This is a genomic window from Exiguobacterium aurantiacum (genome assembly GCF_001766415.1).
Classification (GTDB): domain Bacteria; phylum Bacillota; class Bacilli; order Exiguobacteriales; family Exiguobacteriaceae; genus Exiguobacterium; species Exiguobacterium aurantiacum_A.
Window position 1 is genome coordinate 1 of record NZ_MKXO01000013.1, and the last position, 42,661, is coordinate 42,661.

The 42,661-nt window shown below is 51.4% G+C and carries 45 protein-coding genes, 1 riboswitch and 1 other annotated feature; of the genes, 32 read left to right on the top strand and 13 right to left on the bottom strand.

The genetic code is table 11. From position 1 onward, the window contains the following. Positions 1-234, top strand: a 234-nt coding sequence (locus BJU60_RS15395) for a transposase (protein WP_254281708.1), incomplete at its 5' end; no start/stop codon positions are given. Positions 235-257: 23 nt separating this feature from the next. On the opposite strand, the gene pckA is transcribed toward BJU60_RS15395, so the two are convergent. Next, positions 258-1,829 (bottom strand): phosphoenolpyruvate carboxykinase (ATP), encoded by a 1,572-nt coding sequence (gene pckA / locus BJU60_RS13970; protein ID WP_070329401.1) that lies wholly within the window; start codon positions 1,827-1,829, stop codon positions 258-260. A 318-nt stretch (positions 1,830-2,147) separates the two neighbouring features. After that, positions 2,148-2,267: riboswitch (SAM riboswitch) on the top strand. Between the two features lie 131 nt (positions 2,268-2,398). Between pckA and metK the strand changes: the two genes are divergently transcribed. After that, positions 2,399-3,607, top strand: a complete 1,209-nt coding sequence (gene metK, locus BJU60_RS13975; RefSeq protein ID WP_070329402.1) for a methionine adenosyltransferase — start codon at positions 2,399-2,401, stop codon at positions 3,605-3,607. 41 nt (positions 3,608-3,648) lie between these two features. Here the strand turns inward: metK and BJU60_RS13980 are convergent, their stop codons facing one another. Next, positions 3,649-4,146, bottom strand: a complete 498-nt coding sequence (locus BJU60_RS13980) for a YtxH domain-containing protein (RefSeq protein WP_070329403.1) — start codon at positions 4,144-4,146, stop codon at positions 3,649-3,651. Positions 4,147-4,310: 164 nt separating this feature from the next. Here BJU60_RS13980 and BJU60_RS13985 point away from each other — a divergent pair, with 164 nt between their 5' ends. Then, positions 4,311-4,781, top strand: a complete 471-nt coding sequence (locus BJU60_RS13985; RefSeq protein ID WP_070329404.1) for a GNAT family N-acetyltransferase — start codon at positions 4,311-4,313, stop codon at positions 4,779-4,781. A gap of 89 nt (positions 4,782-4,870) precedes the next feature. Further along, positions 4,871-5,587 (top strand): alpha/beta hydrolase, encoded by a 717-nt coding sequence (locus tag BJU60_RS13990; protein ID WP_070329405.1) that lies wholly within the window; start codon positions 4,871-4,873, stop codon positions 5,585-5,587. Between the two features lie 31 nt (positions 5,588-5,618). Here BJU60_RS13990 and BJU60_RS13995 read toward each other — a convergent pair whose 3' ends face one another. Then, positions 5,619-6,188, bottom strand: a complete 570-nt coding sequence (locus BJU60_RS13995; RefSeq protein ID WP_070329406.1) for a class I SAM-dependent methyltransferase — start codon at positions 6,186-6,188, stop codon at positions 5,619-5,621. After that, the gene (locus BJU60_RS14000; protein WP_131455989.1) at positions 6,142-7,119 is read right to left on the bottom strand and encodes a TIGR01212 family radical SAM protein; all 978 of its coding nucleotides are present in this window, start codon (positions 7,117-7,119) and stop codon (positions 6,142-6,144) included. Before BJU60_RS14000 ends, BJU60_RS13995 begins: the two co-directional genes overlap by 47 nt. Before the next feature lie 176 nt (positions 7,120-7,295). Between BJU60_RS14000 and BJU60_RS14005 the strand changes: the two genes are divergently transcribed. The 5 genes from BJU60_RS14005 to BJU60_RS14025 all read left to right on the top strand — a co-directional run bounded on the left by BJU60_RS14005 (position 7,296) and on the right by BJU60_RS14025 (position 13,818). Further along, entirely contained in the window at positions 7,296-8,477 is a 1,182-nt protein-coding gene (locus BJU60_RS14005) for an MDR family MFS transporter (RefSeq protein ID WP_070329408.1), read from the top strand. 150 nt (positions 8,478-8,627) lie between these two features. Further along, positions 8,628-9,374: a bacteriorhodopsin-like gene (locus BJU60_RS14010; RefSeq protein ID WP_070329409.1), complete on the top strand. Its 747-nt coding sequence runs from the start codon at positions 8,628-8,630 to the stop codon at positions 9,372-9,374. A gap of 57 nt (positions 9,375-9,431) precedes the next feature. Continuing rightward, positions 9,432-9,649 (top strand) — a binding site (T-box leader). A 42-nt stretch (positions 9,650-9,691) separates the two neighbouring features. Beyond that, positions 9,692-12,094 (top strand): leucine--tRNA ligase, encoded by a 2,403-nt coding sequence (gene leuS, locus BJU60_RS14015; RefSeq protein ID WP_070329410.1) that lies wholly within the window; start codon positions 9,692-9,694, stop codon positions 12,092-12,094. Positions 12,095-12,211: 117 nt separating this feature from the next. Then, the gene (locus BJU60_RS14020) at positions 12,212-13,294 is read left to right on the top strand and encodes a hypothetical protein (RefSeq protein ID WP_070329411.1); all 1,083 of its coding nucleotides are present in this window, start codon (positions 12,212-12,214) and stop codon (positions 13,292-13,294) included. Between the two features lie 14 nt (positions 13,295-13,308). Beyond that, positions 13,309-13,818: a hypothetical protein gene (locus BJU60_RS14025; protein ID WP_070329412.1), complete on the top strand. Its 510-nt coding sequence runs from the start codon at positions 13,309-13,311 to the stop codon at positions 13,816-13,818. Between the two features lie 219 nt (positions 13,819-14,037). Here the strand turns inward: BJU60_RS14025 and BJU60_RS14030 are convergent, their stop codons facing one another. Further along, complete coding sequence (locus BJU60_RS14030) at positions 14,038-15,315, bottom strand: NAD(P)/FAD-dependent oxidoreductase (RefSeq protein WP_070329413.1); 1,278 nt, start codon at positions 15,313-15,315, stop codon at positions 14,038-14,040. Between the two features lie 140 nt (positions 15,316-15,455). Between BJU60_RS14030 and BJU60_RS14035 the strand changes: the two genes are divergently transcribed. After that, on the top strand, positions 15,456-17,162 hold the full coding sequence (locus BJU60_RS14035) for a putative polysaccharide biosynthesis protein (protein WP_083274162.1): 1,707 nt from the start codon (positions 15,456-15,458) through the stop codon (positions 17,160-17,162). Beyond that, the gene (locus tag BJU60_RS14040) at positions 17,152-17,862 is read left to right on the top strand and encodes a pseudouridine synthase (RefSeq protein ID WP_070329415.1); all 711 of its coding nucleotides are present in this window, start codon (positions 17,152-17,154) and stop codon (positions 17,860-17,862) included. The genes BJU60_RS14035 and BJU60_RS14040 overlap by 11 nt, the downstream gene beginning before the upstream one ends. Positions 17,863-17,961: 99 nt before the next feature. Here the strand turns inward: BJU60_RS14040 and BJU60_RS15090 are convergent, their stop codons facing one another. Beyond that, the gene (locus BJU60_RS15090) at positions 17,962-18,183 is read right to left on the bottom strand and encodes a DeoR family transcriptional regulator (protein WP_083274163.1); all 222 of its coding nucleotides are present in this window, start codon (positions 18,181-18,183) and stop codon (positions 17,962-17,964) included. Between the two features lie 306 nt (positions 18,184-18,489). On the opposite strand from BJU60_RS15090, the gene pepV reads away from it, so the two are divergent. From pepV to BJU60_RS14070, 6 genes are read left to right on the top strand one after another with little or no spacing between them, the layout of a single operon-like run. Then, on the top strand, positions 18,490-19,875 hold the full coding sequence (gene pepV, locus BJU60_RS14045) for a dipeptidase PepV (RefSeq protein ID WP_083274164.1): 1,386 nt from the start codon (positions 18,490-18,492) through the stop codon (positions 19,873-19,875). A gap of 59 nt (positions 19,876-19,934) precedes the next feature. Next, positions 19,935-21,086, top strand: a complete 1,152-nt coding sequence (locus tag BJU60_RS14050) for an MFS transporter (protein ID WP_254281709.1) — start codon at positions 19,935-19,937, stop codon at positions 21,084-21,086. A gap of 6 nt (positions 21,087-21,092) precedes the next feature. Then, positions 21,093-21,668, top strand: coding sequence for an RNA 2',3'-cyclic phosphodiesterase (gene thpR, locus BJU60_RS14055; protein WP_070329417.1), 576 nt, complete (start codon positions 21,093-21,095; stop codon positions 21,666-21,668). After that, positions 21,638-22,477 (top strand): NERD domain-containing protein, encoded by an 840-nt coding sequence (locus tag BJU60_RS14060; RefSeq protein WP_070329418.1) that lies wholly within the window; start codon positions 21,638-21,640, stop codon positions 22,475-22,477. Before thpR ends, BJU60_RS14060 begins: the two co-directional genes overlap by 31 nt. 17 nt (positions 22,478-22,494) lie before the next feature. Next, positions 22,495-24,660 (top strand): type I pullulanase, encoded by a 2,166-nt coding sequence (gene pulA, locus BJU60_RS14065; protein WP_070329419.1) that lies wholly within the window; start codon positions 22,495-22,497, stop codon positions 24,658-24,660. Positions 24,661-24,710: 50 nt separating this feature from the next. Continuing rightward, complete coding sequence (locus tag BJU60_RS14070; RefSeq protein ID WP_070329440.1) at positions 24,711-25,505, top strand: phosphotransferase family protein; 795 nt, start codon at positions 24,711-24,713, stop codon at positions 25,503-25,505. Between the two features lie 45 nt (positions 25,506-25,550). On the opposite strand, the gene cydS is transcribed toward BJU60_RS14070, so the two are convergent. Then, a complete protein-coding gene (gene cydS / locus BJU60_RS15510) occupies positions 25,551-25,661 on the bottom strand; it encodes a cytochrome bd oxidase small subunit CydS (RefSeq protein ID WP_438802343.1) in 111 nt (36 codons plus the stop codon). 136 nt (positions 25,662-25,797) lie between these two features. Between cydS and trmB the strand changes: the two genes are divergently transcribed. The 3 genes from trmB to BJU60_RS15285 all read left to right on the top strand — a co-directional run bounded on the left by trmB (position 25,798) and on the right by BJU60_RS15285 (position 27,443). Next, positions 25,798-26,445, top strand: coding sequence for a tRNA (guanosine(46)-N7)-methyltransferase TrmB (gene trmB / locus BJU60_RS14075; RefSeq protein WP_070329420.1), 648 nt, complete (start codon positions 25,798-25,800; stop codon positions 26,443-26,445). 105 nt (positions 26,446-26,550) lie between these two features. Further along, positions 26,551-27,060, top strand: coding sequence for a hypothetical protein (locus BJU60_RS14080; protein ID WP_236633357.1), 510 nt, complete (start codon positions 26,551-26,553; stop codon positions 27,058-27,060). A gap of 134 nt (positions 27,061-27,194) precedes the next feature. After that, on the top strand, positions 27,195-27,443 hold the full coding sequence (locus tag BJU60_RS15285) for a hypothetical protein (RefSeq protein ID WP_158625486.1): 249 nt from the start codon (positions 27,195-27,197) through the stop codon (positions 27,441-27,443). 143 nt (positions 27,444-27,586) lie between these two features. Here the strand turns inward: BJU60_RS15285 and dhaM are convergent, their stop codons facing one another. The 4 genes from dhaM to BJU60_RS14105 all read right to left on the bottom strand — a co-directional run bounded on the left by dhaM (position 27,587) and on the right by BJU60_RS14105 (position 29,941). Then, on the bottom strand, positions 27,587-27,952 hold the full coding sequence (gene dhaM / locus BJU60_RS14090; protein WP_367946378.1) for a dihydroxyacetone kinase phosphoryl donor subunit DhaM: 366 nt from the start codon (positions 27,950-27,952) through the stop codon (positions 27,587-27,589). Continuing rightward, positions 27,948-28,538 carry a dihydroxyacetone kinase subunit DhaL gene (gene dhaL / locus BJU60_RS14095; RefSeq protein WP_070329424.1) on the bottom strand — a complete coding sequence of 197 codons (591 nt, stop codon included), beginning with the start codon at positions 28,536-28,538 and terminating at the stop codon, positions 27,948-27,950. The genes dhaM and dhaL overlap by 5 nt, the downstream gene beginning before the upstream one ends. 19 nt (positions 28,539-28,557) lie before the next feature. Next, entirely contained in the window at positions 28,558-29,535 is a 978-nt protein-coding gene (gene dhaK / locus BJU60_RS14100) for a dihydroxyacetone kinase subunit DhaK (protein ID WP_070329425.1), read from the bottom strand. Positions 29,536-29,638: 103 nt separating this feature from the next. Beyond that, positions 29,639-29,941 carry a PepSY domain-containing protein gene (locus BJU60_RS14105; protein ID WP_016508468.1) on the bottom strand — a complete coding sequence of 101 codons (303 nt, stop codon included), beginning with the start codon at positions 29,939-29,941 and terminating at the stop codon, positions 29,639-29,641. Between the two features lie 136 nt (positions 29,942-30,077). Here BJU60_RS14105 and BJU60_RS14110 point away from each other — a divergent pair, with 136 nt between their 5' ends. Continuing rightward, entirely contained in the window at positions 30,078-31,151 is a 1,074-nt protein-coding gene (locus BJU60_RS14110) for a M42 family metallopeptidase (protein WP_070329426.1), read from the top strand. Between the two features lie 128 nt (positions 31,152-31,279). After that, positions 31,280-32,296, top strand: a complete 1,017-nt coding sequence (locus tag BJU60_RS14115; protein WP_070329427.1) for a PTS transporter subunit IIC — start codon at positions 31,280-31,282, stop codon at positions 32,294-32,296. Between the two features lie 65 nt (positions 32,297-32,361). Here the strand turns inward: BJU60_RS14115 and BJU60_RS14120 are convergent, their stop codons facing one another. Next, the gene (locus BJU60_RS14120; protein ID WP_016508496.1) at positions 32,362-32,694 is read right to left on the bottom strand and encodes a hypothetical protein; all 333 of its coding nucleotides are present in this window, start codon (positions 32,692-32,694) and stop codon (positions 32,362-32,364) included. 114 nt (positions 32,695-32,808) lie between these two features. Here BJU60_RS14120 and BJU60_RS14125 point away from each other — a divergent pair, with 114 nt between their 5' ends. From BJU60_RS14125 to BJU60_RS14150, 6 genes are all read left to right on the top strand, one after another. Then, on the top strand, positions 32,809-33,120 hold the full coding sequence (locus BJU60_RS14125) for a thioredoxin family protein (RefSeq protein WP_070329428.1): 312 nt from the start codon (positions 32,809-32,811) through the stop codon (positions 33,118-33,120). A 5-nt stretch (positions 33,121-33,125) separates the two neighbouring features. Further along, a complete protein-coding gene (locus BJU60_RS14130; protein WP_070329429.1) occupies positions 33,126-33,920 on the top strand; it encodes a DUF1444 family protein in 795 nt (264 codons plus the stop codon). Positions 33,921-33,968: 48 nt separating this feature from the next. After that, positions 33,969-34,589, top strand: a complete 621-nt coding sequence (gene ytpR, locus BJU60_RS14135; RefSeq protein WP_070329430.1) for a YtpR family tRNA-binding protein — start codon at positions 33,969-33,971, stop codon at positions 34,587-34,589. Between the two features lie 54 nt (positions 34,590-34,643). Next, on the top strand, positions 34,644-35,528 hold the full coding sequence (locus BJU60_RS14140; protein WP_070329431.1) for a hypothetical protein: 885 nt from the start codon (positions 34,644-34,646) through the stop codon (positions 35,526-35,528). A gap of 86 nt (positions 35,529-35,614) precedes the next feature. After that, positions 35,615-36,922: a UDP-N-acetylmuramate--L-alanine ligase gene (gene murC / locus BJU60_RS14145; protein WP_070329432.1), complete on the top strand. Its 1,308-nt coding sequence runs from the start codon at positions 35,615-35,617 to the stop codon at positions 36,920-36,922. A 101-nt stretch (positions 36,923-37,023) separates the two neighbouring features. Continuing rightward, positions 37,024-37,476, top strand: a complete 453-nt coding sequence (locus BJU60_RS14150) for a Dps family protein (protein WP_070329433.1) — start codon at positions 37,024-37,026, stop codon at positions 37,474-37,476. 40 nt (positions 37,477-37,516) lie between these two features. Here the strand turns inward: BJU60_RS14150 and BJU60_RS14155 are convergent, their stop codons facing one another. Then, positions 37,517-38,629 carry an aminopeptidase gene (locus BJU60_RS14155; protein ID WP_070329434.1) on the bottom strand — a complete coding sequence of 371 codons (1,113 nt, stop codon included), beginning with the start codon at positions 38,627-38,629 and terminating at the stop codon, positions 37,517-37,519. A gap of 172 nt (positions 38,630-38,801) precedes the next feature. Here BJU60_RS14155 and BJU60_RS14160 point away from each other — a divergent pair, with 172 nt between their 5' ends. The 4 genes from BJU60_RS14160 to ccpA all read left to right on the top strand — a co-directional run bounded on the left by BJU60_RS14160 (position 38,802) and on the right by ccpA (position 42,407). Beyond that, on the top strand, positions 38,802-39,320 hold the full coding sequence (locus BJU60_RS14160) for a DUF948 domain-containing protein (protein WP_070329435.1): 519 nt from the start codon (positions 38,802-38,804) through the stop codon (positions 39,318-39,320). Positions 39,321-39,341: 21 nt separating this feature from the next. Further along, positions 39,342-40,040, top strand: a complete 699-nt coding sequence (locus BJU60_RS14165) for a YtxH domain-containing protein (RefSeq protein ID WP_070329436.1) — start codon at positions 39,342-39,344, stop codon at positions 40,038-40,040. A 135-nt stretch (positions 40,041-40,175) separates the two neighbouring features. After that, positions 40,176-41,267, top strand: a complete 1,092-nt coding sequence (locus tag BJU60_RS14170; protein ID WP_070329437.1) for a bifunctional 3-deoxy-7-phosphoheptulonate synthase/chorismate mutase — start codon at positions 40,176-40,178, stop codon at positions 41,265-41,267. 126 nt (positions 41,268-41,393) lie between these two features. Then, complete coding sequence (gene ccpA, locus BJU60_RS14175) at positions 41,394-42,407, top strand: catabolite control protein A (RefSeq protein ID WP_070329438.1); 1,014 nt, start codon at positions 41,394-41,396, stop codon at positions 42,405-42,407. The last annotated feature ends 254 nt before the right edge of the window (positions 42,408-42,661 follow it).

A 42,661-nucleotide genomic window follows, 5' to 3' on the forward strand; every position in this document is an offset into this window, starting at 1 on the left:
CGCAAGACGGACGTGGAACCAGTTTTTGGATATCTGAAGGCCAATTTAGGTTTCACTCGCTTCTCCGTCAGGGGAAAACAACGCGTGAAACGGGAGCTCGGCTTCGCCCTCATGGCGGTGAACTTACGGAAGTTCATCGCCATGGGCCTCGGGAGAAGTGCAAAGAAGGGGTCCGGCCACCGAAAATCGGTGACCGGACCCCTCTTTTTATTGAAAAGCTTTAAAACCGGCTAGTTATGTCCCAGCCTCATTTTGATTTAGAAGACGATTGGGCCGGCCGCGATGACCTTCTCACTCGCTTTCGTGAATCGTTTAAAGTTTTGTTGGAACTTCAAGGCGAGCGCTCGCGCTTCGACATCGTAATGAGCCGTATCTTTCCAAGTGTCACGTGGGTTGAGCACGTCTTGTGGGACGCCATCGATATGGACCGGGATGTCGACGTTGAAGATGTCGTGCTTCACAGTGTCGACGTCACGTAATTGGCCGTTGATCGCGGCGTTCACCATGGCCCGTGTGTAGCTGAGCTTCATACGCGACCCTTCACCGTAAGCCCCGCCGGTCCAACCCGTGTTGACGAGGTAGACGTCGACGTTATGCTGTTCGATCAACTTGCCGAGCATGTCGGCGTATCGTTCCGGGGCGAGCGGCAAGAACGGTGAGCCGAAGCAAGTCGAGAACGTTGCTTGTGGCTCGGTCACGCCGCGCTCCGTCCCGGCTAGTTTTGATGTGTAGCCAGATAGGAAGTGATACATCGCCTGCTCTTTCGTCAACTTGCTGATCGGCGGGAGCACCCCGTAAGCATCGGCCGTCAAGAAGACGATCGTGTTCGGGTGACCGGCCCGTGAAGGGAGCATCGCGTTATCGATGTATTGAATCGGATAAGCTGCTCGCGTATTCTCGGTGAGCGAGATGTTTTTGTAGTCGGGTGAGCGGTCTTCGTTTAAGATGACGTTTTCGATCAACGATCCGAAACGGATAGCGTCATAAATTTGAGGCTCGTTCTCACGCGACAAGTTGATCGTCTTGGCGTAGCAACCGCCTTCGATGTTGAAGATGCCGTCTGGTGACCAACCGTGCTCATCGTCACCGATGAGATGACGTTCCGTATCGGCCGAGAGCGTCGTCTTGCCCGTGCCCGATAGTCCGAAGAAGAGCGCCGTCTCCCCGGCGTCCGAGACGTTGGCCGAGCAATGCATCGACAAGACGTGCTGTTCAGGTAATAGGAAGTTCATGACCGAGAAAATCGATTTTTTAATTTCGCCGCCGTATTCTGTTCCCCCGATCAGAATGGTACGTTTGGCGAACGAGACGAGGATAAACGTTTCTGAGTTCGTCCCGTCAACTGTTGGGTCGGCCTTGTAGCTCGGTGCATAAATGACCGTGAACGGGTCAAACGCAGCTCTCGTCGGCCACTCTCGCAAGAACAACTGCTTCGCGAACAAGCTGTGCCACGCGTACTCGGTGATGGCGCGTACAGGTAGCGTGTAGTGCTCGTCAGCTCCAGCCGAAGCTTCGAGATAATACAGCTTCTGTTTCGTCTCGAGATGAGTGAGGACTTTGTCGAGAAGAGCGGTGAACTTGTCTTCTGCGATCGGCTGATTGATCGGACCCCAGTCCACTAACGAGTTGCTGACTTCATCTTGGACGACGAATTTGTCTTTCGGTGACCGCCCTGTGAATTTCCCTGTACTGACCGATAAAGCCCCGTCTTTCGTCAGTACGCCTTCACCGTTACGAATGGCTTCTTCCACCAGTTCTGGAACCGTTAAGTTCCGTAATACATCGGCACCCTTAATTAATTCTTCGATTTTCAGGAGCGTAGTCGCCATCCTGAATCCCACCTTTCCCCTAAATAGATGTGGATGAAATCCGCATACTTCCGCGATTAATTAGTATGACACTTTTTATTATATGTGACACACTAATCAAAAACAAGCATTTCTTTACCCTTTAAAGTAAGCGCTTTCTTACAAAGACATTCTAACATATTCTGTATAAGCGGGGAGTGAAAAAACGGAAACCGTCAAAAAAATGTTTGATATTTCACAAACATAAATGATTTCCGTGATTACGAAGAAATTTACAAATTAAGCAGATACGCTTGACAGAACGGTATGGCATTTATATGATGGTGTTCGTAACGGATACTCTTATTCTGAGCGGTGGAGGGAACAAGGCCCTACGAAGCCCAGCAACCGTCCGATCCTGTAGTCTTTTTCGGAAAAGGTGCTATCCTGAAGCGAAGCGACAGCTTCGAACGATAAGAGGGTAAGGAAGAACGATTCAACCTTTCCCATTGAACGTGGCGAAAGGTTTTTTTCATTACCGTCCCAAAGCAACGCGTAAGGGGAACGAGTACCGTCCACACATCACCCTTATTAATAGGAGGTTTTTCGAAATGTCAAACTTGAACCGTCGACTTTTCACTTCGGAGTCCGTCACTGAAGGACATCCGGATAAAATTTGTGACCAAATCTCAGATGCGATTTTGGATGCAATTTTGGCTGAAGATCCAAACGCCCGCGTTGCGGCTGAGACGTCTGTCACGACAGGTCTCGTGCTCGTAGCTGGTGAAATCACGACATCGACTTACGTGGATATCCCGAAAGTTGTACGTGAAACTGTTCGTGAGATCGGCTACACGCGCGCCAAATATGGTTTTGACGCTGAGACTTGTGCTGTACTCACAGCAATCGACGAGCAGTCGGCAGACATCGCACTCGGTGTCGACCAAGCGCTCGAAGCTCGTGAAGGTCAAATGACTGACGAAGAAATCGATGCGATCGGTGCCGGTGACCAAGGCCTCATGTTCGGTTATGCAACGAACGAGACACCTGAACTCATGCCGCTCCCGATCTCACTCGCTCACAAATTGTCACGTCGCTTGGCAGAAGTCCGCAAAAACGGAACGCTCACTTACCTTCGTCCAGACGGTAAGACGCAAGTAACTGTCGAATACGACCAAGACAACAACCCGGTCCGTATCGATACGATCGTCATCTCGACGCAACACGCAGAAGACATCACGCTCGAGCAGATCCAAGCGGACCTTAAAGAACACGTGATCGAAGCAGTCATCCCGGCTGAACTCATCGACGCCGAGACAAAATACTTCATCAACCCGACTGGCCGTTTCGTCATCGGTGGACCACAAGGTGATGCAGGTCTCACAGGACGTAAAATCATCGTCGACACATACGGTGGATACGCTCGCCACGGCGGTGGTGCGTTCTCAGGTAAAGATCCTACCAAAGTTGACCGTTCGGCAGCATACGCGGCCCGCTACGTGGCGAAAAACCTCGTGGCAGCTGGACTTGCTGACAAAGCGGAAGTTCAACTTGCATACGCGATCGGTGTCGCACACCCGGTTTCAATCGCGGTGGACACGTTCGGCACTGGTAAATTGAGCGAGACTGAACTCGTTGAACTCATTCGTGAGAACTTCGACCTTCGTCCGGCCGGCATCATCAAGATGCTCGACCTTCGTCGCCCGATCTACAGACAGACAGCAGCTTACGGACACTTTGGTCGCACAGACGTTGAACTCCCATGGGAGCAGACGGACAAAGCGGCAGTGCTTGAAGAAGGCGCAAAACGTTTCGCATAAGCATAAAAAAACGACCTTTCGCGAGAAAGGTCGTTTTTTTATTATGCTTGTGGTTTATTTTCGTTTGTTGCGTTCTCGTTGCCGAGTGCCGTATCTTTCGCCTCGACGACTTTCTCACCAATATCTTGCAAATCTGATTTTGTTTCCTGGGCCGTCTCGACGACTTTGTTCACGTCTTCTTTGACCGTGTCGACTTCACCGACAACTTTTTCATAGACGTTTTGCACATCGGTCGACACTTCTTGAATCATACCTGACGCCGATTTCACTTGCTCGATGACTTGAGACGCTTTACCGGCCGGATCTTCTTTGATCGTGTCGACGAGACCGCCGACAGACGACTTCGCATTCGTGAGTGACTGTTTCGTCGTCTCACGGTTCGACGAGCTAAGTAGGGCGATCAGACCGCCGACGAGCGCACCGAGAAGCATCCCGGTCACGACGTTGATTCTAGGACCACCCGAGTTGGTTTGGTCGAATTGGCGATTCGGGTTGTTAGCGTTAGCTGCGTGCGGATCGTTTTGTAATGTTGGTTCCATGTCTAAACACTCCTTTGTAAGTTGGCATTGGTACTCATATACCCTAGTTAAAATAGAAAATAACGTTCTGCTTTATTTCGACACGAAAAAGTAATAGAAGGGCAGGATATTTTTTACGTGATGGGGAATGATAGTACTAGATTGGCCAAAAGGGGGAAGCTGTTATGAAGATGCGGGAAGCCGTACCAGAAGATGCCGCCACGATTCGAGATATCGCACTTGCGACCATCAGTGTGACAGATGACGTTCGGTCTAAGGTGATGGAGCGCGCCTATCAACAAGAAGAGATCGTCCGGGCCATCGGTTCGAGTGAAGAAGCGAAAGAACAGTTGTTCATCGTCGGTGAGGCCGAAGGAGACGTCATCGGGTTTTACCATGCGATCGACCGCGGTGATACGTGGGAAGTGCTTCGTCTCTATCTTCATCCGGCTCACCATCGCCAAGGACTTGGGGCAGAACTGCTGACACATCTCCAAGAGCGGAAGGCGCAGCCGATCGAGCTGTACGTCGAGAGTTCGAACGAGCAGGCGATCGCGTTCTTAAACCACCAAGCGTTCACCGAACTGAACCGAATTCAAGAAGAAGTGTACGATCAACCGATGGAGCTCATCCATTTGCGTTACGACCCACGCTAAGACTCCAGACGGATTTTCTTTCAAACATCAGTCAGCGGCTGATGTTTTTTGTTAGAATTGATGAGACATACTAATAATGAGGTGACAGCATGACATATGAAGAAGAATCACGAAAAGGGGTCATCGTGATCGTTTACCCGTTGCAGTTCACATCCCGGCTCAGCGAAGCATTTTTGCAGCGACTCAGTGTCGACTATGAGGTGCTCGTCGTGACCGGACAGACGGTCGGACTGACGGCAGAAGACCATAAACAGCTGATCAAGAACACGCTACGGGAAGCGAGTCAGTCCAAACTACCGATTCACGTCATCGCCTTCAGTCTCGGGGCGCTCTTGACGAACCGCCTCCTGCAAGAGTACGACGTGCCGCTCGGGAGTTTGACATACATCTCCCCGCTCTTTGATTGGCATTCGTCCCGCCAAATCGGCGGGCTCAAGCAAGTCGTCGCCAGTGCGGTCGACCGGTTCCGCCCCGATTTGCCGCTCAGTATGATGACGTTCACCGGCGGCGGGGAAGAATCGTCTCGTTTCGGCGAGATCACATACGCGCAGTACCGCGAAATCGAAGAAGAGATCGTCGAGCATCAAGAGGAGAAGAAACATTTACCTCGCTTACCGCTCGCTTGCTTCTACGCGCCGGACGATCGTTTCGCCGACGTGAAGCTGACGTTGAACGTCTGCCGCAAAATCGGCGGTGACCAAGTCTACATCCGTCGGCTCGAAGGGTTCCCGCACTTTGGCTATGAACGGTTGAACACGAAGTTCGCGGAGACGCTGTTAACGTTTTATGAATTGATTCGGGAATAAATAACAGGCGACTCGCGTGAGTCGCCTGTTTTCATGCCCGTTTTTCGATCGCCACGATGAATGGCGGATGATTGATTTGGTTGACGAAGCCGTAACGGAGGACGCCGGCTCGTTTTTGATCGAGTGACTCGACGTACGTGAGCACCTCGTCTCGCTCGACTTTCCCGCTCTCATGGCCGTGGTAGATGACGACGACGATGACACCGCCGACGGCCATCACGTCGAGCAATTGCTCGAGGGCGTCGATCGTCGTGTTGCCGGTCGTTGTGATCGACTTGTCGCTCCCAGGCAAGTAGCCGAGATTGAAGACGGCCGCCGTGATCGGACGGGTTTCATCCGCGACGACCGCCTTGACCGTGTCGTGGCTATCGTGGACGACCGAGACACGATCAAGCAGATCGGCGGCGGTGATGCGGTCTGTTGTCGCCTTGACTGCCGCCTCTTGGACGTCAAACGCGTAGACGTGGCCGCTGCCGACTCGTTCTGCTAGAAACAATGTATCGTGTCCGTTGCCGGCCGTCATATCGATGGCGACGGCACCGTCTGTAACGTGTTCACTTAATAGATGCTTCGCGAACGGTAAAACTCTCATTAATCCCATAGATCTCATCCTTCTTTTTTCCTTGGAAGGAATCACGACGTTCCAACTCGGCGTTGATGGCGTTCAAGACGGCCATTTTGTGCCGGCTCCACGTCGGTCCGATCAATAAGTCGGGTGGACCGTCGCCCGTCAATCGATGAATCACGATCTCAGGCGGTAAGTACTCGAGCTGATCGCAGACGAGCGAGACGTATGTCGTCTCGTCCATGAGTTCGAGCAGCCCTAACTCGTATTGTCTGGCGAGCGGTGTCTGTTTTAAGACGTGGAGCAAATGGATCTTGATTCCTTGTATATCCATTTTAGCAACTTCTCGGGCCGTGTCGAGCATCATGTCTGGCGTTTCACCGGGAAGCCCATTGATGATATGGACACAGACGGAAATGTTCCGGCTCCGCAGTTTCGCGAGACCATCGAGGAACGTCTTATAGTCGTGGCCCCGGTTGATCTTTTTCGCGGTTGAATCATGGATCGTCTGCAGGCCGAGTTCGACCGTGAGTGACGTCCGCTCGTTCAACTCAGCGAGATAGTCGACGACGTCGTCTGGCAGACAGTCGGGTCGTGTCGCGATCGACAGACCGACGACACCTTCTTCTACGAGTGCCGGTTCGAACAGTTCGCGCAAGCGCTCTACGGGTGCGTACGTGTTGCTGAACGCTTGGAAGTAGGCGATATACAACGCATGCTTCCATTTCCGATGCAGACGGGCCGTGCCTTCGGCGAACTGGACCGGGATCGGATCACAGGCATTGCCGGCAAAATCGCCGCTGCCGTCATCCGAACAGAACGTGCAACCGCCTTTTGAGACGAGACCGTCGCGGTTCGGACAAGTGAAGCCGCCATCGAGTGGGACTTTGAACACTTTCTCGCCGAATTCGCGACGATACGCTTCATTTAATTTGTGAAATCTAGCTTGGCCAAACGGGTTATTCAATGCTATCCTCTCCTTCCTTGCTCATGCTATCACAAGGCGGGACTTGCTTTACTTCATAATAAGTAATTTTTCTTGACAGTTATGTAGCGTTCCGTTAGCTTGGAGAAGGACTCATCACAGATTCGGCCGTCGTGCCGGATTTTTTATCGTTTAAAGGAATGAAAGGAGTAACGGGTATGAACAATAAAATGCCGATTTCGGTATGGATTCTAGTCATTGCGATGGCGCTCAACACAACGGCGGCGTCTTTTTTATGGCCATTTAACACACTCTATATTAATGGATATTTAGGCGAGTCGATGACGCTCGCAGGTATTGCGCTGCTAGTCAACTCAGCGCTCGCGATCGCGGGTAACTATATCGGCGGGACGTTGTTCGACCGCATCGGCGGGAAGCGGACGCTCATCATCTCGGTCGGGCTGTTGCTCGCGAGCTCGCTCGGCTTCCTATTGTTTCATGCCACGTTCTTCGGGTATTTGGCATGGCTCGGTTTGATCGGGTTCTCGGGTGGGCTCGTCTTTCCGACCGTGTACGCGTTTGCCGGTTTGATCTGGCCTGAAGGCGGTCGACGCTCGTTCAACGCGATCTACGTCGCCCAAAACGTCGGTGTCGCCCTCGGGACGGCGATGAGCGGTCAGATCGCGCGTATCAATATCGAGTGGATCTTCTATGCGAACTTCTTCTTGTCGGTCCTTTTCGTCGTTGTGTTGTTGTTCGGCCTGCGTTACTTGAAAAACCCGGGTCGCCCAATCGTTCAGTCTCAGCTCGAGGCCGCGGCGACGACGCTCTCTGGCGCGACGATGAAATCGATGTGGTTTGTCGCCATCGGTTATGCCGCACTCTGGTTCGTCTACGTCCAGTGGCAGGGAACGATCGCCGTCCATTCGAAAGACCTCGGTGTGACGATCAGCCAATATTCATTGCTGTGGACGGTCAACGGGGCGTTGATCGTGTTCGCCCAACCGCTTCTCAACCGGGCGCTGCGCTACTTTGAAGACGATTTGAAGCGCCAACTCGTCGTCGGTGCCATCATCTTCCTCGCTGCTTTCATCATCGTCCCGTTCGCGGGAGGATTTACGATGTTCATGGTCGCGATGATCGTCATGACGATCGGTGAGATGTTCATCTGGCCGGCCGTCCCGACGATTGCCGCAAAACTTGCACCTCCGGGTAAAGCCGGACAGTTCCAAGGTCTCGTCAACATCGCCGCGTCGGTCGGGCGGATGATTGGACCGACGCTCTCAGGACTCACGTTCGATTTGCTCGGGATGAACGCTGTGTTTGGATTGCTGCTTCTACTCATTGTCACGGCGCTGTTCTTCTTTATGAAAATTAGTTCGTTGAATCGTCAAACTTGATCCGGATGTCACATCAACCGCGTATCCAATTCGCATGAGGTATTGCAATCTCATGTAAAATTCATGTAAAATATAGTCAGAGGATCCTTTCACATAATCGTTCCGTCGTTCCGTCGTTTCCTGTTTCTAGCCGATGAGGAGATGTACACCATGAACGAAGAAGTCAATTTACTCGTGCTCGCGACCCAATACATGTTTTGGGTCGGGTTTGTCGGAATGGCCGCCGCGACGCTCTATTTTCTAGTGGAACGAAACAGCCTTGACCCGGAATATCGTTCTGTCGCCACGGTCGCTGCCTTGGTCACGTTTGTCGCTGCCATCCATTACTATTTCATGAAAGACTCTGTCGGGGATATGGGACTGTTGTCTGAAATCACAGGTTTTCCAACCGAGATTCGTTATATCGATTGGCTCGTGACGACACCGCTCTTGCTCGTGAAGTTCCCGCTTCTTCTCAATTTAAAGGGGAAGATGAAGTCGGGACTGCTGACGAAATTGATCGTCGCCGACATTATTATGATCGTCTCGGGATATCTTGGTGAATCATCGATCAACTTGAACGGCGGCTTCACGCAACTTGGGTTGTGGGGCTATCTAGTCGGTTGTTTGGCATGGATCTATATCATCTACTTGCTGTTCACAAGTGTCACGAAAGCGGCGGAATCGTCGCCGGCACCGATTCGGAAAGCGCTGCTCAACATGCGCCTGTTCATCTTGATCGGTTGGGCGATTTACCCGATCGGTTACGCGGTCACGCTGTTCGCGACCGGGGTAGAGGTTCAACTAGTGCGTGAGCTCATCTATAACGTCGCCGACTTGGTCAACAAGGTCGGATTCGGATTGATCGCTTTCTTCGCGGTGAAAACGATCTCGACGCTCAAACAAATTAAAACGTGATTGCAAGTTCACATTGACGTAGTTTTTTATCTTGCGCTAAAATGAAGAAGTGAGATGAAAATTGCGTTGATAAGGAATAGTATCGTAGCGTCGATATGTTAGAGAGCCGGTGGTTGGTGTGAACCGGTATATGGACCGCGAGAACTCGCCTTGGAGCTGTTTGCCTGAACTAAAAGTAAGGTGAACCGAAGTTACGCCTCGTTACCGGCGTCTCAAGTGGCAGACATGCAACATGGGTGGTACCGCGGAGAGCTTTCAAGCCTTTCGTCCCATTTACCGGGGCGGAGGGCTTTTTATTATGCAGAGGAGGAAGAAATTTGAGCTATTTTAAACATCAAGACATCGAGCCGAAATGGCAAAAACGTTGGGAAGAGAAAGATTCATTCCGGACGACGGAAGACCCGGACAAGGAATGTTTCTACGTCCTCGACATGTTCCCATACCCGTCAGGAGCCGGACTTCACGTCGGTCACCCGGAAGGTTATACGGCGACAGATATTATCGCCCGCATGAAACGGATGCAAGGCTATAACGTCCTTCACCCGATCGGTTGGGACGCGTTCGGTCTTCCGGCCGAACAGTACGCCCTCGATACAGGAAACGACCCGCGCGAGTTCACGGAGCGTAACATCGGGACGTTCCGCCGTCAGTTGAAAGACCTCGGCTTCTCGTACGACTGGGACCGTGAGATCAGCACGACCGACCCGAAATACTACAAGTGGACGCAATGGATTTTCACGCAGCTCTATGAGCGTGGCCTCGCCTACGTCGACGAAGTGGCGGTCAACTGGTGTCCGGCCCTCGGTACGGTACTCGCTAACGAGGAAGTCATCGACGGATTGTCTGAACGTGGGAACCATCCGGTCTACCGCGTCCCGATGAAACAGTGGGTGCTCCGCATCACGCATTACGCCGAGCGGTTGCTTGATGATTTAGAAACACTCGACTGGCCAGAGAGCGTCAAAGAGATGCAACGCAACTGGATCGGTAAATCGGTCGGCGCCGAAGTCGACTTTAAAGTCGACGGGCACGATAAAGTCGTGACTGTATTCACGACACGCCCTGATACACTTTACGGAGCGACGTACGTCACACTCGCGCCGGAGCACCCGTTCGTCAAAGCAATCGCGACGCCGGAACAACTCGACGCGGTCGAAGCGTACGCGGAAGAAGTCTCGAAGAAGACCGACCTCGAACGGACCGATCTCGCCAAAGAGAAGACGGGTGTCTTCACGGGCGCATACGCGGTCAACCCGGTCAACGGGGAAAAACTTCCGATCTGGATCGCTGACTATGTCTTGTCGACGTACGGTACGGGTGCGGTCATGGCCGTACCGGGCCACGATGAGCGGGACTATGAGTTCGCGAAAACGTTCGACCTCCCAATCCGCGAAGTCGTCAAAGGCGGTAACTTGGATGAGGCGGCTTACACGGAAGACGGCGAACATGTGAACTCAGGAACGCTCGACGGTCTCAATAAAATCGATGCCATCGCCAAGATCATCGAAGAACTCGAACTTGCCGGCACGGGCCGGGCGAAGACGACGTATCGTCTCCGCGACTGGTTGTTCAGCCGTCAACGCTATTGGGGCGAGCCGATCCCGATCGTTCATATGGAAGACGGGACGCTCAAGACGGTATCGATCGAAGAGCTTCCGCTCGAACTTCCGATCATCGATGAGATCAAGCCGTCAGGCACAGGCGAGTCACCACTCGCGAACGCAGACGAGTGGTTGACGTACACAGACCCGGTGACGGGTGAGAAAGGTCGTCGTGAGACGAACACGATGCCGCAATGGGCCGGCAGTTGCTGGTACTACATCCGCTACATCGATCCGCATAACGAAGACATGATCGCCGATCCTGAGAAGTTGAAGCGCTGGCTCCCGGTCGACTTGTACGTCGGTGGGACGGAGCACGCGGTCCTACACTTGCTCTACGCGCGTTTCTGGCACAAAGTGCTCTACGACATCGGGATCGTCCCGACGAACGAGCCGTTCCAAAAGCTCTACAACCAAGGTATGATTCTCGGTGAGAACAACGAGAAGATGTCGAAATCAAAAGGCAACGTCGTCAACCCGGACGATATCGTCAAATCACACGGTGCCGACACGCTTCGTCTCTATGAGATGTTCATGGGACCGCTTGATGCGGCCATCGCGTGGTCGACGAACGGTCTTGACGGGGCACGTCGCTTCCTCGACCGTGTCTGGCGTTTGTTCGAACAAGCGAAACTCGAAGACGTCGCTGCGACGGCCGACTTTGAGCGCACGTACCATCAGACTGTGAAAAAAGTGACGGAAGATTATGAGGCACTTCGCTTCAATACAGCGATCTCGCAACTCATGGTCTTCATCAACGAAGCGTACAAGCAAGACACGTTACCGAAGCAAGAGATGGTCAACTTCATCAAGATGCTCGCTCCGGTCGCACCACACTTGGCTGAAGAGTTGTGGGAGCGTCTCGGGATGGCAGAAGAGTTGACGTATGCGGCGTGGCCGACGTTCGACGAGTCGAAACTCGTCAGCGATACGATCGAGGTCGTCATCCAAGTGAACGGTAAGCTTCGGGCGAAGATGCACGTGACGCGCGACGCTTCAAAAGAAGCACTTGAGGCGGAGGCACTCGCGAACGAGCGTGTACAAGAGTTCACTGAAGGAAAAACGGTCCGTAAAGTGATCGTCGTCCCAGGTAAACTCGTTAACATCGTCGTAGGATAAGTTAAGGAATGTGTGACATTGTCACACGTTCCTTTCTTTTTGGGGATGCCGTTTTCTTTTTGAGGCGGTTTTGTTACACTAAAGGGCGACACTGAATATAAAGGGGACTAAGCGTCCATGAAACGATCTTACGTACTGTACACGACGTTGTTTGCGGTCGTGGTCGGCGTGATTCTTTGTTACGTGTTCGTTTTTTCAGACGAAGACATTCAAAGCCAAATCGCTGCGACATTTGAAAAGATTGAGATTCAAACGAGTCATCAAGCGACGTCGATGCCTCCGGTCGAGGCCTCGCCAGACGAAGAAGACATCGATACGACCGATGCGCTCGAACAAATACAGAATATTGACGAGGTTTACTATAGCGACACGATCGGGGCTTATTTGGTCTTGACGAAAGACAACGACTTCTTTGAAGTGAGCGGAAACGCGAATCGAGTGAACGCTTCGCTCAAGCTCGAGACCAAGAATCAATCGTTCCCGCTCGGTGACTTTATCGGGATGCGTATGATTGCAGAAGATAAAATTTATGCCGTCACATCGACCGGTGTCATCGTGACAATCGAGCGAGAAGAAGGACGTTGGATGGAGCGCGAACGAAAAGCAATCGGCGGGCTTGTTTCGACCGATCGGCTGTTTGGGCTCGGGTACGACCAAGAGACGGAACGGCTCATCATCATGAACCGCACGGCAGCAGCGCCAGATATCGAACTCATCTACGTTCAAGAACGGATTATGAAGGCGGAAACGCCGGATGAAGCCGAAGCGACACCGGATGAGGAAGCCGACCCAGCAACGGATGAACCGGCCCAATCGGCTGAAGAAACGATCGAGACGGATGCTGTCTCTCCGGAAGATGAGGCACTTCAAACAGAAGAAACAGAAGACGTCGAACCGTTGACGGAGTGGACGATTGAATCACGCAAGCCACTCACGACGGAAGGGATGAGCGCCTCGATTCAACAGAAGTTTGAGAAGTTCCGTGGGGTCGGTCTTGTCGAACGGCAAGGACGGATTTACGTCCTCGATTCGGAAGAACTCGTGTTATACACGATCAACCCAGGCGAAGGGACGATGAACGGTCAAATGGTGACGCCTCGCGTCTACGGTTCGACCGGCATGTTCCTGCAAGACAATGAAATTTTTGCAATCGTACGACCAGACGTGTTCGATCTTGACGCGTTCGTCTCGGTCGACTGATAGGAGCGGATCAAATGAGTAAACGTTATTTTTATGAAGAAGTACGCCAGTTTCACGAAACGTTCGGTCACCCGGAAGCAAGCGTGCCGAGCCCGCTCGAACTTGACCGGGCCGTGAAACGGTCGGTCTGGACGGCAGAAGAAGCGGTCGTCGAATTTTTGCACCAGTCAGCCCGGACGGAAGACGAGTTTTTGCAAGCCGTCGCGACGTTCCAACAAGGGTTTGAGAAAGCCGTGCACAAATCGCTCCAAGAAGCGCCGCCGATGAACGACGTCGACCGGCTCGTCGGTCAAGGGGACGCGCTCACGGACGCACTCTATTTCGTGATGGGGAGTTTCGTCGAGCTCGGGCTCGACCCGGTGCCGCTGTTTGAAATCGTCCAGCGTGCCAACATGGCGAAACTCGGCCCGGACGGATTGCCGATCCTGCGCGCGTCAGACAATAAAGTCATGAAGCCTGAAGGGTGGATGCCACCTGAGCCGGAACTCGAGGCTGAGGTCCGTCGCCAAATGGCAGAAAAATAAGAGAGCGTGGTCACTAGGACCACGCTCTCAGGTTGTTGATGAACCAAATCGTAAAAAGCGATCTGGTTCATCTTTTTTTTATGTTCGAGGGCCTTGAGGCGCTCTGTCTAACATAAAATTGAAGTCGAGTCCGCAGTAGCCCGATGTCGACCGTTTACGTTGCTCGTCAGACGGCGCCGATAGGACGAGCGATATCACTCCTGTTAGTCCACGCTCTCTTTACGTTGTAGGCTCGAGTGTGGAGAATTCCGCCGCATGTGACCCGGCGCAGTGGCCGGTCGTGAAAGCGGCCGTAATGTTATAGCCGCCCGTGTATCCATGAATGTCGAGCACCTCGCCGGCGAAGAACAAACCGTCTGCTTTCTTTGACATCATCGTCTGCGGGGCGATCTCTTTGACCGAGACACCGCCACCCGTGACGAACGCTTTGTCGAAGTCGAGCGTACCTGTCGCGTGCAGTTCGAACGTCTTGAGACGCGTCGCGAAATCGATGACCGATTGTCGTTTCAACTGGCTCGCGTCCTCTTCGCCGAAAGCGAGTTCAGCCAAGAGAAGGTCGAGCATCCGTTCCGGAATGAACCCTTTCCAGACGTTTTTGACGGCACGTTTCGGTTGGGCTTGCACTTGATCCCATAACGATTGAACGAGCTCGTCGCGCGCCATGTCTGGGAACAAGTCGAGTGACAGTGCGACGACCCGTTCTTTGCTGCGCTTGCGTTCTTTGATCGTATATTGGCTGCATCTGAGTGCGATCGGACCCGAGATACCGAAGTGGGTGAAGATCATGTCGCCGCGGTGCGTCTTGATCGGCTTACCTTTTTTACCGTGCACGGTGAGGGCGACGTCGCGAAGCGACAGCCCTTGCAACTGTTTCGTCCCGATGAACGAATCGTTCAAGAGGATCGGCACCTCAGTCGGGAACAGCTCGGTGATCGTGTGCCCCGCTTTCTCGGCCCACGGGTAACCGTCTCCGGTCGAGCCGGTGTGGGGGACGGATTGTCCGCCGACGGCGATGACGCAAGCTTTGGCCTCAATCCGTTCCCCATCTTCTAGCTCGACCGCCTCGAACTCATTTGCTTCATTAAAATGGAGCGTCTTCACTTTCGCGTTTTTCCGAATCTCGACACCGAGCGAATCGATGGCGCGGAGGAGCGTGTTGACGACATCCTGGGCTTTGTCCGTCACTGGGAACATCCGACCGTTGTCTTCCTCTTTCAACGGGATGCCAAAGCCCGTGAACAAATCGATGATGGACTGGTTATCGAACTGGGCAAGGGCGCTATATAAAAAGCGGCCGTTCCCAGGAATGAACTGAATCAACTCGTCGACCGGTTTCCGGTTCGTGACGTTACAACGCCCGCCGCCTGAAATGGCGAGCTTGCGTCCGAGCTTCGAACCTTTGTCGATCAAGAGCGTGTTCGCTCCGGCTTTCGCGGCGGCGTAGGTCGCCATCAGGCCGCTTGGGCCACCTCCGATGACGATGACATCTTTCAACATAGTATCCCTCGTTTCTGTTTCAAATTGACACGTAAAATTATCGTAACTTTATTATCCGCAATAGTAAGAGTATAATGAGAAACGGTTGTTTTGTAAAACTAGGACATTTTAAACGTTGTATGAATAGATGGAGGTATCTCATGTCATCAAGCGTCAAACAAGATTCAGGACGAGAATCCTTCGTCAAAGGAACGCTGCTCTTATCAGCCGGGAACTTGATTTCCCGTGCGCTCGGACTGCTGTACACGTTCCCGTTCCAAGCGATGGTCGGGATTGCCGGTGTTACGTTATACCAAGCGGCATATACGTATTATGCGCTCATGATCGCCATCTCGACGGCAGGGATCCCGGTTGCCGTCTCAAAATTCATCGCCAAGTATAACGCGCTCGGCGAGTATGGGACGAGTCAACGGCTGTTCCGGCAAGGGATGAAGCTGATGCTCGCGACCGGTGTCGTCGCCTTTTTCTTACTCTTCTTTGCCGCTCCGTGGTTGTCGGAGCTCATGGTCCGCAATTCGGAAAACAATCAACAGTATATCGACTCACTCACGCTCGTCACTCGAAGCGTCAGTTTTGCGCTCTTGCTCATCCCGGCGATGAGTATGGTCCGTGGTTATTTCCAGGGACATCAAGATATGGCCCCGACGGCCATCTCACAAGTCATTGAACAGATCGTACGCATCATGTTCTTGCTCAGCGGAACGATGCTCGTCTTGTTCGTCTTCTCAGACTCGGAGTTCGTCCGTCCGCTCGCTGACACGCTCGGCGGAACGGCGGCGGTCGAGACGACGGAACTGAATGGATTGAAAGTGCTCGCCGTGACGATCGCGACGTTCAGCGCGTTCATCGGTGCGATCGGGAGTATCGTCGTTCTCGCGATGTACTGGCGCAAGCGAAAAGACATTCATCGACAGACCGACAACCCTGAAGGAACGCCGGTCCGTTCGATGAAATCGCTCTTGCTCGAATTGCTCAGCTACTCGATTCCGATCGTCATGGTCGGCTTGTCGACACCGCTCTACCAGTTCGTCGATCAGTTGACGATGGTCAACACGCTGCTCAACGCCGGGAAATCGGTGGCTGAGGCGACGTCGGCGTTCGGTTTTTTGACCGGTAACGCCCACAAGATCGTTTTGATCCCGGTATCGATCGCGGCCAGTGTGTCGATGGCGACGATTCCACTCGTCACCCGATCGTTCACACACGGGGACATGGATAAAGTCCGCAATCAAGTCAATCATATTTTCCAAGTATCGTTCTTCGTGACGATTCCAGCCGTCATCGGACTCGTCGCGCTCTCAGAGCCGTTGTTTGGGACGCTCTTCCCGGGTGACCGGGAAGGGTGGGTCTACTTGCTCCATTACGCACCGAGTGCATTCTTCCTCGCCTATTACTCGGTCGCTGCGGCAATTTTGCAAGGGATCAATAAACAATACTTCACGATTTTCGCGACAGCGATGGGGCTCTTGACGAAAGTCGTCTTGAACGTCCCGTTCGTGTACGCGCTCGGCGGCATCGGCGCCGGGTATGCGACGATTGCCGGATACATCGTGGCGATCATCCTCATGGTGTGGAAGATTCAACGGGCACTTCAGTTCCCATATAAACAACTGTTACGTCGCACGATCCTCATGTTTGCGATGGGCGCGGCGATGTTCGTTGCGGTGTATGGGTCGTTGTTCGTCACACTAAATGACCAACCGAGTTGGAGCAATGATATCGTTGCGACCGTCGTCGGCTTCGGGATCGGGCTCATCGTGTATGGCTATCTCGGATGGAGAAGTCACTTGGCCGGGAAACTGTTAGGAAAACGATTCCAATATCGGAGGAAAAATAATGCGAATTGATAAGTTGTTAGCCAATATGGGCTATGGTTCACGTAAAGACGTAAAACTGTTATTAAAACAGGGAGCGGTTCGAATCGATGACCAACCTGTGAAAGATGCGAAACGGCACGTCGACACGGACAGTGAGACGGTCACCGTGCTCGGTGAGCCGGTCGAGTACCGTCCGTTCGTCTACTTGATGATGAATAAGCCGGCTGGAGTCATCAGTGCGACTGAAGACAAAGTCGAGTCGACGGTCATCGAATTGATTGACCCGGCTTACGCCCATTACGAGCTGTTTCCTGTCGGGCGTCTCGACAAAGACACGACGGGCCTACTGCTCATCACGAACGATGGTGCGTTCAACCACGCCCTCATGTCACCGCGTAAACACGTCGACAAGGTGTATATCGCCGAAGTCGACGGTGAGATGACGGTCGAGGACATCCGCACGTTCGCGGAAGGAGTCGCTCTCGAGGACGGGTACACGACGAAACCGGCGCGTCTTGAAGTGCTCAGTCAGACGGGCCAAACATCTGTCGTCCGCCTGACGTTGTCGGAAGGGAAGTATCATCAGGTCAAGCGGATGATCGCTGCGGTCGGCAAGCACGTCGAACGGCTCGAACGAGTCCAAATTGGACCGCTCGAACTCGATGAATCGTTACAGCCTGGTGAATACCGTGAACTGACCGAAGCAGAAGTCGAACAGTTTTTGTCATGAATCAGGAGTGAACAGTGAGACCGGATGTCGGAAAGGCATCCGGTCTCACTTTTTATGCAAAAAAAGAGGCTCCGTGAACGGAACCCCTCGTAATTATATTCAATTTGCCGTCTTCAGTGAACGTTTCGATGATGTCCACGTGCCGCGGCTCGGACTTTCTACAAGATTGTTGTATTCAAGTACGTTCAAATCACGCTGGACGGTGCGTGATGTGATGCCGAACTCTTCTACTAGTTCTGAAGTGGTAACGCAATCCCTTTCGTTGATAAATAAATAAATCGACTTAATACGGGTTAGCATGCGATCTGTTGAACCTTTCATTGGATGACCCCCCAATGCGTAGAATGATGAAAGACGAAGCCTACGGACGACAAATGAAATATGAAATTGTTATTTTCTAAAATTACATCTTAAGTATAACGCTCCTATACAGAAAAGCAAGGGAAAAGCACGAACGATTTCAATGTAAAGAACATGTTATGAACGTAAATATCGAATGAACGAACTGTAAATCATCGATTATTCAACCGAAAGACGAACGAAAAATTATTTTCGAAATAAATGTTCGTCTTTCTGACATTTGGATATACTAATAAGGGAGAGAACATTCGCAAAGGGGAGATTGACATGAACTGGAGACAAGAAGTCGACTTACGAAAAGAAGCGTTTTTAAACGATCTTAAAGGATTACTTACAATCCCGAGCGTGTTAGACGAATCGAAAACAGGACCGAACGAGCCGTTCGGCCCAGAAGTCCGTCAAGCGCTCGACTATATGCTCGAGCTAGGTCAACGTGACGGCTTTATCACAAAGGATGTCGACGGATATGCGGGACATTTAGAATACGGCGAAGGTGAAGAACTCGTCGGCATCTTGTGCCATCTCGATGTCGTACCGGCCGGGGACGGGTGGACATATGGGGCGTTCAACCCGACAATCACCGACGGCAAAATTTTTGCGCGCGGCAGCAATGACGATAAAGGGCCGACGATGGCTGCCTATTACGGATTGCGGATCGTCAAAGAGCTCGGTTTGCCACTATCGAAACGGGTCCGGCTCATTGCGGGCTGTGACGAAGAGAGCGAGTGGCGTTGCGTCCGTGAGTACTTTAAACAAGAAGAGATGCCGACGTATGGGTTTGCGCCTGACGCCGATTTCCCGATTATCAACGCCGAGAAAGGTCTATACGATGGCGTGCTCAAGCAACTTCCAATCCAGCGCGTCACGGGAACAAAACATCACCTCGTCTCGTTCATCAGTGGGGAACGCCCGAACATGGTGCCAGACGTTGCGACAGCGGTGTTGAAAACGAATGAAGTGCTCGAAGAACAATTCGAGGCGTATCTCGAGAAGTATGAAGCGGACGGGACGTGTGTTTTTGAAGAAGGGATGTACACGTTCACAATAAAAGGCGTCGCGGCCCACGCGATGGAACCAGACAACGGGGTGAACGCGGCCTACGTGCTCGCAGGCTTCCTGCTCACGCTCGCGCTCGATATTCAAGGTGAGCGCTACATCGAGTTCGTCCGTCACGTCTTTGCGGACTCACGCGGCATCTCGCTCGGTATTGAAGCGAGCGACGAGACCGGGGATTTGACGATCAACGGTGGCGTCTTCCGCTACAACGACACGGAGCGGATGGCGACGGTCAACATCCGTTACCCGTATACGGCAAAGTTCACGGAACGTCTGCAAAACTTGAAAGAAATCGCGTTGTCATTCGGTTTCGAATTGACGACAAAACACCATATGCCGCCACACCACGTTTCGGAAGACCATCCGCTCGTGACAACATTAGCAGGCGTCTATGAGCGCCAAACCGGTGAATCAGCGCACTTGATGGCAATCGGAGGCGGTACGTATGCCCGCTCGCTCGAAGCCGGCGTCGCGTTCGGCGCGTTGTTCCCGGGAGCGAAAGATGTCGCCCATCAGGTCGACGAGTATATGGAAGTTGAAGATTTATTACGTGCGGCCGCAATCTATGCGGAAGCGATTTACGAGCTCGCTAAATAATAACCTTTGAGAGCTGACTGCATCGGTCGGCTCTCTGTCTGTTAGGAAGGAAGTTGAACGTGAACCAGCAAAAAAAATCGTTTCAATCGATTTATGTCGCCATCTTTTTCGCACAAGGCGCCCTCATCCCATACATGGCCTTGTTCTTCTCACAAGCACGTTTTGATTTGTCACCGAGTGAGGTCGGGACGATCGTCGCCATCTTGCCCATTTTATCGATCGGTATACAACCACTCTGGGGCATGCTGGCCGACCGCACGGGCCGAACCCGCGCCTGGTTAATGTTAGCCATGATTGCGGCTGCGGCGATCTCGCTCACATTTTTATTTGCGACATCGTACGTCTGGATCATTCTGTTGATGGTAGCTTGGTCGATATTTCAATGTGCCCACATTCCGCTCGTCGATATGATGACGCTCGATTACACGTCCCGTGCTAAAATCGATTACGGAGCCATCCGTTTGTTCGGATCGGCCGGGTTTGCCATCGCGGTCTTCATGATCGGTCGGATTGCGGATACGTCATGGGGGTTATCGAGTACGTTTCTGCTTAGTGCGATCGTGCTCGTCGTCGGAACCGTCGCCTTGAAGCAAATTACGGATACGGGTGTAACCCATACGACGACAGCAGCCCCGTTCGCTTGGTCAGCCATTTGGAATGCACCGTTCGTGGCGTTTTTAGTCGGCGGCATGCTCGTCTTTGGTCCGATTTACGCAAACAACTACTACTTTGGCATTTATGTGACGAGCATCGGCGGCTCGACGACGCTCGTCGGAACGTTGTTTTTAGTGGCGGTGCTCTGTGAGATCCCGTTTATGAAAGTGGCGCATCAAATTGTCGCACGTCTCGGCACCGTCAACGTACTCGCGGGGGCAGCTTTGATTTCAGCGCTTCGGAACGGTTGGCTCGCACTTGAACCGTCGTTGTGGGTCGTTTGGTTGCTCGCCATCGTCCAAGGACTCGTCGTCGGGTTGCTCATTCCGGTTGCACTTCAGTTTGTCCGAAGTCTCGTCAGCTTAAACGTCACCTCGACAGCGATTGGCGTCTATATGGCTGTCACATCGGGCTTGGCGACGGCCGCGTTCAATCAGTTGAGCGGGATAATCATTGAAGTAGACAGCATTATCGGTGTATTTTGGATGTACACAGCAGTCAGTGTCATCGGCGCGATTTTATTCTTGGGACTGAGACGGTTCCGTGAGAAAGGATGACGAGCGATGTCGACACATTATTTTATAGCGCTCCCGATTGAAGCGCGACAGTTTGAACAAATCCAACGGGACATCTTGCCGTTCTATTCCTATCGCCGCGTTTATCGACCAGAGGAATTTCATTTGACGCTTCAATTTTTAGGGGCGTTAGACGATGACCAAGTAGAGGCAGTCAAAGACATCACTCGAGACGTGGCGCACGAAACGGCGCCGTTCACATTACATTTTCAGCAGATTGATCATTTCGGGAGACCCGATCGTCCGCGCGTGCTGACAATCATCCCGAATCCGTCTGTAGCGCTTTCGACATTCGTCAGTGCACTTCGGCGAAAATTGGCTGAAGAGATTTCAGCCATCGATCGGAAACCGTTCGCAGCACACGTCACCCTTGCAAAGAAATGGGATACCGGCGAGCGGATCCCTTATATCGCACCTGCGTTTGACGTGGAAGAAGCAATCACAGAAGTAGTGCTCTATCGAATTAATCCGACACAGACTCCTGCCTATGAAGCAGTTGAAGTATTTCCGCTAGCGCATTCAGAGGAGGACACATGGCGATCCCGATTAAAATTTTTGACGTAATTTCTAAATATGAACGGAACATGCTCGATCAATTCAATCGTTTTCAAGAGTATATCGAATCCGATACGGCGCGAATGCGCAGGCTCCACGACTCGAATCGGCTAACTCCGCCGGAAATCATGGAGTTTGAAAACCCGTGGTGGAAATTTTGGCGTCGCACGGAGCGCATTGAGCTCGAAGCGAACCCGTTGACGGAAAAACAATTTCAAACGTTGCTCACAAACCGGCGCCGCATCCAAAAGCTTCAATTTGCGTGCGAAGGGGCAACGGAAGCGGATATGCCACTATTAGCTTTTTTGCGGGACTATAGTTATCGGCATATGCTCACAGAATGGAACGAGCATCACTTTTTCATGTATCGTCCTGTCGTCGAGTGGAACGGGGCCATGGTTGAACTAAGCCATATCATCGTTGGGCCGTCGCATATTTATCTCGTTGAATGGCTTGAAGGTGACCGCAGCATCTATCACGTATCGAAACAGAAGACTTGGATTCATCAACCGCTCAAAGGGGAAAATAAACGTGTAGTCAATCCGCTCATCGCATTGACACGCACCGAAGAAATCGTAAGGCAGTTTCTTCCGTCCTATGATGGGGTCATCCAAAAAGTGGCGTTGGCTCCGAACGGCTATTTCGATCATGTGCCGGAGACACGCGCGACCCAGTTTGTTTCACGGTCGGATTACGACCAATGGATGAAACAAGTCAATGCGAGGGCATCCATCGTGAAAGCCCAACAAATTCGAGATGTGGCGAAACTTCTAGATACGACAGCACAGATGCCGTTTCGACAATTTTTGGATCAGTAGGAGAGGATGGAACGAGTATGTATCACACACCTGATCAACAGGCGACAACGCATGTGACAATCGAGCGGGCAACGCTCCTCTCATTTGAGACGGTTCGACTCGAAGTCATCGCCGAATATGAGTCCATTCCAGTACAAATCGAACAAAATGGGCGCCCTGTTACTTACGTGGTGCTCGAAGAACGATCAACTGAGGCCGGGACGATTGAACGGGACATCCGTCTCGCGCGCCCGGTAACGCTGGAATCGGTTTATACCGTATTTCATCCTGGACATAAAACAATCGTGGTCGTCCCGAGAGAAATTGTCCAGACGAATGAATTTGAACGCAGATACGCCTACGATGGACCGCTCGGACTCCTCTTTGGCATAAATGTGATTGACGTATTCGTCTGGTCACCTGTCGCTTTCTCGATTTGGGTGACAGTGCATGATGAAGACACGCATCGGGAAATCGAGCGATTTCGGATGATGCGCGGTAGCCGCGGCGTCTGGCATGCCGAGGTGCCAAAAGGTTACGAAGGTTTACTATACCGTCTTCACGTCAAAACACCGGTCGAAACGAACGATATCGTCGACCCTTACGCGAAAGCCGTCAGCCTGAATGGCGAATTTGGCGTATTGGTCGATGTCGAAGCCGAGATTGCGAAACACGTTGAACCGGTGTTACGGCCGCCGCTCCGAAAAGCGACTGACGCCGTCATCTACGAACTTCATATCCGCGACTTCACGAGCCACCCCGCTTCGACGAGCCGTCTAAACGGATTGTACGGCAGCATCGTCGAAACCGGGATTCGGACGACCGGTGACAAGAGTGCCGGTCTCGATTACTTGAAAGAGTTAGGCGTCACACATTTGCAATTGCTCCCGGTGCATGACTTCGGCAGTGTCGACGAGTTGACACGCATGCCTTATAACTGGGGGTACGACCCGATTCATTGGTTCGCTTTAGAAGGGAGCTACGCCTCAGACCCAAGCGCCCCGACAACAAGAGTGCTCGAATATGCCCGAATGGTGAATGAGTTACACAAAACCGGGATGCGCGTCGTCGTCGATGTCGTCATGAACCATGTGTTCATTCGTGAACAGTCGTCGCTCGAAGCGCTCGTGCCGTATTATTATTTCCGGTATGAGCACGACGGAACGGTCGCAAACGGTACCGGTGTCGGGAATGACACAGCGTCTGAACGGTATATGATGCGTCGCATGATTGTCGATTGCATCACTTATTTTGCGACGACGTATCAAGTTGACGGTTTTCGATTCGATTTGATGGGGATCCATGATGTGGAAACGATGAACCAAGTTCGGACGTCGCTTGATAAAGTCGACAGGTCTATCTTGATCTATGGAGAAGGTTGGGATTTGGCGACACCGCTCGGACCGTCCTTGAAGGCGTCTTCCCACAATGCGGCGCATATGCCACGAATTGGTCATTTTAACGATATGATGCGAGATGCGCTGAAAGGTTCCTCGTTCAACGAGCGCGAGCGCGGCTTCGTATCCGGGAACGAATGGCGGGAGTGGGAACTTCGTGAATGCATCACCGGTGCCGTTCAGATTCCGAACGTCACCGTCGGTCGGTTCCCGAGTCCGCAATATACGATCAATTATGTGGAAGCGCACGATAACTATACGACGTTTGATAAATTGCTGCTCGCTTGTGAGGATACGGATGAGACGACGAGGTTACGGATGCAACGGCTGGCCACAGCGATCGTCATCACATCACAAGGCGTTCCGTTCCTTCACGCCGGACAAGAGTTCGGTCGAACGAAACAAGGCGTAGAGAACAGCTACAACGCCCCTGATCGGATCAATCATTTTGATTGGGACCTTCGTGACAGTCGGGCGACAGAAGTGGAGTATGTGAAAACGCTGCTCAAGTTACGCCGGCGCCACACGTGTTTCCGATATGATACCCGGCAAAAAGTAGTCGAGCAGTTCAAGTTTCTCCCGTCGCCGCCTGGTGTGATCGCTTACGAACTGACAGCAAGCCATTCTTACGATGCTTGGCAGCGAGTGCGTGTGTATTTGAACGGGACGTTCGAGCAAGTGACGTTCCAAGCCGAAGGCGACTGGAACGTATACGTGCAAGGGGATAAGGCAAGTTTGACGCCGATTGTTCGAAACCCGAGTCAGATTCAAGTCGAGTCGTTGTCAATGACGATTATCGCGTGTTAATATTGTGATTGTATCTTTTTAACTTCCAATGAGATTTGAGCGTGATGAACATGTATTCAGATATAATCGGTGCCCTCGGTGAAGAGTGGACAGTGGCTTCCGCAGGCGGGATTACGGGTGAAGCGTACGTAGCGACGACGCACCAACAAAAAATCTTTGTTAAACGGAATTCGTCTCCATTTTTAGCGATTCTATCCGCCGAAGGCATCGTCCCGAAACTATTGTGGACGAAGCGGATGTTCAACGGAGACGTTCTCAGTGCCCAACAGTTCATCGAAGGTCGTGAGTTATCGCCTGCCGACATGGAGCGTTCCGAAGTGGCGGCGCAACTCGGAAAGATCCATCATTCGAAAGAGCTATTATTCATGTTACAGCAGTTAAACCATACACCGGTCACTTCAGAACTGTTGTACCGGCAATGTGCCGCCTATGAGCAAGATGAGGCAGATGAGACGATCGATGAGGCGGTCCGTTGGTTATCAGACCATCGGCTGCCCGATGACGAGCGCGAACTAGTCGTTTGTCACTCTGACCTCAATCACAATAATTGGATTGAGGATGAGTCGGGACTTCTTTATTTGACCGATTGGGACGACGCCATTATCGCGGATCGCGCGTTTGATTTGGCGATGGTCGTCTATAGCTATGTCGATGAAGTCGATTGGGAAGAGTGGTTCAGCCATTACGGGATCACGCTGACCGCCGATCTGCATTACCGAATGCACTGGTACGCGATTGCCCAGACGGTGTTGACCATCTATGGTGAACAGAGCGCCATGGCAAGAGCTGAAGGTTTGACCGTGCTTCGTGAGCTTCTCGACGAAGCGGATGAACGGACGCAATGAAAAAAGGGATGGCTCACGAATGTGAGTCATCCCTTTCGATATACATCAGACATCTTCAGGTTTCATAAAGTACGCCCAGACGAACGTAGCGATGACGGCGCCGAAAAACGTGAGCGGGGCCGCGTAAAAGATTAAGAATTGATCTAACGTGCTCATTGATTTAACCTCCTTGTGAGGGATGATTCATGTTCATTAAACAATGATTTCGTGTATAATCGCAAGGGGACTGCTCGCGTGAAGCGGCTCAGTCAGCAGAAACTTGAACATTTCATGAACGAAAGGTAGGATTTCAATGCGCTTACGCCATAAACCTTGGGCTAAAGACTACATGCAAGCCCAAGAACATGTATTTATCACGAATCCCGAACAGTTGAAAGGGAGCTGGAAAACCGAATTCGGTAACGACAATCCACTCTTTATCGAGGTCGGTTCTGGGAAAGGGCAATTCGTTCTCGGGATGGCCCAACAGTTCCCGGACGCCAACTTCATCGCCATCGAGCTATTCGAGAGCGTTGCCGTCTCGATCGTCCAAAAACTCGTCGAAACGCCGATGCCAAACGTACGCGTCTTGACCGTCGATGCGAAGCAACTCGTCGATTACTTCGAAGCAGGGGAAGTCGACCGCGTTTACTTGAACTTCTCGGACCCTTGGCCAAAGACGAGACATGCGAAGCGCCGCTTGACGTATAAGACGTTTTTAGCCACATACGAAGCGATTCTGCCTCGTGGGGGCGAAATCCACTTTAAAACGGACAATCGGGGACTGTTCGAATATTCGCTCGAGAGCATGAGCCAATACGGTATGTACTTCACGGATATTTCACTCGATTTGCACGCAAACGAACCGGGTGACAACGTGCGTACCGAGTACGAAGAGCGCTTCAGCGCCATGGGTCAGCCGATCTACCGGATGGAAGCAGCGTTCCGACCGAAAATTTGACACGCTTTTTTCTTATTTTGATAGCATTTTCTTCACACTTTTTTCTTTCTTCTTGGTACAATAGGAATGACGCTAAATTGGAATTAGAGAAGGGGGAATATGGGGATGTTGAAAAAAGCATGGGCAAGCCTGCTTGCAGTAATCTTCATTCTAACAATCGCACCACTCAATACCTCGGCAAACGAGGCGTTCTTAGACGCACTCGAAGAGGATTTGAAAGCGACGCATTACGACTATAAAGAAGGAACGGCTAAAATCGTCAAAGAAGAGACGCTCACGCACTCGAACGGCAACGAAGTCATCGCAGCGGTCGTCGAACTCGATACGGTACGTGACGGCATCTTCATCACACGTAAGACGGAGTTCCATTATTACGATGCGACGGACAACAAGATTCTCACGACGGCTGACCTTGTCGAAGTCGAAGGTGCGACCGAGTTTTCGGACGCGAACATCGACATGCTCGGTCAACAGATCATCTACTGGTTGCCGGTCCTGATCATGTTGCTCTTAATCGCGGTTCCGGCGCTCATTCTTTTCTTCGTCGTACCACGCTTCTACTCGACGACAGATTACATGAATCCGATTTATGAGAAAAACGATAATCCACGTTAAAAAAGAGCCGAGAGGCCCTTCAGCTTGTTGACTAACATCAATAGAATCGCTCGTCCTTCCGGCGCCCACGCTTTCCTGCAGGAGTCGGGGCGCCGTCGGACGAGCAACGCAAACGGTCGCCATTTGGCGGCCGTTTGTCTTTTTCTGAGGCCTCGATGGCCGACGAGAAAAGCCCTGGATATGTTCTTAGAACCGATGAAAACGGAAAACGGTATGTATGGACCGTCACCGCCTCCGAACAGGAAGGGAATCATCATGAACCGATCCGCACCGACGCCTCGTTAGACCAGTTGGTCCCGAAAAACCACCTCGTCCGTAAGATTGACCGCCATGTCGACTTCTCCATCGTCCATCGCGCCAACCTTATGGCAGCCACCGCATAAAACATGAAGAAGCTGGCCAGTTCACTGGCCTGGAGAGACCGTATACATACCATTTTTTCAATCTTGTGCCGGGCAGAGCGCCTCAAGGTCATCGAACATAAAAAAAGACGAACCAATTCGCTTTTCGCGAATTGGCTCTTTTTTTACGTCATTTTCAACTGTTCCATAATTTGATCAAGACCCATGCCGTTTCCTGAAGAGACGGCTGCGACGAACGCGCTCTCGACGATCGGGCCGTCATAGAACTTGATGTTCTTATCGCCTTCATACATATCGATGGCAAGCTCAGCGTTCATCGTCGCCGATCCGATATCGGACAGGATGAGTGCCTCTTTGTCGACGGTTTCGATGGCCTCGAGGATACGGGTCACATCGGTTCCAATACTGCCGTCTTCTAGTCCGCTCGCAAGATGAATCGGAACGGCTGGAGCCATCTCTTTCATCAAATCTTGAATCCCTTCACCAATTTTAGCGCTATGCGAAACGATGATGAGCTCTACGATGTCAATCGACCTCCTTCATAATCGCTTTCAAGACGATTGAACTGGACAACGCGCCAGGGTCGATTGTACCGCGAGAGTTTTCTCCGAAGTACGAGGCGCGGCCTTTCGTCGCCACCATCCCCTCCGTCTCATTGACGAGATGATCCAACTTTGAGGTGAAATCATCTGACTCGCTCAAACCGTCTAAAAATGGCTCCCACACATCGACCATCGTCTTTTGTCCGGCGGTGGACTTGCCACGAGCTTTGATCGCAGCCGTTCCTTCCTCTAGCGCTTCTTTCACGAGCGCGAAGTCGGCCTCGGTCGCGTCACCAAATTTCGGTGCTGCTTTGACGAATGCCGAACCGTAGAGTGGACCGGCCGCACCACCGACTTTTGACATGAGCGTCATCCCGACTGTCTTACTCAACTCACCGAGAGAAGCGTACTCATCGTCGAGGATCGCAACGACCGCATCAAAGCCGCGTGACATATTGATGCCGTGGTCACCGTCCCCAATCGCCCGGTCTAGGTCTGTCAGTGTATCTTTATTCGCTTCAATCTCAGATTGGGCATGGCGTAGCGCTTGTTTGAACCCTTCAATCGTCAACATCGATTAAACACCTCGTTTGTTAGATTTTGAAACCGAGCGCCGCTGATGGCGCGTCAAGATAACTTGTCAATTCATCGTCGAGCGGTAACAAGGTGATGGAGAAACCATGCATCTCGAGAGATGTCATATAGTTACCGACGTATTTACGTTTTAACGTGTAACCAGCTGCTTCTAATTTTTTGGCAACGAAGTGGTACGTCACGTAAAGCTCAGACAGCGGTGTCCCACCCATACCGTTGACCATGACGGCAACTTTTCCAGGCTCGACTTCTTTTGTCAAATGTTCGAGCAGGTCGTCGACAATCGAATCGACGTCGGTCGTCGGTTTCCGTTCGACACCGCGCTCGCCGTGAATCCCGATCCCGATTTCCATCTCTTCCTCGTTCAGGTCAAAGCCGGGTTTACCGCTCACTGGCATGTAGCAAGGCTCAACCGCCATTCCCATCGAGCGGACGTGAGATGCGACTTTCTCAGCAAGCGCTTTCACTTCTTCCAACGACTTCCCGCTCGCTGCTGCGGCTCCGGCAATCTTATGCACGAACACCGTGCCCGCTACGCCGCGGCGGTCTTCTTTATTTGCAATCGCGACGTCATCAGCGACGACGACGTGATCGACTTTGATCCCTTCGGCGTCGGCGAGTTCGCCGGCTAGTTCAAAGTTCATGACATCACCAGCATAGTTTTTGACAACGAGCAACACACCGTTGCCGCCGTCTGCCGCTTTGATGCCTTCGAGTACCATGTCTGGGGTCGGGGACGTGAACACTTCACCACAGACAGCGGCGTCGAGCATCCCATCGCCAACGTAACCGGCGTGTGCAGGTTCATGCCCGCTTCCGCCACCTGAGACGAGTCCGACTTTTCCGGACTTGGCGCCGTCCGCTCTGCAGATGACGTTCACCCCTTCGACGCGACCGTACAGTTCAGGATGGGCGTGGACCATCCCTTCGACCATTTGCGACACAAGTTCACTTGCTTCACCAATCAGTTTTTTCACGTGGGATCACTCCTTTTTAAGTTTGAAAACTACCATTCTCAATTTTCCACTCTTTCGAACGGACTAAACAAAAAAGTCGGCGAATTGTTTCGCCGACTTTGTTTCATGCATATTCAAGTAAAGCGCCAGTCTCTGAATCGACCGTGAATTGGTACGTCTTTTCTTCGTCGCTCTCGAGGACCGAAATCCCGCCTTTGTACACATCATACTCACGACCGTCATAAGTATAAATCTCCGGTGATGCCGAGATCCATGCGCCTTGGACGTGACCTTTCGCTGAGAACGCCCGTTTCGTGTACTCGAGCGCGTCTTCAGCCGATAAGCTTCGTTCATCTAACACTTTTTTCGTCATAAGTGCGGCAACGACGGCAACCCCGATTCCAACTAACCAATACCTTTTCTTCATATGACTACCTCCCCTTGAACTATGGCTATCACATACATCGTACCAAAACCTGTACCCCATTGGAATGAAAAGCATTCGCTTCCATCGAAATATTCTGTATATAATGAGACCAGAACGAGTGAAAGGATGAAATAAAATGGAACAAAAAACGAGAGAATTATTTAAGACGTTGACAGAATTGCCAGGAGCACCTGGTTTCGAATCAGAAGTTCGGCAATTTGTCCGCGATCGGATCACCCCGCACGTCGATGAAGTGATGACGGACGGAATCGGTTCAATCTTCGGGAAACGAGTCGGGGACGAGTCGGGACCACGCATCATGGTCGCCGGTCATATGGATGAAGTCGCGTTCATGGTCACACGGATCACAGAGAACGGAATGCTGTACATACAACCGCTCGGCGGCTGGTGGAGCCAAGTGCTGATGGCACAACGGTTCGACATCATAACATCGAACGGAAAAATCCCGGGTGTCGTCGCCTCGACGCCTCCGCATTTACTCGGGCCTGAGGCACAGAACAAACCGATGGAAATCAAGCAGATGTTCATCGATATTGGGGCCGACTCAAAAGAAGAGGCGGAGTCATGGGGCGTCCGGCCAGGAGTTCCTGCCGTGCCGACGAGTGAATTCACTCCGCTCCACCATCCGAAAAAAATTATGGCCAAAGCATGGGACAACCGCTACGGCGTCGGTCTCGCCGTCGAGTTGCTCGAAGAAACGACCAAAGCAGATCACCCGAACATTTTGTTCTCGGGTGCGACTGTCCAAGAAGAAGTCGGCCTGCGCGGGGCCCAGACGGCTGCCGAGATGATTCAGCCGGACGTCGCGCTCGTGCTCGATGCGTCGCCAGCCAATGATGCTTCCGGCAATAAGACGGAATTCGGTCAGCTCGGCGAAGGCGCGCTCATCCGGATTCTTGACCGCGTCATGGTCATGTCTCCTGAGATGCGTGACTTCTTGCTCGATACAGCGTCAGATGAAAACATTAAGACACAATACTTCGTGTCACCAGGTGGGACGGACGCAGGTCGTATCCATATGAGTGGGCAAGGTGTGCCGACCGCCGTCATCGGCGTCGCAGCCCGTTACATTCATACGCACGCCTCGATTTTGCACACGGATGACTACGATGCGGCCAAAGCGCTTCTAAAAGCGCTCGTCAAACGGTTAGACCGCTCGACGATGGAAACGCTTCGCGCATCCCGTTAATGAACGACGCCACTTTAACCGAGTGGCGTTTTTTTCTGTTGATATTTACCGGGAAAAGATTATACTGATAAAAGTGTGAAGACAGAAACTTTACGACTGACAAGACAACAGAAAGAGGGGTGAATCCCATGCTCAAGAAGAAAGGGATCACGCTCAGCCCGTCACTCTACTTTGTGACGGCGCTCAGCTATATGGCACTCGGATTATTCAGTACACTCATTATCGGGTTGATCATGAAGACGATTGGCGGACAATTGCTCGATACGAGCGTCGCCGCCCTCGGTGATACACTCCAACAAATCGGAGACGTCGCCATAAGTTTGACGGGACCAGCCATCGGGATTGCAATTGCCTATGCGCTCCAGGCTCCGCCACTCATCTTGTTTTCAGCGCTCGTCGTCGGGACGTTCGGCTATGAGTTCGGGCCGGCGGGTAGTTACGTCGCGACGCTTCTTTCGGTCGAACTGGCCAAACTCGTTTCGAAGTCGACGAAGCTTGATATTTTAGTGACGCCATTCACGACGATCGCGATCGGCTACTTGAGTGCGACGTATATCGGGAAATATGTCGGTCTGTTCATGACCCAACTCGGCACGTGGATCGAGTGGGGGACTGAACAACAACCGCTCGTTATGGGCGTCATCGTCGCGACGCTCATGGGTCTCGCGTTGACGGCCCCGATTTCAAGCGCGGCCATCGCGCTTATGCTCGGGCTTAGCGGGATCGCCGCCGGTGCGGCGACGGTCGGTTGTGCGGCCCAAATGGTCGGGTTCGCGATCACGAGTTACCGTGACAACGGCATCGGCGGATCGGTTGCTCAAGGGATCGGCACGTCGATGCTTCAAGTCGGGAATATCGTCAAAAATCCATGGATCCTACTGCCCCCGACGGTTGCCGGTGCGGTGCTAGCCCCTATCGCCATCTTGTTGTTTGAATTAGAGAGTGTCGCGGCCGGAGCCGGGATGGGGACGAGCGGCCTCGTCGGTCCGATCGTCATGCTCGAAACGATGGGCTTCAGTTGGCATACGTTGATCGTCGTCTTCGGTTTCTTGATCGTCGGTCCGGCCATACTCAGCTATGCGGTATATCAAGTATTGACCCGGATGAACCGGATTCAGCCGAATGATATGAAAATCGAATATTGAACCGACACACAAAAATAAGCGTCTCGCCAAGTTGCGAGACGCTTATTCATTTGACGCCGAGCAGATCACCAGCCGAAGAAGTTACGGACGGTCTCGACGGTTTCGCGCGGGATTCTAAAGCTGACGAAGAACAGCGTGAGTATCAATGCGTAGATGGGAAGTAAAAAACGTTTCCTGACAATCGGCAAGTAGCGGACAAGGCGTTTCAATCCACGTTCTACGATGTAAATGATGGCGAATCCAACGATGAGCCAAACGAGAATCTGACTTCGTGTCTTATCTGTATCGATGAACAAGTACCCGTAGCGGAGAATAGAGAGCATTCCGACGGCGCCGACGAGCTGTTCGAGTGGGTGTTTCATATCCGGATTTAATTGTTCACGCGTCCATTTTGTCATATCGTCACCTTTTTCAAATAGTCTTCGCCCTTGATTATAGCAAAACACGAGAGCGGATTGTGAGAACGGACTTATGCTATCATTAACGAGGAAAATAGAACAGGAGTGATGAAGATGAAACGACTGACAACGATGACTGAATATACGGAAGCGAAGCAAGGAAAGACTGTGTTTATGTTCTCGGCGACATGGTGTGGCGATTGCCGCTTCCTCGATCCGTTCATGCCCGAACTTGAATCAAAGTTCAATGAGTGGACGTTCTACTACGTCGACCGTGACGAATGGATGGAGCTCGCACAAGAACTTGATATTTTCGGAATTCCGAGTTTTGTCGCTTTTAACGGTGGGCAAGAAGTGGACCGCTATGTCGGACGCGAACGTAAAACGCCGGAGCAAGTCGAAGCATTTCTTAGCGAGTTAGGGTGATCTAGATGGAACGGAATGAACTGCGTCGAGCGATCGAACGTCAATTCACTGACGGGTATCGGACGTCTTATGACAGAGAAAATGAAGTGTTGCGAATCGAACGGGCAGCTGACCGGTTCGGCGTCAACATTCGACTGGCCCCACTTGTTGCCAAAGCAAAAGTTCGCGGCAATGTTGCGGTTGAAGAAGTCGTCGAATATATAAAAACGGCCCTTACAGCCGACCAAGAGATTGAATTAGTCGGCAATGAAGCCCAAATTTTCCCGGTCATTCGGGCCGGTTCGTTCTCGACAGAAACAAAAACCGGACAAGCGCTCGTCATGACACCGCATACGGCGGAGACGGCCATCTACTATGCCCTCGACCTTGGCAACGGGTATCGTTTGATTGAAGAGCGGCATTTGAATGCGACGATGACGAAAGAGCGAGTCGATCAAGTGGCGCGGGATAACGTGAAAAAGTTACCGACCGACTTAAAAGAAGACGATGTCGCCGGCAACAAATTCTATTTCCTATCTGCCCGTGACGGCTACGAGGCGTCTCGTATCCTCAATGACGAATTTTTACGGGTCATGGATCGACGAATCGAAGGAGACATGTTAGTCGGGGTCCCGCATCAAGATGTGATGATCATCGCCGATATCCGAAACGATCAAGGATACGACGTAATGCAACAGCTCATGTTCGACTTTTTTACGAACGGACGCATCCCGGTGACAGCTCTTGCGTTTCATTATGAGGACGGCGTTCTCGAACCAATTTTTATTGTTGGAAAAAAGAACCCACCAACGGACGCATAATCTGCTAAACTATTTGTGTCTAGTTTGAAAGAAGGGGCGTATTTACGTATGCAAATTAATGCTTTTTATAACCGTGAAGGAATTGGCGATGTTCTCATGGTGTTGTTAAAAGAAGGTGATCGCCATCATCAAGTCGTCGAACGAAAAGACGATGTCGCCATCGTTAAAGCGGCGGACGGATCAGTGAACGGCTACAACGTGTTCAATGCGAGTAATTATTTCAATGTCAGTGACTGGCATGGGTCGGTCGACTTGACGGCAGAATTGATTGAGACGCTCGGTGTCATTTTACGCAAGCAAAATATCGAAGCGGATTTATCGGGCGTCGACTTCACACCGACGTTCGTTGTCGGTTATGTCGAATCGGCTGAGAAACATCCCGATGCGGATAAATTATCGATCTGCCAAGTCGAGATCGATCAAGGTACGGTTCAAATCGTTTGTGGAGCACCGAACGTTGCGGCCGGGCAGAAGGTCGTCGTCGCGAAACCAGGAGCGGTCATGCCGTCTGGTCTCATTATCCGGCCGTCTAAACTCCGTGGCGAGAGCTCGCACGGGATGATTTGTTCAGCACGCGAGTTGAACCTCCCTGATGCGCCGCAAGAAAAAGGGATTTTAGTGTTAGATGACGAATATGAAGTAGGGAAAGCATTTGAAATCGGTCGCTAAACTCGACCGATTTTTTGCTAAATTAGGATTGAGTGAAAAAGCGAGGAATCGACTATGGATGCATATGAACGTTCATTAAAACAGCAAGCAGAGCGAATTCGGCGCGAACTATCCCAAGAAGGGAAGAAGAGTGCGCCTGCACCAAAACCTGAACCAACGGGCGAGTTCATTCCGTCTGACGTCCCATCTCCGATTTATGGATATGCGCGACCGAAACCAAAGATCAACTTACCGACCGAGCATTCGCCTGAGACGAGGGACGATCTGTCCATCAATCAAAGCGAGCCTGATATTGATCCAGAACCATCGACTGTAGTGCCTGTTACCGAGGAAATAGTCGTCGACGAACCTGTGCAAGTTACAGAACCTTTCGTTCCAGACGAGGTTGTCGTGGAAGTGAACGAGTCGGTGGAGTCTCCATTCGTGGTAGAGGAAACGGTCTCGGCAGAACATCAGACTGTGGCCGAGCCTTCTGAGCCAGAAGAGGCGACTATTTCCCAGGAAACGTCTGACGTGAGCGCTGATGAGTCTTCTGTGTCGGAGGCCGACAACGCATCCGACTCGTCGAGTGATCTGAAACCGTTACTCGGAGACGTATCTATTTTAGAAGACGGTTTTGCCTCGGTGTTCATGGGTTCGACCCATTTGAAAACGTCAAAGATCGTCGTCCGTGAAGAAAAAGAAGAGGCAGCTTCAACGGACGTTTCAATCGGAGTGACATCGGTCGAAGAAGTAGCTCCTGTCGTCGAGGATGTTGCAAAAACATTACAGACCGATACCGACGAGCCCTTTCACGCTCTTGACGAAGCTGAGTTGACACCTGCTGTCAACGTGTCTTACAAAGCGGATAGCCCTCCATTGAACGTCATGATGACTCCGCAAGACCGGATGGCGATGTACCGCAGCCGACGCCTTGCTCAAAAAAACAATAATCTGTAATAGCACGACTCCATGAGTTTTGCTATAATGACAAAGGTTTGTCGCTTTTTCTGCAAACCGCAATGAATTAGGGGGGCTATTTACAGATGAACCGTTATCACTTCGTCGGAATTAAAGGAACGGGCATGAGTCCTTTAGCTCAAATTTTAAATGATATGAACAATGAAGTCCGAGGTTCGGACGTTGACAAAACATTTTTTACAGAAGAAGCATTGAAACGGAAAGGTATCGAAATTCTTCCGTTTGATCCTGAAAATATTACTGAAGGTCAAATCGTCGTTCAAGGAAATGCGTTCACTGACGATCATCCTGAAATCTTGCGCGCGCGCGAGCTCGGTTTGACGATTTATAAATATTACGAGTTCCTTGGTGAACTAGCGGATCATTATACAAGTGTCGCCATCACAGGATCGCATGGAAAGACGTCTACTACGGGTCTGCTCGCTCATGTCATGCGTGGGATTGAGCCGACATCATTCTTGATCGGAGACGGTACGGGCGAAGGCGTGGAAGACTCGAAAAACTTCGTGTTTGAAGCGTGTGAGTATAAGCGTCACTTCCTTTACTATCGCCCAGACTATGCGATTATGACGAATGTCGATTTTGATCATTCAGATTATTTCTCTGGCTTAGACGATGTCATTGATGCGTTCCAAGAAATGGCGAAACAAGTGGAAAAAGGTATTATCGCTTGTGGTGACGATGAGAATCTTCAACAGATTCAAGCGAACGTGCCGATCGTCTATTACGGGTTTGGTGCCCATAACGATTTCCGTGCCGAAAACGTGAACTCGACGGATAACGGGACGACGTTTGACGTCTATTTGCGTGACGATTTCTATGGGACGTTCCGCATTCCGGGATATGGTAACCACAGCGTCTTGAACGCCCTTGCCGTCATCGCGACGTGCGACTACGAGAACTTATCGAAAGATCTTGTGAAAGAGCGCCTCGAGACGTTCAACGGCGTTAAACGCCGTTTCAGTGAATCGACGCTCGATGGGCAAGTCCTGATCGATGATTACGCGCATCACCCGCGCGAAATCAGTGCCACCGTCGAAGCGGCACGTAAAAAGTACGCCGGACGGGAAGTCGTCGCGATTTTCCAACCGCATACGTACACGCGTCTCAAGTCGTTTATGGATGACTTCGCGTCATCACTCGCCGAAGCGGACGCCGTTTATTTGTGCGATATCTTTGGCTCAGCCCGAGAACAAGAAGGAACGGTCACGATCGAAGACCTTCAATCGCGGATCGACGGTGCGAACGTATTGAAACGTCCTGATGTCGGCGTTCTCCGTCAACATCGTGATGCGGTCTTGTTGTTCATGGGAGCAGGAGATATTCAGACGTATCAACGCGAGTATGAGAACTTCGTCAAACTCGAAGCGTAAGTTGTGAGCGGATGGCCCGGGCCATTCGCTTTTTTGTGTTTAAACTCGAATAAAGAAGGAAATAGTATTATCGACTGAACACAAAAAAGGAGATGTTAAGGATGGCAAGCCAAGGCTCATTGAATACGTTGAACAAAGAGGTGGCCAACTACGGCCTACTATTCGTCAAACTTCATAACTACCACTGGTATATTAGCGGACCTCACTTCTTCACATACCATGAAAAATTAGAGGAGCTTTACAACTTGGTCGCTGAGCTGTATGACGATGTCGCCGAGCGTTTACTCATGAATGACGGGGAACCGTATGCGACGATGAAAGAGTATTTAGAGCACTCGACACTACAAGAAGGTGATCGTCACGCCGATACAGAACAGATGATCAAAGACGTGATCACTGATTTCAAACAAATCCGTCAAGAAATGCAAGATGCGATGGAAAACTTTGAGGACGGGGACGAAGCGATCGAAGATACGTTCGTTTCCCATATCGAACGCCTCGAAAAAGAAATTTGGATGATGTCTGCCGCTCTCGGCAGAAAGACGAAACTATAATGAAAAGGTGCGCCAAATTTGGAGGCGCACCTTTTTTCGTTCATTTTAAGTTTTCTGGATTCAACGGTTGTAACGTGTCGACGACGAAACGGCCGTCTTTCCGGATCAAGACGTCGTCAAACCAAATCTCGCCGCCGCCATAGTCAGGGCGTTGGATATTGACGAGGTCCCAATGGATGGAAGAGTTGTTGCCGTTATAGGCATCGTCATACGCTTGTCCCGGGGTGAAGTGGAAACTGCCATCGATTTTCTCATCGAATAAAATATCTTTCATCGGGTGTTGGATGTAAGGGTTCACGCCGATCGCGAATTCACCGACGTAACGAGCTCCTTCGTCCGTATCGAACACTTCATTGATGCGTGCGGTATCGTTCGCCGTCGCTTCGACGATCTTTCCGTCTTTAAATGTCAGCGTCACGTTCTCGAACGTAAAACCGTGGTACGGCGATGGCGTGTTGTACGTGATGACGCCATTGATCGAATCTTTGACCGGCGCGGTGAACACTTCTCCGTCCGGGATGTTCATTTGACCCGAGCACTTGATGGCTGGGATGTCTTTGATCGAGAACGTGAGCTCCGTGCCTGGTCCTTTGATCGTGACACGGTCGGTTTGGTCCATGAGCGTGACGAGTGCGTCCATAGCCCGGTCCATCTTGCCGTAATCGAGTGTGCAGACGTTGAAATAGAAGTCTTCGAACGCCTCCGTCGATTTTCCGGCAAGTTGGGCCATCGACGGTGATGGATAACGCAAGACGACCCATTTCGTCCCTTTGACGCGATCTTCCGTATGCATTTTACCGATTGTGGCGCCGACAAGCTTTTGTTGCTCGGCAGGAACGTCCGACAGCTCGTTAATGTTATCACCCGCACGGAGACCGATATAGGCGTCCATCGCTTGCATTTGCTTGCGTTCGATGTCGGCCATCAACTCGAGTTGTTCCTTGCTTGCTTGCGTGTATAACTTCCGCAAGATACGGCTTTCTTTCAACAAGACGAACGGATGCCCCCCAGCTTCGTACGCTTTTTCGACAAGTGCCTCGACGAGCGACTCCTCGACGCCGAAATTCTCGATGAGAACGCGTTCGCCTGGCTTTAATTCGGTTGAATAATTGATCAATCCGTCTGCCAATTGTGTGATTCTTGGATCTCTCATACAAACACCCCTTAAACTTTTTTTAATTTATTTCTATTTTAGTGTAATCGAAAACATAAAAACGGGTAAAGGAATAATCAGACCGGATGGCGAAAACGGTAGTGACAAATCTTTTCAGTCATAATGGTGCTATAATGAAACCACCACATAATCGAACAGGAGGAATGGACGAATGGAAATCACCTTAGGAGGCATTGCAGGGCTCATCGCAGCACTTGCATTTGTCGTACTCGTATTTTTCTTGGCTCGCGTCTTGTCGAACGTCAATCGCACACTCGGCAGCGTCGCGAATACGACAGAAAATTTAGAACGTCAGTTGGATGGCATTACAATGGAAGTGACGGCGCTCTTACATAAGACGAACCGTCTCGTAGATAACGTGGAAGAGAAGACAGAGTTGCTCGCACCGGTGGCACATGCCCTCGATGAGCTCGGCACATCGCTAAATGAAGTGACCGAGTCGGTACGAACAGTTTCTTCATCGGTTCACGTGGCAGCAGACGAAAATAAAGACCAGATTGCCCAAGCCGTACGTTGGGGCTCGGTCGCAGTAGAATTATTCAAGAAAAACAAAACAGAAACTTCTTCAGAAGAGCGCCCGTCACGCCGTCGTGGCCGCCGGGAGCGTAAGCAAGACACGCCGTCGGTCTCACCAGGATTAATCGCGACAGACGATACAATCAAATCATAACAAGCCCAAGGAGGATATATTATGACATACGTTAAAAAAGACCAAACGAATCAAGATCAGCAATCAAGCGGCGGATTCCTAGCCGGCGTCGTCCTCGGCGGTATCATCGGTGCAGCCGTTGCCTTGCTCACCTCGCCAAAAAGTGGACGCGAAGTACGCACTTATCTCGATGAGAAAACATCGACTTCACGTGAACGCTTGACCGTCAAATCAAAAGAAGTACGTGAAAAAGCTGAGCCGGTCGTCGGGGAATGGATCAAAGTAGCGAGCGACAAGGCTGCTCCGGTCCTCAATCTCGTCAAAGATAAGGCACGCGAGGCTGCTGAACTGAAACAGCAAGTCGACGAAGATGAACTCTCAATCGAAGAAGCGATGGAAAAAGCGGATCAGCTCGTCGCGGAAGCGGAAGCCGAAGTGAAAGAACAGCTCGATCAAGCAGCAGAAGAGACGTCAAGCGAAGCAACAAAACAAGCTGATACGGACGCTAAGCCAGAATCGGCCCAATCAAAAGGCGAGTCAAACTCGAAAGCGAACAATTCGAATGCGAATAAATCGAACACGAATAAGTCGAATGCGAGCAAGCAAGAGCCGAAGAATAGTCGCGACGAGTCGACGAACTATGAGTCGGATTTCGAGGCACCTGTCAAAGACTTGCTCGACGATGAATCAAAACAAGAGCTGAAAGAATTGAAGAACGACTTGAAGAACGGCAATAAATAATGCGTCAAGTGTCCGGACGATCCGGACACTTTTTTTGTGGATTTTGTGTCACAGCCCATTTGTCTATGACAAAGCGAATAAAGTTCGCTATAATTAAGATTCTGGAAAGAACGGATTAGGAATGAGAGGGAAATTATGAGTCCACAAGATCAATTGAATCGATTACGTCGTGAAATGGATGAGTTGAACCGTGAGATGCTCGACTTGATTAGTCGTCGTGGAACGCTCGCGGTCGAAATTGGAAAAGTGAAACGTCTTCAAGGTGTGGAGCGGTATGACCCGGTTCGAGAACGAGAAATGTTAGATTTCATCGCCGCCTCGAATCCCGGTCCTTTCGAGACGTCACGCCTTCAGCATTTGTTCAAAGAAATGTTTAAAGCGTCTGCCGAGTTGCAAGGAGAAGACCGAGATAAAACGTTGCTCGTGTCGCGCAAGCGTCAAGCCGAAGATACGATCGTCACATTGAAAGATGTAGTCATCGGTAACGGTCGGCCGCAATTGATTGCCGGTCCATGTGCGGTCGAATCGTTCGAGCAAGTGAATGCAGTTGCTGAGAAATTAGCGTTGTCCGGTGTGAAAATCATGCGCGGCGGCGCCTATAAGCCGCGGACTTCACCGTACGACTTCCAAGGTCTCGGATTTGAAGGGCTCAAACTGTTGAAACAAGCGGCCGATCGCCACGACTTGCGTGTCATCTCAGAGATTATGACACCGGGTGCGGTCGAGTCAGCGCTGCCTTACGTCGATATCATTCAAGTCGGGGCGCGCAACATGCAAAACTTCGATTTGTTGAAAGAAGTCGGAAAGACGTCAAAACCGGTTCTACTAAAGCGGGGTCTTGCGGCGACGATCGAAGAATTCATCTATGCGGCGGAATACATCATGGCGAGCGGCAATAGCCAAGTCATTTTGTGCGAACGCGGTATCCGGACGTATGAGCGGGCGACACGTAACACGCTCGACATCACAGCCGTGCCGATTTTAAAACAAGAGACACATTTACCGGTCATGGTCGATGTCACACACTCAACGGGACGACGCGATTTGTTGCTTCCTGCAGCGAAAGCGGCGCTCGCGGTCGGGGCCGACGGCGTCATGGTCGAAGTGCACCCGAATCCGGCAATCGCCTTGTCTGATGCCCAGCAGCAGCTTGATTTCGATCAATTTGATCAGTTCATCGATGGGCTCACAGCTCAGTTCCCTCAACTTGATTTGGTTAAAAAATAAGCTTTCCAATTGGAAACGTTTTATATAGCGTGAAGACAGGGTAAAATGATGACAGATACCTGTCTTCCTTTTTTGATACGTTTTTTGAAAATCGTTTGAAAATCATTGCTTGTAGGAGGAGTTTTAATGAATAGTAACAATATCACAATCTATGACGTCGCACGCGAAGCAGGGGTGTCGATGGCGACCGTCTCACGTGTCGTCAACGGAAACCCGAACGTGAAGCCGACAACCCGTAAAAAAGTACAGGAAGCAATCGATCGACTCGGCTATCGTCCGAACGCCGTCGCACGTGGTCTCGCGAGTAAAAAGACGACGACAGTCGGCGTCATCGTGCCAGACATCTCAAACATCTTCTTTGCTGATTTAGCACGCGGAATCGAGGACGTGGCGACGATGTATAAATACAACATCATCCTCGGCAACTCGGACTCGAACCGTGACAAGGAAATTCATTTGTTGAACACGTTACTCGGTAAACAAGTCGATGGGATCATCTTCATGGGCGGCCGTCTTCACGAAGACCTCGTTGATGAGTTCAAAAAATCACCGGTCCCGATCGTTCTTGCAGCGACGTTGAACCAAGGGTATGACCTCCCAGCGGTCAATATCGACTATGAGCAGGCTGCCTATGACGCAACCAAAATGTTGATTGGCCACGGCCATAAACAAGTCGGCTTCATCACGGGGCCGCTCGAGCAACAAATCAATGGCGAGAAGAAGTTCTCTGGCTACCGCCGTGCTCTTGAGGATGCGGGACTTCCGTTCCGTGAGAACGATGTCATCCTTGGGAACTATACGTATGCGTCTGGCCTCGAAGCGATGCAAAAGATGCTCGGACGCGATGACTGCCCGAAAGCAATCTTCGCCGGTACGGACGAGATGGCACTCGGCGTCATCCATGCGATCCAAGACGCTGGGTATTCTGTGCCGAACGATTTTGAAGTCGTCGGTCACGATAACACACGTCTCGCCACGATGATTCGTCCGAAGTTGACGACGGTCGTTCAACCGATGTATGACATCGGAGCTGTCGCTATGCGATTATTGACGAAAATCTTGAATGCTGAAGAAATCGAAGAGAAGAACGTCGTCTTGCCGCACCGGATCGAGCGTCGTGACTCGTTACGAAAAGACTGAATCAAAAAGAGGCTGGGACATAACCCAGTAGATTTATAAGAAAGAGGCCACCGGGAGCGACTTGTTCGCTCCCGGTGGCCTCTTCTCATTTTTATGGGTTCGTGCACGCATTTCAGACTAAACAGATAGGGGCGACCTTTGATAAAGTTAAAGTGACCAAACCATAACTTTGGAGGTGCCCCTATGTACAAAGAGTATACCATGAACCAGTTGGTTTTGCCCCTAGATTTAGAAGTCCGTCTCCAGGAAAACGA

Coding starts and splice junctions, on each gene's coding strand:
- pckA (WP_070329401.1), bottom strand. CDS start 1,829: ATGGCGACTACGCTCCTGAAAATCGAAGAATTAATTAAGGGTGCCGAT.
- metK (WP_070329402.1), top strand. CDS start 2,399: ATGTCAAACTTGAACCGTCGACTTTTCACTTCGGAGTCCGTCACTGAA.
- BJU60_RS13980 (WP_070329403.1), bottom strand. CDS start 4,146: ATGGAACCAACATTACAAAACGATCCGCACGCAGCTAACGCTAACAAC.
- BJU60_RS13985 (WP_070329404.1), top strand. CDS start 4,311: ATGAAGATGCGGGAAGCCGTACCAGAAGATGCCGCCACGATTCGAGAT.
- BJU60_RS13990 (WP_070329405.1), top strand. CDS start 4,871: ATGACATATGAAGAAGAATCACGAAAAGGGGTCATCGTGATCGTTTAC.
- BJU60_RS13995 (WP_070329406.1), bottom strand. CDS start 6,188: ATGGGATTAATGAGAGTTTTACCGTTCGCGAAGCATCTATTAAGTGAA.
- BJU60_RS14005 (WP_070329408.1), top strand. CDS start 7,296: ATGAACAATAAAATGCCGATTTCGGTATGGATTCTAGTCATTGCGATG.
- BJU60_RS14010 (WP_070329409.1), top strand. CDS start 8,628: ATGAACGAAGAAGTCAATTTACTCGTGCTCGCGACCCAATACATGTTT.
- BJU60_RS14020 (WP_070329411.1), top strand. CDS start 12,212: ATGAAACGATCTTACGTACTGTACACGACGTTGTTTGCGGTCGTGGTC.
- BJU60_RS14025 (WP_070329412.1), top strand. CDS start 13,309: ATGAGTAAACGTTATTTTTATGAAGAAGTACGCCAGTTTCACGAAACG.
- BJU60_RS14030 (WP_070329413.1), bottom strand. CDS start 15,315: ATGTTGAAAGATGTCATCGTCATCGGAGGTGGCCCAAGCGGCCTGATG.
- BJU60_RS14035 (WP_083274162.1), top strand. CDS start 15,456: ATGTCATCAAGCGTCAAACAAGATTCAGGACGAGAATCCTTCGTCAAA.
- BJU60_RS14040 (WP_070329415.1), top strand. CDS start 17,152: ATGCGAATTGATAAGTTGTTAGCCAATATGGGCTATGGTTCACGTAAA.
- BJU60_RS15090 (WP_083274163.1), bottom strand. CDS start 18,183: ATGAAAGGTTCAACAGATCGCATGCTAACCCGTATTAAGTCGATTTAT.
- pepV (WP_083274164.1), top strand. CDS start 18,490: ATGAACTGGAGACAAGAAGTCGACTTACGAAAAGAAGCGTTTTTAAAC.
- thpR (WP_070329417.1), top strand. CDS start 21,093: ATGTCGACACATTATTTTATAGCGCTCCCGATTGAAGCGCGACAGTTT.
- BJU60_RS14060 (WP_070329418.1), top strand. CDS start 21,638: ATGGCGATCCCGATTAAAATTTTTGACGTAATTTCTAAATATGAACGG.
- pulA (WP_070329419.1), top strand. CDS start 22,495: ATGTATCACACACCTGATCAACAGGCGACAACGCATGTGACAATCGAG.
- BJU60_RS14070 (WP_070329440.1), top strand. CDS start 24,711: ATGTATTCAGATATAATCGGTGCCCTCGGTGAAGAGTGGACAGTGGCT.
- cydS (WP_438802343.1), bottom strand. CDS start 25,661: ATGAGCACGTTAGATCAATTCTTAATCTTTTACGCGGCCCCGCTCACG.
- trmB (WP_070329420.1), top strand. CDS start 25,798: ATGCGCTTACGCCATAAACCTTGGGCTAAAGACTACATGCAAGCCCAA.
- BJU60_RS14080 (WP_236633357.1), top strand. CDS start 26,551: ATGTTGAAAAAAGCATGGGCAAGCCTGCTTGCAGTAATCTTCATTCTA.
- dhaL (WP_070329424.1), bottom strand. CDS start 28,538: ATGTTGACGATTGAAGGGTTCAAACAAGCGCTACGCCATGCCCAATCT.
- BJU60_RS14105 (WP_016508468.1), bottom strand. CDS start 29,941: ATGAAGAAAAGGTATTGGTTAGTTGGAATCGGGGTTGCCGTCGTTGCC.
- BJU60_RS14110 (WP_070329426.1), top strand. CDS start 30,078: ATGGAACAAAAAACGAGAGAATTATTTAAGACGTTGACAGAATTGCCA.
- BJU60_RS14115 (WP_070329427.1), top strand. CDS start 31,280: ATGCTCAAGAAGAAAGGGATCACGCTCAGCCCGTCACTCTACTTTGTG.
- BJU60_RS14120 (WP_016508496.1), bottom strand. CDS start 32,694: ATGACAAAATGGACGCGTGAACAATTAAATCCGGATATGAAACACCCA.
- BJU60_RS14125 (WP_070329428.1), top strand. CDS start 32,809: ATGAAACGACTGACAACGATGACTGAATATACGGAAGCGAAGCAAGGA.
- BJU60_RS14130 (WP_070329429.1), top strand. CDS start 33,126: ATGGAACGGAATGAACTGCGTCGAGCGATCGAACGTCAATTCACTGAC.
- ytpR (WP_070329430.1), top strand. CDS start 33,969: ATGCAAATTAATGCTTTTTATAACCGTGAAGGAATTGGCGATGTTCTC.
- BJU60_RS14140 (WP_070329431.1), top strand. CDS start 34,644: ATGGATGCATATGAACGTTCATTAAAACAGCAAGCAGAGCGAATTCGG.
- murC (WP_070329432.1), top strand. CDS start 35,615: ATGAACCGTTATCACTTCGTCGGAATTAAAGGAACGGGCATGAGTCCT.
- BJU60_RS14150 (WP_070329433.1), top strand. CDS start 37,024: ATGGCAAGCCAAGGCTCATTGAATACGTTGAACAAAGAGGTGGCCAAC.
- BJU60_RS14155 (WP_070329434.1), bottom strand. CDS start 38,629: ATGAGAGATCCAAGAATCACACAATTGGCAGACGGATTGATCAATTAT.
- BJU60_RS14160 (WP_070329435.1), top strand. CDS start 38,802: ATGGAAATCACCTTAGGAGGCATTGCAGGGCTCATCGCAGCACTTGCA.
- BJU60_RS14165 (WP_070329436.1), top strand. CDS start 39,342: ATGACATACGTTAAAAAAGACCAAACGAATCAAGATCAGCAATCAAGC.
- BJU60_RS14170 (WP_070329437.1), top strand. CDS start 40,176: ATGAGTCCACAAGATCAATTGAATCGATTACGTCGTGAAATGGATGAG.
- ccpA (WP_070329438.1), top strand. CDS start 41,394: ATGAATAGTAACAATATCACAATCTATGACGTCGCACGCGAAGCAGGG.